Source organism: Rhizobium sp. Root1204, from assembly GCF_001424965.1.
In the GTDB taxonomy this organism is placed as follows: Bacteria; Pseudomonadota; Alphaproteobacteria; order Rhizobiales; family Rhizobiaceae; genus Pararhizobium.
On the sequence record NZ_LMCZ01000040.1, the window covers coordinates 283,576 to 341,246 of the forward strand.

General features: G+C 59.6%; 53 protein-coding genes (2 of these 53 only partly in view). 16 read left to right on the plus strand and 37 right to left on the minus strand.

The window, feature by feature from the left end; translation table 11 throughout:
* Together ASC96_RS33030 and hydA are read left to right on the plus strand one after the other, a co-directional pair.
* Positions 1-11, plus strand: partial view of an endonuclease domain-containing protein gene (locus ASC96_RS33030; RefSeq protein ID WP_060505897.1) — the 3' end only. The gene continues 436 nt to the left of window position 1, outside the view; only the last 11 of its 447 coding nucleotides appear in the window; the start codon falls outside the window, past its left edge; it ends in the stop codon at positions 9-11.
* On the plus strand, positions 8-1,462 hold the full coding sequence (gene hydA, locus ASC96_RS25765; protein ID WP_060505898.1) for a dihydropyrimidinase: 1,455 nt from the start codon (positions 8-10) through the stop codon (positions 1,460-1,462). The genes ASC96_RS33030 and hydA overlap by 4 nt, the downstream gene beginning before the upstream one ends.
* Positions 1,463-1,588: 126 nt before the next feature.
* On the opposite strand, the gene ASC96_RS25770 is transcribed toward hydA, so the two are convergent.
* On the minus strand, positions 1,589-2,002 hold the full coding sequence (locus ASC96_RS25770) for a cupin domain-containing protein (RefSeq protein WP_060506080.1): 414 nt from the start codon (positions 2,000-2,002) through the stop codon (positions 1,589-1,591).
* Positions 2,003-2,144: 142 nt separating this feature from the next.
* Between ASC96_RS25770 and ASC96_RS25775 the strand changes: the two genes are divergently transcribed.
* The 8 genes from ASC96_RS25775 (at position 2,145) to ASC96_RS25810 (ending at position 11,583) form a co-directional block, all read left to right on the plus strand.
* Entirely contained in the window at positions 2,145-2,936 is a 792-nt protein-coding gene (locus ASC96_RS25775; protein WP_060505899.1) for an ABC transporter ATP-binding protein, read from the plus strand.
* 163 nt (positions 2,937-3,099) lie between these two features.
* Complete coding sequence (locus tag ASC96_RS25780) at positions 3,100-3,576, plus strand: DUF559 domain-containing protein (RefSeq protein ID WP_244482318.1); 477 nt, start codon at positions 3,100-3,102, stop codon at positions 3,574-3,576.
* Positions 3,573-3,908, plus strand: coding sequence for a hypothetical protein (locus ASC96_RS25785; protein WP_060505900.1), 336 nt, complete (start codon positions 3,573-3,575; stop codon positions 3,906-3,908). Before ASC96_RS25780 ends, ASC96_RS25785 begins: the two co-directional genes overlap by 4 nt.
* Positions 3,909-3,910: 2 nt before the next feature.
* Positions 3,911-4,795 (plus strand): ABC transporter permease, encoded by an 885-nt coding sequence (locus tag ASC96_RS25790; protein WP_060505901.1) that lies wholly within the window; start codon positions 3,911-3,913, stop codon positions 4,793-4,795.
* Positions 4,792-5,664 (plus strand): ABC transporter permease, encoded by an 873-nt coding sequence (locus ASC96_RS25795; RefSeq protein WP_060505902.1) that lies wholly within the window; start codon positions 4,792-4,794, stop codon positions 5,662-5,664. Before ASC96_RS25790 ends, ASC96_RS25795 begins: the two co-directional genes overlap by 4 nt.
* Positions 5,665-5,713: 49 nt before the next feature.
* A complete protein-coding gene (locus tag ASC96_RS25800; RefSeq protein ID WP_037099053.1) occupies positions 5,714-6,706 on the plus strand; it encodes an ABC transporter substrate-binding protein in 993 nt (330 codons plus the stop codon).
* A gap of 366 nt (positions 6,707-7,072) precedes the next feature.
* A complete protein-coding gene (locus ASC96_RS25805; RefSeq protein WP_060505903.1) occupies positions 7,073-8,266 on the plus strand; it encodes an efflux RND transporter periplasmic adaptor subunit in 1,194 nt (397 codons plus the stop codon).
* A 14-nt stretch (positions 8,267-8,280) separates the two neighbouring features.
* Complete coding sequence (locus ASC96_RS25810; protein ID WP_060505904.1) at positions 8,281-11,583, plus strand: efflux RND transporter permease subunit; 3,303 nt, start codon at positions 8,281-8,283, stop codon at positions 11,581-11,583.
* 78 nt (positions 11,584-11,661) lie between these two features.
* On the opposite strand, the gene ureG is transcribed toward ASC96_RS25810, so the two are convergent.
* The 17 genes from ureG to urtA form a co-directional block, all read right to left on the minus strand.
* On the minus strand, positions 11,662-12,273 hold the full coding sequence (gene ureG, locus ASC96_RS25815) for an urease accessory protein UreG (protein WP_060505905.1): 612 nt from the start codon (positions 12,271-12,273) through the stop codon (positions 11,662-11,664).
* A gap of 36 nt (positions 12,274-12,309) precedes the next feature.
* Complete coding sequence (locus ASC96_RS25820; protein WP_060506082.1) at positions 12,310-12,981, minus strand: urease accessory protein UreF; 672 nt, start codon at positions 12,979-12,981, stop codon at positions 12,310-12,312.
* On the minus strand, positions 12,974-13,456 hold the full coding sequence (ureE, locus tag ASC96_RS25825; protein ID WP_060505906.1) for an urease accessory protein UreE: 483 nt from the start codon (positions 13,454-13,456) through the stop codon (positions 12,974-12,976). The genes ASC96_RS25820 and ureE overlap by 8 nt, the downstream gene beginning before the upstream one ends.
* A 106-nt stretch (positions 13,457-13,562) precedes the next feature.
* Positions 13,563-14,102 (minus strand): peroxiredoxin, encoded by a 540-nt coding sequence (locus ASC96_RS25830; protein ID WP_060506083.1) that lies wholly within the window; start codon positions 14,100-14,102, stop codon positions 13,563-13,565.
* Between the two features lie 188 nt (positions 14,103-14,290).
* Positions 14,291-14,971, minus strand: a complete 681-nt coding sequence (locus tag ASC96_RS25835; protein ID WP_060506084.1) for a TIGR02117 family protein — start codon at positions 14,969-14,971, stop codon at positions 14,291-14,293.
* 28 nt (positions 14,972-14,999) lie between these two features.
* Positions 15,000-16,709: an urease subunit alpha gene (gene ureC, locus ASC96_RS25840; RefSeq protein WP_060505907.1), complete on the minus strand. Its 1,710-nt coding sequence runs from the start codon at positions 16,707-16,709 to the stop codon at positions 15,000-15,002.
* A gap of 5 nt (positions 16,710-16,714) precedes the next feature.
* Positions 16,715-17,365, minus strand: coding sequence for a hypothetical protein (locus ASC96_RS25845; protein WP_060506085.1), 651 nt, complete (start codon positions 17,363-17,365; stop codon positions 16,715-16,717).
* A gap of 7 nt (positions 17,366-17,372) precedes the next feature.
* Positions 17,373-17,807, minus strand: a complete 435-nt coding sequence (locus ASC96_RS25850; protein ID WP_082512269.1) for a lysozyme inhibitor LprI family protein — start codon at positions 17,805-17,807, stop codon at positions 17,373-17,375.
* The gene (locus ASC96_RS25855; RefSeq protein WP_060505908.1) at positions 17,804-18,109 is read right to left on the minus strand and encodes an urease subunit beta; all 306 of its coding nucleotides are present in this window, start codon (positions 18,107-18,109) and stop codon (positions 17,804-17,806) included. The genes ASC96_RS25850 and ASC96_RS25855 overlap by 4 nt, the downstream gene beginning before the upstream one ends.
* Before the next feature lie 17 nt (positions 18,110-18,126).
* Positions 18,127-18,381 (minus strand): DUF1272 domain-containing protein, encoded by a 255-nt coding sequence (locus ASC96_RS25860; protein WP_060505909.1) that lies wholly within the window; start codon positions 18,379-18,381, stop codon positions 18,127-18,129.
* Positions 18,382-18,390: 9 nt separating this feature from the next.
* Positions 18,391-18,693, minus strand: coding sequence for an urease subunit gamma (locus tag ASC96_RS25865; protein ID WP_037099076.1), 303 nt, complete (start codon positions 18,691-18,693; stop codon positions 18,391-18,393).
* Between the two features lie 26 nt (positions 18,694-18,719).
* Entirely contained in the window at positions 18,720-19,553 is an 834-nt protein-coding gene (locus ASC96_RS25870; RefSeq protein ID WP_060505910.1) for an urease accessory protein UreD, read from the minus strand.
* A 6-nt stretch (positions 19,554-19,559) separates the two neighbouring features.
* Positions 19,560-20,255 carry an urea ABC transporter ATP-binding subunit UrtE gene (gene urtE / locus ASC96_RS25875; protein WP_060505911.1) on the minus strand — a complete coding sequence of 232 codons (696 nt, stop codon included), beginning with the start codon at positions 20,253-20,255 and terminating at the stop codon, positions 19,560-19,562.
* Positions 20,256-20,462: 207 nt separating this feature from the next.
* Positions 20,463-21,215, minus strand: coding sequence for an urea ABC transporter ATP-binding protein UrtD (gene urtD, locus ASC96_RS25880; protein ID WP_060505912.1), 753 nt, complete (start codon positions 21,213-21,215; stop codon positions 20,463-20,465).
* 5 nt (positions 21,216-21,220) lie between these two features.
* Positions 21,221-22,414, minus strand: a complete 1,194-nt coding sequence (gene urtC, locus ASC96_RS25885) for an urea ABC transporter permease subunit UrtC (protein WP_060505913.1) — start codon at positions 22,412-22,414, stop codon at positions 21,221-21,223.
* Positions 22,411-24,018 (minus strand): urea ABC transporter permease subunit UrtB, encoded by a 1,608-nt coding sequence (gene urtB / locus ASC96_RS25890; protein WP_060505914.1) that lies wholly within the window; start codon positions 24,016-24,018, stop codon positions 22,411-22,413. Before urtB ends, urtC begins: the two co-directional genes overlap by 4 nt.
* A gap of 319 nt (positions 24,019-24,337) precedes the next feature.
* Entirely contained in the window at positions 24,338-25,627 is a 1,290-nt protein-coding gene (gene urtA / locus ASC96_RS25900) for an urea ABC transporter substrate-binding protein (RefSeq protein ID WP_060505916.1), read from the minus strand.
* A gap of 313 nt (positions 25,628-25,940) precedes the next feature.
* Here urtA and ASC96_RS25905 point away from each other — a divergent pair, with 313 nt between their 5' ends.
* Together ASC96_RS25905 and ASC96_RS25910 are read left to right on the plus strand one after the other, a co-directional pair.
* On the plus strand, positions 25,941-29,330 hold the full coding sequence (locus ASC96_RS25905; protein ID WP_060505917.1) for an ATP-binding protein: 3,390 nt from the start codon (positions 25,941-25,943) through the stop codon (positions 29,328-29,330).
* The gene (locus tag ASC96_RS25910) at positions 29,323-30,246 is read left to right on the plus strand and encodes a response regulator (RefSeq protein WP_060505918.1); all 924 of its coding nucleotides are present in this window, start codon (positions 29,323-29,325) and stop codon (positions 30,244-30,246) included. The genes ASC96_RS25905 and ASC96_RS25910 overlap by 8 nt, the downstream gene beginning before the upstream one ends.
* A gap of 4 nt (positions 30,247-30,250) precedes the next feature.
* On the opposite strand, the gene ASC96_RS25915 is transcribed toward ASC96_RS25910, so the two are convergent.
* The 12 genes from ASC96_RS25915 to ASC96_RS25970 form a co-directional block, all read right to left on the minus strand.
* Complete coding sequence (locus ASC96_RS25915; protein ID WP_060505919.1) at positions 30,251-31,225, minus strand: D-glycerate dehydrogenase; 975 nt, start codon at positions 31,223-31,225, stop codon at positions 30,251-30,253.
* A 188-nt stretch (positions 31,226-31,413) separates the two neighbouring features.
* Entirely contained in the window at positions 31,414-32,535 is a 1,122-nt protein-coding gene (locus ASC96_RS25920) for a branched-chain amino acid ABC transporter substrate-binding protein (RefSeq protein WP_060505920.1), read from the minus strand.
* Positions 32,536-32,657: 122 nt separating this feature from the next.
* Positions 32,658-33,002: a DUF6867 family protein gene (locus ASC96_RS25925; protein WP_060505921.1), complete on the minus strand. Its 345-nt coding sequence runs from the start codon at positions 33,000-33,002 to the stop codon at positions 32,658-32,660.
* A 118-nt stretch (positions 33,003-33,120) separates the two neighbouring features.
* Positions 33,121-33,846 carry an ABC transporter ATP-binding protein gene (locus ASC96_RS25930; RefSeq protein WP_060505922.1) on the minus strand — a complete coding sequence of 242 codons (726 nt, stop codon included), beginning with the start codon at positions 33,844-33,846 and terminating at the stop codon, positions 33,121-33,123.
* Positions 33,843-34,733 (minus strand): ABC transporter ATP-binding protein, encoded by an 891-nt coding sequence (locus tag ASC96_RS25935; protein ID WP_162246396.1) that lies wholly within the window; start codon positions 34,731-34,733, stop codon positions 33,843-33,845. The genes ASC96_RS25930 and ASC96_RS25935 overlap by 4 nt, the downstream gene beginning before the upstream one ends.
* The gene (livM, locus tag ASC96_RS25940) at positions 34,733-36,118 is read right to left on the minus strand and encodes a high-affinity branched-chain amino acid ABC transporter permease LivM (protein ID WP_060505924.1); all 1,386 of its coding nucleotides are present in this window, start codon (positions 36,116-36,118) and stop codon (positions 34,733-34,735) included. The genes ASC96_RS25935 and livM overlap by 1 nt, the downstream gene beginning before the upstream one ends.
* Before the next feature lie 4 nt (positions 36,119-36,122).
* Positions 36,123-37,025 carry a branched-chain amino acid ABC transporter permease gene (locus tag ASC96_RS25945; RefSeq protein ID WP_060505925.1) on the minus strand — a complete coding sequence of 301 codons (903 nt, stop codon included), beginning with the start codon at positions 37,023-37,025 and terminating at the stop codon, positions 36,123-36,125.
* 306 nt (positions 37,026-37,331) lie between these two features.
* The gene (locus tag ASC96_RS25950; protein ID WP_060505926.1) at positions 37,332-39,758 is read right to left on the minus strand and encodes an FAD-dependent oxidoreductase; all 2,427 of its coding nucleotides are present in this window, start codon (positions 39,756-39,758) and stop codon (positions 37,332-37,334) included.
* 181 nt (positions 39,759-39,939) lie between these two features.
* Positions 39,940-40,500: a sarcosine oxidase subunit gamma family protein gene (locus tag ASC96_RS25955; RefSeq protein ID WP_060505927.1), complete on the minus strand. Its 561-nt coding sequence runs from the start codon at positions 40,498-40,500 to the stop codon at positions 39,940-39,942.
* 13 nt (positions 40,501-40,513) lie between these two features.
* Entirely contained in the window at positions 40,514-43,471 is a 2,958-nt protein-coding gene (locus ASC96_RS25960) for a sarcosine oxidase subunit alpha family protein (protein WP_060505928.1), read from the minus strand.
* The gene (locus ASC96_RS25965) at positions 43,468-43,752 is read right to left on the minus strand and encodes a sarcosine oxidase subunit delta (RefSeq protein WP_060505929.1); all 285 of its coding nucleotides are present in this window, start codon (positions 43,750-43,752) and stop codon (positions 43,468-43,470) included. Before ASC96_RS25965 ends, ASC96_RS25960 begins: the two co-directional genes overlap by 4 nt.
* Before the next feature lie 12 nt (positions 43,753-43,764).
* The gene (locus ASC96_RS25970) at positions 43,765-45,015 is read right to left on the minus strand and encodes a sarcosine oxidase subunit beta family protein (protein ID WP_060505930.1); all 1,251 of its coding nucleotides are present in this window, start codon (positions 45,013-45,015) and stop codon (positions 43,765-43,767) included.
* A gap of 229 nt (positions 45,016-45,244) precedes the next feature.
* Between ASC96_RS25970 and cysQ the strand changes: the two genes are divergently transcribed.
* Together cysQ and ASC96_RS25980 are read left to right on the plus strand one after the other, a co-directional pair.
* Positions 45,245-46,021: a 3'(2'),5'-bisphosphate nucleotidase CysQ gene (gene cysQ, locus ASC96_RS25975; protein WP_060506087.1), complete on the plus strand. Its 777-nt coding sequence runs from the start codon at positions 45,245-45,247 to the stop codon at positions 46,019-46,021.
* 142 nt (positions 46,022-46,163) lie between these two features.
* A complete protein-coding gene (locus ASC96_RS25980; RefSeq protein ID WP_060505931.1) occupies positions 46,164-47,195 on the plus strand; it encodes a DUF2793 domain-containing protein in 1,032 nt (343 codons plus the stop codon).
* Positions 47,196-47,200: 5 nt separating this feature from the next.
* Here ASC96_RS25980 and ASC96_RS25985 read toward each other — a convergent pair whose 3' ends face one another.
* From ASC96_RS25985 to ASC96_RS26005, 5 genes are all read right to left on the minus strand, one after another.
* Positions 47,201-50,305, minus strand: a complete 3,105-nt coding sequence (locus ASC96_RS25985; RefSeq protein ID WP_060505932.1) for an efflux RND transporter permease subunit — start codon at positions 50,303-50,305, stop codon at positions 47,201-47,203.
* The gene (locus tag ASC96_RS25990; protein ID WP_060505933.1) at positions 50,302-51,381 is read right to left on the minus strand and encodes an efflux RND transporter periplasmic adaptor subunit; all 1,080 of its coding nucleotides are present in this window, start codon (positions 51,379-51,381) and stop codon (positions 50,302-50,304) included. The genes ASC96_RS25985 and ASC96_RS25990 overlap by 4 nt, the downstream gene beginning before the upstream one ends.
* Positions 51,378-52,436, minus strand: a complete 1,059-nt coding sequence (locus tag ASC96_RS25995; RefSeq protein WP_244482320.1) for an efflux RND transporter periplasmic adaptor subunit — start codon at positions 52,434-52,436, stop codon at positions 51,378-51,380. Before ASC96_RS25995 ends, ASC96_RS25990 begins: the two co-directional genes overlap by 4 nt.
* A gap of 287 nt (positions 52,437-52,723) precedes the next feature.
* Positions 52,724-53,260 carry a hypothetical protein gene (locus ASC96_RS34145; RefSeq protein ID WP_244482322.1) on the minus strand — a complete coding sequence of 179 codons (537 nt, stop codon included), beginning with the start codon at positions 53,258-53,260 and terminating at the stop codon, positions 52,724-52,726.
* Positions 53,235-53,990, minus strand: a complete 756-nt coding sequence (locus ASC96_RS26005; RefSeq protein ID WP_060505935.1) for a Crp/Fnr family transcriptional regulator — start codon at positions 53,988-53,990, stop codon at positions 53,235-53,237. Before ASC96_RS26005 ends, ASC96_RS34145 begins: the two co-directional genes overlap by 26 nt.
* Before the next feature lie 171 nt (positions 53,991-54,161).
* Between ASC96_RS26005 and ASC96_RS26010 the strand changes: the two genes are divergently transcribed.
* Together ASC96_RS26010 and ASC96_RS26015 are read left to right on the plus strand one after the other, a co-directional pair.
* A complete protein-coding gene (locus ASC96_RS26010) occupies positions 54,162-55,028 on the plus strand; it encodes an SDR family NAD(P)-dependent oxidoreductase (protein ID WP_060506089.1) in 867 nt (288 codons plus the stop codon).
* Positions 55,029-55,147: 119 nt separating this feature from the next.
* Positions 55,148-56,704 carry a VOC family protein gene (locus tag ASC96_RS26015; RefSeq protein WP_060505936.1) on the plus strand — a complete coding sequence of 519 codons (1,557 nt, stop codon included), beginning with the start codon at positions 55,148-55,150 and terminating at the stop codon, positions 56,702-56,704.
* 15 nt (positions 56,705-56,719) lie between these two features.
* Here ASC96_RS26015 and ASC96_RS26020 read toward each other — a convergent pair whose 3' ends face one another.
* A complete protein-coding gene (locus ASC96_RS26020; protein WP_060506090.1) occupies positions 56,720-57,277 on the minus strand; it encodes an NADPH-dependent FMN reductase in 558 nt (185 codons plus the stop codon).
* A 98-nt stretch (positions 57,278-57,375) separates the two neighbouring features.
* Positions 57,376-57,671: the final stretch of a ring-cleaving dioxygenase gene (locus tag ASC96_RS26025; protein ID WP_060505937.1), read on the minus strand. It continues 658 nt past the right edge of the window; only the last 296 of its 954 coding nucleotides appear in the window; its start codon lies beyond the right edge, outside the window; its stop codon occupies positions 57,376-57,378.

A 57,671-nucleotide genomic window follows, 5' to 3' on the forward strand; every position in this document is an offset into this window, starting at 1 on the left:
CAAGATCATGACCACAGTCATCAAGAACGGCACCATCGTCACCGCCGACCTCACCTATAAGGCCGACGTCAAGATCGACGGTGGCAGGATCATCGAGATCGGGCCGAATCTCTCGGGCGACAAGACGCTGGATGCGACCGGCTGTTATGTCATGCCCGGCGGTATCGATCCGCATACCCATCTCGAAATGCCGTTCATGGGAACCTATTCCTCCGACGATTTCGAAAGCGGGACGCGCGCGGCCCTGTCCGGCGGCACGACCATGGTCGTCGATTTCGCCCTGCCCGCGCCCGGCCAGTCGCTGCTCGAAGCGCTCACCATGTGGGACAACAAGACCTCGCGGGCCAATTGCGACTTCTCCTTCCACATGGCGATCACCTGGTGGAGCGAGCAGGTCTTCAACGAGATGCAGACCATCGTTCAGGACAAGGGCATCAACTCGTTCAAGCACTTCATGGCCTACAAGGGCGCACTGATGGTGGATGACGACGAGATGTTCCACTCGTTCCAGCGTTGCGCTGAGCTCGGTGCGCTGCCGATGGTGCATGCCGAAAACGGCGATATCGTTGCGCAGATGCAGGCAAAGTTGCTGGCAGACGGTAACAATGGCCCGGAAGCCCACGCCTATTCCCGCCCCGCCGCCGTCGAAGGCGAGGCGACCAACCGCGCCATCATCATCGCCGACATGGCGGGGGCACCGCTTTATGTGGTGCACACCTCCTGCGAACAGGCGCACGAGGCCATCCGCCGCGCCCGCCAAAACGGCATGCGCGTCTACGGCGAGCCGCTGATCCAGCATCTGACATTGGACGAGAGCGAATATGCAAATCCCGACTGGGATCATGCCGCCCGCCGCGTCATGTCGCCGCCGTTCCGCAACAAGCAGCATCAGGACAGCCTCTGGGCAGGCCTCTCCGCCGGTTCCCTGCAGGTGGTCGCGACCGACCACTGCGCCTTTACGACCGAACAAAAACGTTTCGGCGTCGGTGACTTCACCAAGATCCCCAATGGCACCGGCGGGCTTGAAGACCGTATGCCGATGCTCTGGACAAACGGCGTCGCCACCGGCCGCATCACCATGAACGAGTTTGTGGCTGTGACCTCGACCAACATCGCCAAGATCCTCAACATGTACCCGAAAAAAGGTGCGATCCTCGTCGGTGCCGATGCCGATCTCGTTGTCTGGGATCCGAAACGCTCGAAGACCATCTCGGCCTCAAGCCAGCAATCGGCGATCGACTATAACGTCTTCGAGGGCAAGCAGGTGACCGGCCTGCCGCGCTACACGCTGACCGGCGGCGTGGTTGCCATCGAGGAATCGACGGTCAAGACACGCGAAGGCCAAGGCAAATTCGTCAAGCGCGAACCTTTCACCGCCGTCAACAAGGCGCTCTCTACCTGGAAGGAGATCACCGCACCGCGCAAAGTCCAGCGCACCGGCATTCCGGCCAGCGGGGTATGATGGTGAGGGCGGCGTACACGAGGGGGCTTTGAAAAAATGCACGTGAGCAGGCCCCCATCCTCCAGATCGCTCTGTCGCCGGCCGGCGGGCCAGCGGCGATACCAGCCCGTTCACGCAAGACAACAATTACAACGGCACGAGGGCCTCCAGTTCAGGCAACAGGACGACGCTTTCCTGCTCGTTCGGGTCTGTGCGCGCAATGACGGCCGAAGCGGCCTGATCCGACAGATTGGCCGGCAGATGCGGCACGCCAGCCGGGATATAAAACATCTCGCCCGCGCGCACGATCACATGGTTCTCCAGCCTTTCGCCAAACCACGTATGGGCTTCGCCAGACAGCATGTAGATCGCCGTTTCATGGGTTTCGTGTTTGTGGGCCTTGGCCCGGCCACCCGGCGGAATGGTCAGAAGGTGCATACAGATGCCCGCCGATCCGACAGCCTCTGCCGAAATCCCCTCGAAGTAACTGAACCCCTGCTTACCATCATAGGTCTGGCCGGGACGGACGATCCGGCAGGTGGGTTTCGATGATTGCAACATTTTCATATCTCCTCCGCAGGAACGCCGCAGGCAGCATACCCCATTCAAAAAATATGAAGTACGACTATCGGAGGCAGAAAACCGAATGACGTCACACCAATCTTCCAGCCAATGGCATTCAGGGCGGAGCGCACCGGATACAATGACAGGCACAGCAACATCCGTCGTTTCGGCGCGCGATCTCGGCCTCACCTTCGAGACCAACGACGGCCCGGTCAACGCGCTGACAGGCGTCAATCTCGACGTCAACAAGGGCGATTTCGTCTCCTTCATCGGCCCCTCCGGTTGCGGCAAGACCACCTTCCTGCGCGTCATCGCCGATCTGGAAAAGCCGACATCCGGCGCGATCACCGTCAATGGCACGACACCGGAAAACGCCCGCAAAAACCGCTCCTACGGCTATGTCTTCCAGGCCGCCGCCCTCTACCCGTGGCGCACCATCGAAAAGAACATCGCTCTGCCGCTCGAAATCATGGGCTACAGCGCCGCGGACCAGAAGGCGCGGATCGAGCGTACCCTCGAACTGGTCAACCTGACGGGCTTTGGCAAGAAATTTCCGTGGCAGCTTTCGGGCGGCATGCAGCAGCGCGCCTCGATCGCCCGCGCGCTCGCCTTCGATGCCGATCTTCTCCTGATGGATGAACCGTTCGGCGCACTCGATGAAATCGTCCGCGATCACCTGAACGAGCAGCTCTTGAAACTCTGGGACCGCACCAACAAGACGATCTGCTTCGTGACCCACTCGATCCCGGAAGCCGTCTATCTCTCCACCAAGATCGTCGTCATGAGCCCCCGTCCCGGCCGCGTCACCGACATCATCGAATCCACCCTGCCACGCGAACGCCCCTTGGGCATCCGCGAAACCCCGGAATTCCTCGCGATCGCCCATCGCGTGCGCGAGGGTCTGAGAGCGGGGCATAGTTATGATGAGTAGGGCGTCCGAGATTGCGGCGAAGGCCCCTCCCCAACCCCTCCCCACAAGGGGGAGGGGCTCGACCGGTCGGCCTTTCGCTTTTTCAGACTTCCAACAAGACAAAATTGCTGCACGTACGATGCGCAGAAATTCTAACTCGAGTTTTGAGGGATCGCCGCAGGCGATGCATTTTCAGTTTGGCGATGCAGGCGCCGCGGTTTTCTCCCTCCCCCTTGTGGGGAGGGTGGTGAGCGCAGCGAACCGGGAGGGGTCTTTCTTGCCGCACTCAAATATCGACCCAAAAACCAGAACGAGGGCCAAGAAACTACGCACCGAACTGACCAAAGCCGAAGCCAGAATGTGGAATATGCTGCGCGACTTCCGTTCACGCGGCGCACGGTTCCGCCGTGAAACTCCGATTGGTCCTTATGTCGCTGATTTTGCCTGGTTGTCGGCGCGCATTGTGATTGAAGTCGATGGCGATAGCCATGAAACGACAGATGGACGGAGACACGACAACCAACGCGATCGGTTTCTTCAAGCCCAGGGCTTTAGCGTCCTCCGTTTTGACAACGCTCAGGTAATCGACGGCCCGGACTATGTTTTCTTAACAATAGAACAAGCCATTTCGAATTTTCTGGAGGCCGAGCCAAACCAATGAACCTCTCCTTCATTCTCTGGCTCGCCGCTTCCATGGCGATCTTTCTTGGCGGCGCCACGGCATCGCGTTATTATGTTTCCACCAATAACATCCTTATCCTCCTGTTCTCGCTCGGGCTCTATTGCCTCGGCAATCTGATGATGGTGCGGCTGATGCGTGAGGGTGGGCTCGGGCTTGCCATTTCGGCATCGGCTATTGCCCAACTCCTCTTGGTCAATTTCATCGCCTTTGCCGTCTTCGGTGAGCGCATGACCTTGCCACAACTGGCCGGAGTGGCGCTGGGTGTCGTCTCCATGGGGTTGATGTTGCTGCCCACGGGAGGAAAGGCTTGAACATGGAAAAGCCGAACCTTTTCAAAGACAGCATCATGCCGGTGGGCGTCATCCTGCTTGCCGTCCTGATTATCTGGTATGTTTCCGCAGTCTTCCTCAACGCGCCATTCGAGCGCGACACGGCTGCGCGGGCGGGAACGGAGATTACCTTTTCCGAAATCCTGCCGAAAACCATGTTCCAGCAACGGCCGGTTCTGCCTGCCCCGCATCAGGTGATCGCCGAAATCTGGAACACGACGGTTTTAATGCCGGTCACCTCCAAGCGAAGCCTCGTTTACCATGCTTGGATCACACTCTCCGCCACACTGCTCGGGTTTGGCATCGGCACCGTGCTCGGTATCCTGCTGGCGGTTGGCATCGTCCATAACCGGGCGATGGATCGCTCACTGATGCCCTGGGTCATTGCCAGCCAGACCATTCCGATCCTCGCCATCGCGCCGATGATCATTGTCGTCCTCAATGCCGTCGGCATATCCGGGCTTTTGCCCAAGGCGCTGATCTCCACCTATCTGAGCTTCTTCCCGATCGTCGTCGGCATGGTGAAGGGGCTGCGCGCGCCTGAACAGATCCAGCTTGACCTGATGCACACCTATTATGCCAGCCCGTCGCAGACCTTCTGGAAGCTGCGCTGGCCGTCGTCCATGCCCTATCTCTTCGCCTCGTTGAAAGTCGCCATCGCCATTTCGCTGGTTGGTGCCATCGTCGGCGAATTGCCGACCGGTGCCGTGTCCGGTCTCGGCGCCCGCCTGCTCGCCGGTTCCTATTATGGCCAGACGGTGCAGATCTGGTCGGCTCTGTTCATGGCGGCAGCGCTCGCCGCAACCCTGGTGATCATTGTCGGGCTTGCCCACACCGCCGTCCTCAAGCGCATGGGGATGAAACCATGAACTATAGTCTTCTGTTCGGCGCCATCGTCTTCTGGCTTGCGGCCTGGGCAACCAATGAATGGCTGGTGCGCAGGAAATTCCGCATCCCGTCAGCAAACAGCGTTGTTCGTCTGGCAGTTCCCCTGCTGTTCGGCGTCAGCATTCTGGTTCTCTGGGAAGGACTGGTGCGCGGGCTCAATGTTCCCTCGGTGCTGCTACCGCCACCGTCGATGATCTGGACGCGGCTGATCAACTCGGTGCCGACACTTTGGGCCGATTTCCAGCAGACGTTCCTAAAAGCCGTCATCACCGGCTATGCGCTTGGCTGCGGGCTCGGCTTCCTCGTTGCGATTGCCATCGACCGTTCGCCTTTCCTGCAGAAGGGCCTTCTGCCGCTCGGCAATTTTGTCTCCGCCCTGCCCGTCATCGGCGTCGCACCGATCATGGTCATGTGGTTCGGCTTCGACTGGCAATCGAAGGTGGCGGTCGTCGTCATCATGACGTTCTTCCCGATGCTGGTAAACACGGTTTCAGGCCTTGCTGCGGCAAGTTCGATGGAGCGCGACCTGATGCACACCTATGCCGCCAGCTGGTTTCAAACCCTTGTTAAATTGCGTCTTCCAGCGGCATGGCCTTTCATTTTCAACGCACTCAAGATCAACTCCACTCTGGCGCTGATCGGCGCGATCGTCGCGGAATTCTTCGGCACGCCGATCGTCGGCATGGGGTTTAGGATTTCCACCGAGGTGGGACGCATGAATGTCGATATGGTTTGGGCCGAAATCGCCGTTGCGGCGGTGGCTGGCTCCGCCTTTTACGGGATAGTCGCGCTCATCGAGCGGGCTGTCACGTTCTGGCATCCGTCCGTGCGGAATGCGCGGACGGCTTAAAAAATACCTGCCCGTGGTGGGCGGGTACAACAAAAAAGAGGGAACTGACATGAAGACAAGACTTGCATCATTGCTGCTGGCAAGCGCTTTTTCGCTGTCCGCATTCCATGCCATGGCCGCCGACAAGGTGGTGCTGCAGCTGAAATGGGTCACGCAGGCCCAGTTCGCCGGCTATTACGTCGCCAAGGACAAGGGTTTTTATGAAGCCGAAGGTCTCGATGTCGAGATCAAGCCGGGCGGCCCGGACATCGCACCTCCGCAGGTCATCGCCGGTGGCGGCGCCGATGTCGTCGTCGACTGGATGCCATCTGCGCTTGCAACCCGCGAAAAGGGCGTGGCGCTCGTCAACATCGCCCAGCCGTTCAAGTCCTCGGGCATGATGCTGACCTGCCTGAAGGAATCCGGCGTCGCCTCTCCTGCCGATTTCAAGGGCAAGACACTCGGCGTCTGGTTCTTCGGCAACGAATATCCGTTCCTGTCCTGGATGAGCCAACTCGGTCTCAAGACCGATGGCGGCCCGGATGGCGTCACCGTCCTGAAGCAGGGCTTCAACGTCGATCCGCTGATCCAGAAGCAGGCTGCCTGCATCTCGACCATGACCTATAACGAATATTGGCAGGTCATCGACGCCGGCATCAAGCCGGATGACCTGGTGGTCTTCAAGTATCAGGATCAGGGCGTCGCAACCTTGGAAGACGGTCTCTACGTGCTTGAAGACAAGCTCAAGGATCCGGCCTTCAAGGAAAAGATGGTCAAGTTCGTGCGCGCTTCGATGAAGGGCTGGAAATACGCCGAGCAAAACACCGACGAAGCCGCCGGCATCGTTCTTGAGAACGACGCTACCGGCGCCCAGACGGAAGAACACCAGAAGCGCATGATGAGTGAAGTTGCCAAATTGACGGCAGGCTCGAACGGCGCGCTGGATGACGCCGACTACAAACGCACCGTTGCTTCGCTGCTGAAGGGTGGATCCGACCCCGTTATCAGCAAGGAACCATCAGGCGCCTTCACGCATGAGATTACTGACGCCGCTCTCAAATAGGCATTTTTATAATACTTTTGACAGAAGAAACGCGCGGGCTGGTTCCCGCGCGTTTCTCATTTGCAACACTTGCAAATACGTTTGCGCAACAAAAAGACATAAAACGGAAGTTGCATTGATGGCACCCAACAAATAAAATAATGAGGCACCATTCTTTATTTCTATGATCTTGCATAGCCGAATGGCTCTAACTAAATAGAGCCCGAAGGCATTCTGAGGAGGATGCGGGAGAAAATTTACGCGTAACGTAATTGCAACCGGCGCGCTATTTCCTTCCTTTCCTGCATATGACGGCGACCGGCCCATCCAGGCAATGTTTTCGGCGTCAGCGAACTGATTTATCCGGAATTCGAGGAAAGTGAGCCGATGGCCCGTAACACGACGTTTGCGTTTGGAATTTCCACTGCTCTTTTGCTGACTTTGCTATCCGGCACGGCATTCGCGCAGGAGGCCGCCAAGCCGGAAGCCACGCAGACATTGCCGTCCATTGTCGTAACCGAGGTGGCATCCAGGCCGATTGTCGATCGGGTCGTGGCAACCGGTGCGGTAAAAGCCGTCGATGAGACCTATGTCTCCCCGCTGGTCGACGGGCTTTCCATTCGCACGCTGAACGCCGATGTCGGTGACCGGGTTGAGGCAGAGAGCACGCTCGCGACCCTGAACCAGGATATGCTTGTGCTGCAAAAGAGCCAATATGCCGCAAGCCTTGCCAAGGCTGAGGCCGCTCTTGCCCAATATCAGGCACAACTTGCGGAAGCGCAGGCCAATGCGGACGAAGCCGTCCGGGTCAGCGAACGATCAAAAAAGCTCGCCGAGGCGGGTTCGATGTCGACAGCGCAGCGTGACCAGGAAAAAGCCGCCGCCACCGCAGCGCTTGCGCGCGTCCGCTCGGCTGACCAGTTGGTCTCTGTCGCCAAGGCGGATATCAAGGTCGTCGAGGCGCAGATTTCCGATGTCGATCTGCGGCTTGTCCGCACGGATGTGAAAACGCCAGTAACCGGCGTGGTCTCGGCACGCACCGCAAAGGTCGGGGCCATTGCGAACGGCGCCGGTGAGCCGCTGTTCACCATCATTCGCGATGGAGCCGTTGAGATGAAGGCGGAAATTATCGAAACCGACCTGCCTAAGCTTGAGATCGGCCAGAAGGCAAAGGTGACGCTTGCCGACGGCAAGACGCAGATCGACGGGAGAATCCGCCTGATTTCGCCGGTGATCGACACCCAGACCCGCCTCGGCAGTGTCTATATCAGCCTGCTGGAACCCGAAAAAGCCAGGGTTGGCATGTATGCTCGGGCGCAGATCATCGTCACGGAAAAACAGGCGCTCGTCCTGCCGCTTTCGGCGGTCACCAATACGAAGGTCGGCATGGTCGCCCGCAAGGTTGAGGGTGACGTGGCGCATGTTGCGCAAGTTGAAACCGGCATACAGGATAACGGATATATCGAAATCCGCAGCGGGCTGAAGCAGGGCGACCGGGTGATTACGAAAGCCGGCGCCTTCGTGCGCGACGGTGATCGCATCAAACCCGTGCTGGCGGCCGCCGAAACCGTATCGAACTGATCGAGGTCAAAGAGATGAACTTTTCTGCTTGGTCCATCCGCAACCCGATCGCGCCGATCCTGGGTTTCGCGCTCCTGCTCTACCTGGGAATTCAATCGTTCTACGCATTGCCGATCACCCGGTTCCCGAACATCGACGTCCCGGTGGTCGCGATCACCGTGACCCAGAACGGCGCCTCGCCGTCGGAACTGGAAATGCAGGTGACCAAGGAGGTCGAGGACGCCGTTGCCTCGATCGCCGGTGTTGACGAAATCCAATCCACGGTTACCGACGGACAGTCGGTCACTTCAGTCGTTTTCCGTATCGAAAAGCCCACGGAAGAAGCCGTCCAGGACACCAAGGACGCGATCGACCGCATCCGCAGCGATCTGCCTGCCGACGTTGAAGAACCTGTCGTCACCAAGATCGATGTCGAAGGCCAAGCCATCCAGACTTTCTCCGTCACATCGCCTGATATGACGCTGGAAGAACTCTCCTGGTTCGTCGATGATACCATCAAGCGCGCCCTGCAGGGTCAGGTCGGCGTTGGCCGGATTGACCGTTACGGCGGCTCCGACCGGGAAATCAAGGTCGAGCTTGATCCGAACAAGCTCGATTCCTTCGGCATCACAGCCCCGGATGTCAACAATCAGCTGCGCAGCACCAACGTTGACCTCGGCTCGGGCCGCGGCCAGATCGGCGGAAACGAGCAGACCATCCGTACACTCGGCGACGCTCGCAACGTGGCCCAACTCGCCAATACGACGATCGCACTGCCCAATGGCCGGTTCGTAAAGCTCTCCGATCTCGGCACCGTCACCGATACCTATGAAGAGCAGAAATCCTTCTCTCGCTTCAATGGTGACGCATCGGTCACCTTCGCAGTGTTCCGATCCAAGGGCGCCAGCGAAGTCACCGTCGCAGAAACCGTGGCGAAAAGCCTCGATACGGTTCGTGCCGCCCATCCCCAAGTCAACATCGCAATGGTCGATGACTCGGTCTATTTCACCTACGGCAACTATGAAGCTGCGCTGCACACGCTGCTGGAAGGCTCGATCCTTGCCGTTATCGTCGTGCTTCTCTTCCTGAGAAACTGGCGGGCGACGCTTATCGCCGCGGTTGCCCTGCCCCTGTCCGCGATCCCGACATTCTGGATCATGGATCTGATGGGCTTCTCGCTCAATCTCGTCAGCTTCCTGGCATTGACACTGGCGACGGGTATTCTCGTCGATGACGCGATCGTCGAAATCGAGAATATTGCCCGGCATATCAAGATGGGAAAGACGCCGTACCGGGCCTCGCTCGACGCCGCCGACGAAATCGGGCTAGCGGTTATCGCCACCAGCTTCACCATCATCGCCGTCTTCGTGCCGGTCTCGTTCATGCCCGGTATTGCCGGACAATATTTCATTCAGTTCGGCTTGACGGTCGCCTTCTCCGTCTTCTTCTCGCTGATGGTCGCGCGTCTGATCACGCCACTGATGGCAGCCTACCTGATGAAGCCCGAGGACGGCGTTGACGACCATCATGACAATGATGGGCGCATGATGAAGGGCTATACCTGGCTGGTCAGCGCCACGACCCGGCGCTGGTATATGCGCTACGCAACGATGCTCGCCGCTTTCGCCTTCCTGGCAGGTTCCCTGGCTCTGATGGCGCAGGTGCCAGGCAGCTTCATGCCGCCGGACGATTCATCGCGCGTCGTGCTGTCGGTCGAATTGCCGCCAAACGCAACTCTTGCTGAAACCGACGCCACAACTGAACAGATCTACAACGCTGTGCGCGGTATCGATGGCGTGGAGAGCGTCTTCGTGCTCGGCGGCGCCTCGCCGAAGGGCGATCTTGAACTGCGCCGTGCAACGGTCCGCATCATTCTCGGGACCATCGACCATTCGCTTGTCAAAACCCTGGTCAACAAGGGTCTCGGCAATCTTCCGCTGATCGGGCAGTATATGCCGAAGATGAAGATGGATGGCAGGACACGTCCGCAGTGGGACGTCGAAAAGGACATCTTCGCCAACCTGCGCGGCATTCCGGATGTACGCATCACCAAGCTGAACGATCGCGGCGAACGTGAACTGACCTTCAACTTCCTGTCGTCCAACGAGGACGACCTGAATGCGGCCGTCAGCCTGCTGGAAGGCAAACTGCGCGCGTCACCCATCCTGTCCAACGTCAGCTCGGAAGGCGCCCTGCCCCGGCCGGAACTGCAGATTCATCCGCGGAAGGATGAAATCGCACGTCTCGGCATCACGCCGCAGCAGATTTCCCAGACGATCCGCGTTGCTACGACCGGTGATGTCGATGCAGCACTGACCAAGATCTCGCTCGACAACCGGCTGATCCCGATCCGGGTACAGACGTCACTTGACGTTCGCCGTGACCTCGCAGCGATCGGCGCCCTGAAGGTGAAGACCGCGTCTGGCTCGACGGTTCCGATCGATAGCGTTGCCGATATCAGCTATTCCGAAGGACCAAGCTCAATCCTGCGCAATGCTCGCAACAAGGTGGCCTCGATCGGCTCCGATGTGCCGCAGGGGACCGCGCTCGATACCTCGACCGCAGAGTTCAAGCGGATCGTCGACGAGACGAAGCTGCCATCGACCGTTCGGCTTGCCGAGAGCGGCGATACCAAGATCCAGAGCGAGATGATGCAGAGCTTCGGCAACGCCATGCTGCTCGGATTGCTGATGGTGCTGGTGGTGCTCATCCTATTGTTCAAGGATGTGATCCAGCCCTTCACCATTCTCCTGTCGCTGCCGCTGGCAATCGGCGGCGTCGCTGTGGCGTTGATCCTGACCCGCAATGCATTCTCGATGCCGGTCATGATCGGTGTCCTGATGCTGATGGGTATCGTCACCAAGAACGCCATCCTGCTGGTCGACTTCGCCGTCGAGATGAAGCGTCAGGGCATGGAACGTGTCCAGGCCATGATCGAGGCCGGCCGCAAACGCGCTCAGCCGATCATCATGACATCCATCGCCATGTCGGCGGGTATGATTCCCTCAGCACTCGGTGTCGGCGAAGGCGGTTCGTTCCGCGCACCGATGGCGATCGCCGTTATCGGCGGCATCATCGTATCCACCGTGCTCTCGCTTCTCGTCGTGCCGTCGTTCTTCCTGATCATGGACGACGTATCCCGCCTGATGGGCTGGCTGTTCGGCCGCATGGTCGGCAAGAAGGATGAGGAACTGGAGGTGCTTGAAAACGAAGCATTGACGGGCATCGTCACGGATCAGGGCAAGACGATCGACGAGTTGCAAAAACGGCTCGACAAGCTGGAAGCCCCCAAACGCGGCGGCAACGTCATCAACCACCCCGCGCTCGCAGCGGAATAGTTCCAGCTCGCCCCCCTCAAAAAGCCCGGCCGCCTCATAAATGCGGCCGGGCTTTTTCGTCTTGAAACAGCGCTCTCTTCACAGCCCGCCTTCAACCCTCAGAAAATCGACGATCGTCTCGATACCGTCGCCGCGTTTCATGTCGGAAAACACGAAAGGCCGCGCAGCACGCATACGGTTGGCGTCCCGCTCCATGACGTCGAGATCGGCACCGACATAGGGCGCCAGGTCCTTCTTGTTGATCACCAGAAGGTCCGAGCGTGTGATCCCCGGTCCGCCCTTGCGCGGGATTTCCTCGCCCTGGCAGACGGAAATGACATAGATGGTGATGTCGGCAAGATCAGGCGAAAAGGTCGCTGCCAGATTGTCACCACCGGATTCGATGAAGATGACGTCGAGATCCGGAATGCGCCGGTTGAGATCGGCAATGGCCTGCAGGTTGATCGTCGCATCTTCCCGGATTGCCGTGTGCGGACAACCGCCGGTCTCGACGCCAACGATCCGGTCCGACGGCAGTGCCTGCATGCGTACCAGCGCCTCGGCATCTTCCTTGGTGTAGATATCATTGGTGACGACGGCGACCGAATATGTTTCGCGCATCGCCTTGCAGAGCTTGTCGGTCAACGCTGTCTTGCCGGAGCCGACTGGACCGCCGATTCCGACGCGAAGGGGGCCATTGGCAGATTTCATCGTAATATTCCTTTCAAGAAAGCGGGCTCGAAACTGTCAGGACCGAAAGAGCCGCGAATGCAAAGTCTCATGGCGCAGCGCTGAAATATCGGCCGTGATGGTCGCGGAACCAAGATCGTCCAGCGTGCTCGTCGCAGCCCGTGCCGCTGTTTCAGCGATCACCGGTTCCAGCCCGGCAAGCACAGCAACTCCGTGTGTCTGCCCGATCACCCCGCAACGGATTGCCACCGAAACCAGATTGGATGCCGTCGAATGCAGGTAGGCAGCCAGCGGCGGCTCAAGTCCCGTGCCATGCGCGCCCGCAATCGCCCCAACGGCAACAGGATAGGCAACCGCACCTGTCAGGGTATCGAGCACCGGATGCGGCCAATGGGCAGCTGCCATCAGGAACGCCTCTCCTTGCAGCATGGTTTCCATATGGCGCTCGCGCGATCCGGCAAGGGCTTCAGCGAGTTCTCTTAACTCCGCCAGTCGAGGTGTATCTCCACAAGCCCGATAACTCTCGGCCAGAAGTACGGCATCATTCCAGCTCGAACCATGTTCGATCAACGCCTTCAGCCATCGCGTAAGCCCCGGCGCGTCACGCACCAGACCATCGTGCACCGCCTGCTCAAGCCCACCGGAATAGGAGAACGCCCCGACCGGAAAGGCTGGCGACAACCATGTCACCAGCCGCAGCAGCGCTTTGGTGTCGGCATGATCAGTCATGGGCGTGATGGTGGCCGCCATGACCATGCGAATGTCCACCGGAGCCATGATAGGCACCGCGCATCGGCTGAAACGGTTCCGTCACCTCACTGATCGCAGCGCCCAGACCTTCCAGCATCGCCTTGATCACCGGATCACGCAGAATCAAAATCCGCTCCAGCCGGATTTCTGCGGCAAGGTGCCGATTGCCGAGATGCCAGGCGAGTTCGATCAGGTGGAGGGGATCTCGCGGGCGAATGTCATAGAGCGGCTCATCAATCGCAGCGATGCGGACATACTCCCCGGTGTCCAATACCAGAAGATCGCCATCAGCCAGCATGACGGGCTCCTTCAGGTCAAGCATCACCACATCGTCATTGTCGAGATGCAGCAATTTGCGGCGCAGGTGCCGCTTGTCATGGGCAAGAGCAATCGTATGCAGCGCTGTCTTGTCGGTTGGACCGGGCGACAGGATCTCAGTCGAGCGATAGGGCATTCAACGAGCCTTCAAATTCAATCATATGACTGTAACAACAAAAAAATCCGGCGCCAGACCAAACAGGCCCGGCGCCGGATTTGACGAAAATCACCCTTGCCTGAAATCAGGCAGCGATCTTTTCCGACTGCAGCGCGCCGAGGATGTTCTGCGGCGACGAGACGCCATACGGGTCGTTGTCGGCATTGTCGCAATAGCCTTCTTCCTCGAACCACTGTTCGACGACACCGTCATTGATGACGGCGGCATAACGCCAGGAACGCATACCGAAGCCGAGATTGTCCTTGGAAACGAGCATGCCCATCTTGCGGGTAAACTCGCCGGAGCCATCAGGAATGAGCTTGACGTTTTCGAGGTTCTGCGACTTGCCCCAGGCATTCATCACGAAGGCGTCGTTGACGGAGATGCAGTAGATTTCATCAATGCCCTCGGCACGGAAATCAGCCGTCAGCTTTTCGAAGTCGGGAAGCTGAAAGGTCGAGCAGGTCGGCGTAAACGCGCCCGGCAGCGAAAACAGGATGACGCGCTTGCCGGCGAAATAATCGGCCGACGAAACATCCTGCCAGCGGAATGGATTGGCACCGCCAACGGCTTCGTCGCGAATACGCGTGCGGAAGGTAACGGACGGAACTTTTCTGCCAATGATCATGATGGATACTCCTTGAAAGATAAACGTCCCGCGCGGCAGGTCTTGGGAGGAACCCGGCGCAGGAAGTGACCCTTTTTCTATAGCAATGGCTGCTGCGATGCAGCACAAAGGCGACGAAAAACACTCGCCGCATGGCTGACCTGCACTCAGCGCATGCCTGTGCCTGCGACAAAAAGTCAATTATTTCAATTATACAGCGCCAGCGATGCCGACAGGGAAATCGGTAATGGATTCCACCAGCCGGTTCGCAACCCTGCCTCGCGAAGCGCCTTGGCCGTCCAGGTATTGCAGCCAAGGACAGCAGTGAACCAGCCGTTGGCCTCGAAAAAACGGTCATTGGCGCCGTAGGCAACATCCGGAATCGCCTCGATTCGGCCGCCTGCTGACATAAAGCTCGCTTCGATGAAGGATAGCAGCCGTTCGTATTCATCCGGCCCGATCTCAAAACCCGCAACATGATCCGCGGGCTCGAGAATCTCGCCCGCGACATCGGCATGGATGACCGAGCGATCAAGCGTCAGCCCCTTGAACAATGGCACCGGTTTCAACTCCGACCATGTGGGCGTCTCGATATAAAACGCCCGGCCACCCCAGCCGAAAACCAGCCAGCGTGCGTCCGGATGCGCAACCGGCATGCCGCTTTCCGCGAGAAACGGAAAACGGCCCAGCGTTTCGGCAGTGACTGGAATGGCAATGTCCGTATGGATCGGGTTGGACAGCACAAGAATCCGATGCGTCTCCCTCGTTTCCGCATCGGCTTTCGCGGTATGCCACAAAGGCCGAGGCACGAATGTCCCGGCAACAATCGCCAAGACCGCGGTAAACACAGCGGCCGCCAGCCAGCGCACGGGCCGTCTCCAGGACATCAGCATTCTTTCTCGATCAACAACCGCGCTAGAACATGAAGTAGCGCTGCGCCATCGGTAGCACCGTTGCGGGTTCGCAGGTCAAGAGCTCGCCATCGGCCCGAACCTCGTAGGTTTCGGGGTCCACCTCAACATGCGGCGTCAGGCTATTGTGGATCATCGAGGCCTTGCCGATGCCACCACGGGTGTTCTTCACCGCAACGAGCTGCTTGGCAACACCGAGCCGCGCCTGCAGCCCACCATCGAGCGATGCCTGCGATACGAAGGTGACGGACGAATTGGTTCGTGCCTTGCCAAAGGCGCCAAACATCGGCCGGTAATGCACCGGCTGTGGCGTCGGGATCGAGGCGTTCGGATCCCCCATCGGGGCAGCCGCGATCATGCCGCCAAGAAGCACCATATCGGGCTTCACCCCGAAGAACGCCGGATTCCACATCACCAGATCGGCACGCTTGCCGACTTCGATCGAGCCGATCTCATGCGAAAGGCCCTGCGCGATCGCGGGGTTGATCGTGTATTTGGCGATATAGCGCCGGACGCGAAAGTTGTCGTTCTCGCCGGTCTCCTGCGGCAGCCGGCCCCGTTGCCGTTTCATCTTGTCGGCCGTCTGCCAGGTGCGGATCGCCACCTCGCCAACGCGGCCCATGGCCTGACTGTCGGACGAAATGATCGAGAACGCGCCGATATCATGCAGGATGTCTTCGGCTGCGATCGTCTCCTTGCGGATACGGCTTTCGGCAAAGGCAATGTCTTCCGGGATCGACGGCGACAGGTGATGGCAGACCATCAGCATGTCGAGATGCTCGGCAAGTGTATTGACCGTGTAGGGCCGGGTCGGGTTCGTTGAGGACGGGATGACGTTCGGCTGGCCGCAGATCTTGATGATATCAGGGGCATGGCCGCCGCCCGCGCCTTCGGTGTGAAAGGCATGGATCGTGCGCCCCTTGATGGCCCCGATCGTATCTTCGACGAAACCGCTTTCGTTCAGCGTATCGGTGTGGATCATCACCTGCACGTCAAAGGCATCGGCAACCGACAGGCAATTGTCGATGGCGGCTGGCGTCGTGCCCCAGTCCTCGTGCAGCTTCAAGCTGGAGGCCCCGGCAAGGATCATCTCCTCGATCGGCGCCGGAAGCGAGGCGTTGCCCTTGCCAGCCAGCGCGAGATTCATTGGAAAGGCATCAAAGCTCTCGATCATCCGCTCGATATGCCACGCGCCGGTGCACGTGGTTGCCAGCGTGCCATGCGCCGGGCCGGAGCCGCCGCCAAGCATCGTGGTGATCCCCGACATCAGGGCTTCCTCGATCTGCTGCGGGCAAATGTAATGGATATGGGCATCCATGCCACCTGCCGTAATGATTTTGCCTTCGCTGGCAATCACCTCCGTCGACGGACCGACAATGATGGTCACCCCCGGCTGGGTGTCCGGGTTACCAGCCTTGCCGATCGCAGCGATCCGGCCGTTCTTCAAGCCGATATCGGCCTTGACGATGCCGGTATGATCAACAATCAGCGCATTGGTGATGACGGTATCGACCGCCCCTTGCGCCCGCGTGGCCTGGCTCTGGCCCATGCCGTCGCGAATGACCTTGCCACCGCCAAACTTCACCTCGTCGCCATAGGTGGTGAAATCCTTTTCCACCTCGATGAACAGCTCGGTATCGGCCAGCCGAACCTTGTCGCCGGTGGTGGGGCCGAACATGCTGGCATAGGCCGCGCGCGACATTTTGTAGGACATGGCTTTCAGGCTCCCTGAGCAAAGGCGGGTAAACTGGTCGGATCGAGGCGCAACAGCTGCCCCTTGGAAATCAGGTCATCGACATAACGGCGCTCGGCAGAAAAAGGATGCCACTCCCAGCCCGCATGGCCAAAACCGGCAAGAACCACGCGATTCGTCGGGCGGCGCCAATGAGCCAGCACTTCGGCAATCGCAATCAAACCGCTGCTCGGCACGACATATTCGCCGGGGTCGAATGGCTTCAGCCCCGCATCGACACGCTCATGCGTAGACGCCGGGATCGTATGAAAGGCGCGGCCGGTCGCCTGGGCAAAGGTGCGAAAACCATCGGTATAATCGTCGCAGAGATCATCAAGATCCGGATGCGTCAAAGCCAGCTGCGGCCGCAACGCCTGAAACTTGTCTCCATCACGAACGCACCAGATCGCGCTTGCCCGCCGCACCGCCGCTTTCGTCTTCCACATCCCGCCCCCCAGCATGGCCAGCGCCGGACGTCCGGTGTTGCAGACGGCAACGATATCCGTCTTCTCCCCACCCGCTCCGCAGGAACGGCAATCGTTGAAGCGGATCACCAGATCAGCCGCATCGATGATGGCGGCCGCACCATCCGGCACCGGACCATTGCCAACGATCATGATGGTCCGGCTCGCGGTCACGGACACCTCAGTTTCCAGCACCTTCCGTCAGGCCCTTCAGTTCCTCGGTTCGCTTCTTGGTCAGGTCCGCCAGGCAACCGGAGACCAGCATCGGCTCCATCGAACCGCCCCGCGCCTCGAAACCGGCCAGTTCGCATTGGCCGTCGCGATAATCAATCCAGGCGCGCTGGGCCTTCTTCAGAGCTTCGACGGCACCGACATAGCTGGGGGCGATACCGGCCATTTCCTTGTCGGTATCCTTCATCGCCGCCATGGCCTTCTTGTAGACCGCGTTCAGCTCCGTATCGGCCGCCTCATAATCCTTGTTGGCGCAAATGTTCATATCCGCCTGGGTCATTGCATTGGCGCAATCGACCTGCGGATCCTCTTGCGCCTGTGCAAGGAGAACGCCTTGAAACAACGTGACCGCAAGCGAAACTGACGTGAGGAGGAAACGCCTCATAGCTTGCCCATGACCTTCTGGCGGAAGCCGTAAACCTCGCGCTTGCCGGTAAAAGGAATGAGCGTGACGCTACGCGTCTGTCCCGGCTCAAAGCGCACCGCGGTTCCGGCTGGAATATCCAGGCGCCTGCCATGTGCCACGGCCCGGTCAAACAGCAAGGCGGCATTGGTTTCGGCAAAATGATAGTGGCTGCCGACCTGGACGGGACGGTCACCGCTATTGGAAACCTCCAGCGATACCGTGTCCAGCCCGGCATTCAGCTCGATCTCGCCCTCTGCCGCAAGGATTTCACCGGGGATCATCGTATCGTCTCTCCTCTTCAGGCAGCCTTGATCGGCGCGCAGCCTTCGGCTTTCAGAACGCGCTCGGTGGAGGCCGGAAACTTGCCGAGCTTGGCTGCTGGACGAACCGGGCGGCGCACGAGTTCGCCACTACAGTTCGGGCATTGCCCATCGAGAACATCGGTGACGCACTGCGTGCAGAAGGTGCATTCGAAGCTGCAGATCATGGCTTCGCGGCTGCCAGGCGGCAGATCCTTGTTGCAGCATTCGCAATTGGGTCTCAGTTGCAGCATGGTCTTTCCTCAGCGAATGGGTTCATGGACGGTGACAAGCTTTGTCCCATCCGGAAACGTCGCCTCAATCTGGATATCGTGGATCATCTCGGGAATGCCTTCCATCACCTGAGCGCGGGTGATCACATGAGCGCCCGCCTCCATCAGGTCAGGCACCGAGCGGCCATCGCGCGCACCCTCGACGACAAAATCGGTGATCAGGGCGATTGCTTCGGGATGGTTGAGCTTGACGCCGCGCTCCAGCCGCCGGCGGGCGACCATGGCTGCCATCGAAATCAGCAATTTGTCTTTTTCACGAGGTGTCAGGTTCATGCGTGGTCACCGGGATTATGGGTCAATTACAGGTTCCAGACTTTCGGCACAGAGGCGCCCTTGCGCAAGTGCGAAATGACCGGGATGAGGATTTTTCTCAAGGCAAAACCATCGGCGGCAACGAGGCGGGCAATCAGCTTGTCTTCGCCTCCCACCCGATAGCAGCTCACGCCGCCCGCAATGCCGCCGATCAGACCGCGCAGCTTGTCGAGATGCAACTCGCAATCAGCGCCGGTGTAAAACACGGTCGCGAAAGCCACCTGCCCGCCGAGCACCGCGCGTTCCTGCGTCAAACCGGAGATATCGCCGGAAAGCCGCAGATTTTCGGCATGCAGCAGCGCGCCATTCTTGCGAATGCGCCAGCGATCCTGAAACAGGCCTTCCCGCATCGCCTCGCCCATCGCCTTGCGCCCCAGAAGCACGGCCTCGACCGCCAGAAATTCCGCCCCATCAGCAAGATCGACCTCCAGCTTTCGCGATATCGAGGCCCGGTCAAACAGGATGGTTTCCTGCGGCAGCCAATGCACTGTGGCTCCCTGCCCCAGCGAAATCCGCGCACTCACCGCGGCCGTCCCGGCGCTGGCTTTATAGATTTTCTCGCAGGCCTGGGTGGTCAATGTCAGGTGGGTGCCGTCACCGGCTGCAAACGACCATTCTATATGATCGCCCCCCGTCAGACCGCCGGAACTGTTGATCAGCACCGCTTCCATCGTGGTGTCGAATGTGTCCGGCAACCGGATCTTGGCGCAGCCTTCCTGATAGAATTCGGCAAGCCGGGTACGCCCCGCAAACGGCTTTGCCACCAGCCGCCCTTTGCCCCACGCCCTTTGCGGAGCGATCCCTGCTGCTACTTCAGCCATCTGCCGTCAAACCGTCAGGTGGCGGCGCGCTTCCGGCGTATCCAGCGTCTCGGCCGGGCCTTCATGCACGATCTCGCCACGGTCCATGATGTAAACATGGTCTGCAAGCTCCCGGCAGAAGTCAAGATATTGTTCCACAAGCAGAATCGCCATCCCGGTGGAATCGCGCAGATACTGGATCGCCCGGCCGATATCCTTGATGATCGATGGCTGGATACCCTCCGTCGGCTCATCGAGGACGAGGATTTTGGGCCGGGTGACCAGCGCCCGGCCAATCGCCAGCTGCTGCTGCTGCCCGCCCGACAGATCGCCGCCGCGGCGGCCGAGCATCGAGCGCAGGATGGGGAAGAGGTTGAAGATATCCTCCGGAATGAACCGGTCCTTGCGCGCCACCGGCGCATAGCCCGATTCCAGGTTTTCCTTGACCGTCAGCAGCGGAAAGACCTCGCGCCCCTGCGGCACGAAACCAATGCCGTGCTTGGCCCGATTGTAGGGCGCCATGCCGTTCAGCACCGTATCGTTGAAGGTAATCGTGCCGGCGCTTGGCCCATGCTGGCCGGTAATCGCCCGAAGCAGGCTGGTCTTGCCGACGCCGTTGCGGCCGAGAACGCAGGTGATCTTGCCCATGGGCGCTGTAATGGAAACGCCACGGAGGGCTTGAGCCGCACCGTAATGGAGATTGATGTTGTCGACGGTCAGCATAGTTGATCACCTTCAGAAGTTGTGGCTTCACCCCCCTCTGTCGGCGGCGTCGACATCTCCCCCACAAGGGGGGAGATTGCCATTGGCATCAGCGCAATCGAGGAAAGAGAATGATCTCCCCCCTTGTGGGGGAGATGTCGCAAAGCGACAGAGGGGGGTGAAACCGGCATCCACCGGCCGCAGAACATCGAAACGTTATAATGCATCTCACCGCCCCAGATAATTCTCGATCACTTTCGGATCGTTGCTGACGAAATCGATCGAGCCTTCGGCCAGCACCGAGCCTTCCGCCAGGCACGTCACCTTGACGCCGAGATCGCGGATGAAGCCCATGTCGTGTTCGACGACGACGACCGAGCGGGTCTTGGCGATTTCCTTGAGCAGGATGGCGGTTTCGGCGGTTTCCGCATCGGTCATGCCGGCGACGGGCTCATCGACCAGAAGCAGTTTCGGCTCCTGCGCGAGCAGCATGCCGATCTCCAGCCACTGTTTCTGCCCGTGCGAGAGATTGGCGGCCAGATCGTCCTTGCGCGCGGTCATGCGCACCGTTTCGAGGATTTCCTCGATACGCACCTTGTCCTCCGCCGTCAGCCGGTAAAACAGGGTCGAGAAAACGCCGCGTTTCCGGTTGAGCGCCAGCTCGATATTGTCCCAGACGGTATGGCTTTCGAACACCGTCGGCTTCTGAAACTTCCGGCCGATGCCGAGCTGGGCGATGTCGGCCTCGTCCTTCTTGGTCAGATCGATATCGCCGTTGAAAAACACCTGGCCGCTATCCGGCCGGGTCTTGCCGGTGATGATATCCATCATCGTCGTCTTGCCTGCCCCGTTCGGGCCGATGATAGCCCTGAGTTCACCGGGCTCAACCACGAAGGACAGCGAATTCAGCGCCTTGAACCCGTCGAACGATACCGAGACGCCATCGAGATAAAGCAGGCTGCGTGAGGTCTTTGCATCCATCGATCTTACTCCGCAGCCAGGGGTTCAAGCGTGGCCAGCCGGCTTTCGGCCCTGGCCGCAGCCTTGTCCTGATAGACTTTTTCAGCGGCATCTGCTTGTTTCTGTTCCTTGCGCCGGGCGAGGAACTGCTGGACCGTGCCGACCACGCCCTTTGGCAGGAACAAGGTCGTGGCGACGAACAGGGCGCCGAGTGCAAACAGCCAGAATTCCGGGAAGGCCGCGGTAAACACGCTTTTGCCGAAATTGACGAGGATGGCGCCGATGATCGGGCCGATCAGCGTGCCGCGCCCGCCAACCGCCGTCCAGATCACCACTTCGATCGAGTTTGCCGGGGCGAACTCTCCCGGGTTGATGATGCCGACCTGCGGCACATAGAGCGCACCGGCCACGCCCGCCATCATCGCCGAGACGGTGAAGATAAACAGCTTCATATTCTCGACCCGGTAGCCCAAAAACCGGGTCCGGCTTTCCGCATCGCGCACGCCGACCAGCACCTTGCCGTATTTTGAGCGGACAATGGCGGAACTCAGAACCAGAGCCAACGCCAGCGCGATGGCGGTTGCCGCAAAAAGTGCGGCGCGCGTACCACCGGCCTGAACGTTGAAGCCGAGAATTTCCTTGAAATCGGTCAGGCCATTGTTACCACCAAAACCCATCTCGTTGCGGAAGAAGGCTAGTAACAGAGCATAGGTCATCGCCTGGGTGATGATCGACAGATAGACGCCGGTAACGCGCGAGCGGAAGGCAAACCAGCCGAAGCCGAAGGCCAGCAATCCGGGCACCAAAAGCACCATCAGCGCTGCAAAGGCGAAATGGTTGAAGCCATACCAGTACCACGGCAGTTCCTGCCAGTTGAGGAACACCATGAAATCCGGCAGCAGCGGATTAGCATAGACGCCGCGATCGCCGATCTGGCGCATCAGATACATGCCCATGGCATATCCGCCGAGTGCGAAGAACGCGCCATGACCGAGCGAAAGAATGCCGCAATAGCCCCAGACGAGATCAAGCGCCAAGGCCAGAAGCGCATAGCAAAGATACTTGCCAAGCAGCGGCACCAGATAGCCAGGGACATGAAAGACACTGTCTTCCGGGATCAGAAGATTGGCGAGCGGTACGAGGATTGCGGCAAGCAGGATGAGGCAAACGGCCCAGACCGTCTTCTTTTCGTGCTGGCTGAAAAGCATTTGCGTGATCATTGTTCGACCGCCCTTCCCTTGAGCGCGAACAGGCCGCGTGGCCGCCGCTGGATGAAAAGAATGATGAAGATGAGAATGAGGATCTTGCCGAGCACCGCACCGGCATAGGGCTCCAGAAACTTGTTGGCGATGCCAAGTGTCAGCGCGCCCACCAGCGTCCCCCAGAGATTGCCGACACCGCCGAAGACCACGACCATGAAACTGTCGATAATGTAGTTCTGGCCGAGATTGGGCGAGACATTGTCGATCTGGCTGAGCGCCACCCCCGCCATGCCGGCAATGCCGGATCCGAGCCCGAATGTGAGCGCATCGACCCAGGGGGTACGGATACCCATCGACGAAGCCATCCGCCGGTTCTGGGTGACCGCGCGCATCTGCAAGCCGAACTTGGAGCGTTTGAGCAGCAGCAGCAAGGCGACGAAGACACCCAGCGAAAAGACGATGATCCACATGCGATTGTAGGTGATCGCAAGCCCGCCGATCTCGAACGCACCCGACATCCAGCTTGGATTGTCGACCTGACGGTTGGTCGGGCCGAAGATGGTGCGGATCGCCTGCTGCAGGATCAGCGAGATGCCCCAGGTGGCCAGCAGCGTTTCGAGCGGACGGCCATAAAGCCAGCGGATGACGCTGCGTTCGATGCCGACGCCAACCAGGCCGGTGAAGAGAAAGGCCGCAGGAACCGCAAACGCCAGCGAAAAATCGGCCATTCCCGGCGCGACCGCAGCGATCGTCTGCTGCACCACGTAGGTCGTGTAGGCCCCGAGCATGACCATCTCGCCATGGGCCATGTTGATAATGCCCATGACCCCGAAGGTGATGGCAAGGCCGATGGCCGCGAGAAGCAGGACGGAACCGAGCGACAGGCCATACCAAACGTTTTGGGCGATATCCCAGACGGCAAGGCTTCGCTCGATCGCATTGACATGGGTCTGGATCACCGGCTTCAGGTCATCAGGCGCATTGGCCATCGCTGCCGTCAGAATCGTCAGGGCGTCGCGGTTTCCGCGCGCGGCAATCGTGTCGATAGCGGCTTTCTTGTCTTCGGCTGTGGCGTCGGTCTTGAGCAGGATAACGGCACGCGCCGCTTCCATGGTCGATTTGATCTCGGCATCCTTTTCCTCAACCAGTGCCGAATTCAAAAGGGTCAGATTGTCCGGATTGGCGTCCTTGAGCAGGTCCTGCGCCGCCGCAAGGCGGGCGGAACGATCCGGACTCAGAAGCGTCAACTGGCTGAGCGCCGTGCCGATCGCCCCGCGCAGGCCATTGTTCAACCGGATTTTCGCAAGGTTTCCGGGAGCATCAGAGACCGCGGCCCCTGTCAGCACATCAAGATAGGTACCGTCGGCCGAACCTTCGAGATAGACCGCACCGCCGGTCTTCGGCGCATAAAGCTTGCCGTCGCTGAGGTTCTTCAGGATGTCACCGACCTTAGGATCACCCGATGCGGCCAACGCTTTGACGGCCTCGATCTTCTGCGGGAAAGCCGTAGCGCCCAGCGCATCGACCAGCGGCCGGATGTTCTCCTCAGCGCGCAGGCCCGTTGCCAGGCAGCTGATCAGCAGGCAGAGAGCAACAAGGAAGGTTTGGATGGCGCGATACATGAGCTCTTCTTGTTCCGTTGGCTCGGGCGCCGTGCATTGACGAAACACACGTTATGCCGGCGCTGTTGCTTAAGTTTTCCGCACTCCGCTCGCTCGACGAGCACATCGATGGGGACCGGCATCCAGGAGCCGCGTCCCAACTGAGCCAAGCAGAAAACATGCCAGATGTCGGGATGCAGGTCCCTCCGCCCAGACAGGGTCTGGACGGAGGGTATTGGCATTTCAATCAAGACGTCATGAGAATGATTTCTGGGAAATGGCCGTCAGGCCGTTGCCGGAATATGCTGAGCTTGATGAAATCAGCGGGTAATCGTTGACATCAGGAGCCTTTGCCGCCGCACTTGCCCGTTGCAACGTTGAAGTTGCCGCAGGACATCGGCTTGCGCCAATCGGAGATCAGATCCTTCGAGTCCGGCAGGAAGTCCGACCATTCGTCGCCAACGACCTGTGGGGTCTGCTGGACGATTTCGAACTGGCCGTCGGCCTGGATTTCACCGATCAGCACCGGCTTGGTGATGTGGTGGTTCGGCATCACGGTGGAGTAGCCGCCCGAAAGGTTCGGTACGCTGGTGCCGATGATCGTGTCGAGAACGGCATCGGTTTCGGTGGTTCCAGCAGCCTCGACGGCCTTTACCCAGGCACTAAAGCCGATATAGGCGGCTTCCATCGGATCGTTGGTGACGCGCTTGTCATTCTTGGTGAAGGCATGCCACTGCTTGATGAATTCAGCATTGGCAGGCGCATCGACGGACTGGAAGTAGTTCCACGCGGCGAGGTGACCAACCAGCGGCTTGGTATCGAGACCGGCCAGCTCTTCTTCGCCGACGGAGAAGGCGACGACCGGGATATCGGTTGCCTTGATGCCCTTGTTGCCGAGCTCCTTGTAGAACGGCACGTTGGCATCGCCGTTGATGGTCGAAACGACGGCCGTCTTCTTGCCGGCCGAACCGAATTCCTTGATCTTCGTCACTTCCGTCTGCCAGTCGGAGAAGCCGAATGGCGTGTAGTTGATCATGATATCCTCTTTTGGGATACCCTTGGCGATCAGATAGGCTTCGAGGATCTTGTTGGTGGTGCGCGGATAGACGTAGTCGGTGCCTTCCAGCACGAAACGTTCGACGCCCTCGGTGTTCATCAGATAGTCGACGGCCGGGATGGCCTGCTGGTTTGGAGCGGCACCGGTGTAGAAGATGTTGCGCGAGGATTCCTCACCCTCGTACTGGACCGGGTAGAACAGGATCGAATTCAGCTCTTCGAAAACCGGCAGGACCGATTTGCGCGACGACGACGTCCAGCAACCAAAGACAGCAGCGACCTTATCGACGGAAATCAGCTCGCGGGCTTTTTCAGCAAACAGCGGCCAGTCAGAGGCCGGATCGACAACGACGGCCTCGAGTTTCTTGCCGAGAAGGCCGCCCTTCTTGTTCTGCTCTTCGATGAGCATCAGCATGGCATCCTTGAGCGTCGTCTCGGAGATTGCCATGGTGCCGGAGAGCGAATGCAACACGCCGACCTTGATGGTGTCTTCAGCGGCATGAACGCTGGAAAATGCTGTTGTGGCGAGCGCGCCAGCCAGAAACGCGCCCAGAATCTGGGATTTGAATTTCATGATGTGAACCCCTCTCGTTCTTTTGACGACGGCGCTTGGGAGACCTTTGCCGTTCGTAGGCAAACTATCCGCCCGGGTTTCCGGATTCTGTATACGTCAATTAACGTAGTCGCCGGGGCGAAGTGTGCACTGCAATACAGCTGGGACGACATTCACCGGACGCCCGTGGCAAGCGGTTCCGCGTTCGCCGTCCCTGCGGTGAAAACAAATCCCCATCCCCAAATCAATCGGCATCTCGCACTTGCAAAAAATCGTAGACCGGAGGACATTGCCCAATCATTGATCACATAAAGAACGGGAATATAAATTAGGCATGACCGCACGCCAGCGCATCATCCCGGTCCGCCGCGAATACAATCGCTGGGTCGCCAACCAGACGCTGGAAGACTACGCGCTGCGGTTCACCGCCAAGAGCGCCCGGCAATTCTCCTCGCAGCGCATTTCGCAGACGGCGATCGGGGCGATCTCGTTTCTGGCGCTGGAGGCGATCGGCGGCGCCATCACGCTGTCCTACGGCACCACCAATGCCATCATCGCCATTCTCGTCGCCAGCCTCGTCATGCTCGGCGTCGGCCTGCCGATCAGCCGCTATGCCATCCGCCACGGCGTCGATATCGACCTTTTGACGCGCGGCGCCAGCTTTGGTTATATCGGCTCGACGATCACGTCGCTGATCTACGCCTCGTTCACCTTCATGCTGTTTGCCATCGAAGCCTCGATCATGTCGGCGGCGCTGGAGCTGGCACTCGGCATCCCCGTCTGGATCGGCTATATCATCAGCGCCGTTATGGTCATCCCGCTGGTGACCCATGGTGTCCGGCTGATCAGCAAGTTTCAGCTTTTGACCCAGCCGTTCTGGATCATCCTCAATATCGCACCCTTTACCTTCATCGCGCTGGCCGACTGGAGCAAGTTCGACCTCTGGCTTGCCTTTCCCGGCACCAGCAAGCCATTCGGCGAACCCGGTACGCTCGCACCGTTCTCGCTGCTGGAATTTGGCGCAGCCTCCGCCGTTATCCTCGCCCTGATGGCGCAGATCGGCGAGCAGGTGGATTTCCTCCGCTTCCTGCCGCCGGAAGGCCAGCGCAAGCTGCATCACCGGCTTGCCGTATTCCTGGCCGGCGCCGGCTGGGTAATCGTCGGCGCGCCGAAGCTGCTGGCGGGTTCGTTCCTGGTCGTCCTCTGTCTCAGCGCCGGCGTTCCGGTCGAGGATGCCGCCGACCCCGCGCATATGTACCTGACAGCGTTCGGCTACATGATCCCGTGGCACAATGCGGCGCTGTTGCTGATGGCCGCCTTCGTCGTCGTGTCGCAGCTGAAGATCAACGTCATGAACGCCTATGCAGGCTCGCTCGCCTGGTCGAATTTCTTCTCCCGCCTCACCCATAGCCATCCCGGCCGCGTCGTCTGGCTGATGTTCAATGTGGCCATCGCGCTGCTGTTGATGGAACTCGGCATCTACAAGCTCTTGGAAGAAACGCTCGGCATCTTCTCGATCATCGCCATGGCCTGGCTATGCACGATCTCCGCCGATCTGTTCATCAACAAGCCGCTGGGGCTGGCACCACCCAACATCGAGTTCAAGCGCGCCCATCTCTACGATATCAACCCAGTCGGCACTGGTGCCATGACGGCATCGGCGCTGATCGCGTTGACGGCGCATTTCGGCGTGTTTGGCGCCATGGCCGCGTCGCTTGCGCCCTATATCGCGCTGATCACCGCCTTCCTCGTCTCGCCCACCATCGCCTGGGTGACAAAGGGCAAATATTACCTGGCCCGCAAGCCGCGCCAGAGCTGGAAGACGCTATCGACCGTTACCTGTTCGATCTGCGAACACCCGTTCGAGCCGGAGGACATGGCCTGGTGCCCTGCCTATTCCGCGCCGATCTGCTCGCTGTGCTGCTCGCTCGACAGCCGCTGCCACGACATGTGCAAACCGCATGCGCGCTTCAACGCGCAGACAGCGGTGGCGGCCAAGGCCTTGCTGCCGCAAAAGGTGATGGAAACGCTGTCCACCCGGCTCGGCCGATATGGCATCGCCGTCGTTCTGTCGGTTGCCGGTATCGGTATCATTCTGGCGATGATCGCCCATCAGACCGGCACGGCCTCGCCGGAGACAGCCTCGGTGATCAACCGCACCGTCGGCGTGGTCTTTTTCGTTTTTGCCGTGGTGACCGGGGTCGTCTGCTGGTTTTACGTGCTGGCGCATGACAGCCGCCTGGTGGCCGAGGAAGAATCCTCGCGCCAAAATACCCTGCTGCTCAAGGAAATCGCCGCCCACAAGAAGACCGACGCCGCCCTGCAATATGCCAAGGAGACGGCGGAGGCCGCCAACCGGGCCAAGAGCCGTTATGTGGTTGGCCTCAGCCATGAGCTGCGCACGCCGCTCAACGCCGTGCTCGGCTATGCCCAAATTCTCGAGCGCGACGAAACGATACCCGCCCCACGCCAGTCGGCGATCAAGGTCATCAAGCGCAGCGCCGATCATCTCTCCGGCCTCATCGACGGCCTGCTGGATATTTCCAAGATCGAGGCGGGGCGCCTGCAGGTCTATTCCAACGAGATCAATATCCAGGATTTCCTCGACCAGATCACCGATATGTTCCGCCCGCAAGCGCAGGCCAAAGGGCTGTTTTTCGAGCACGAACGCGCAAGCGCCCTGCCGCAATATGTCCGCACCGACGAGAAGCGCCTGCGCCAGATTCTCGTCAACCTGCTCTCCAATGCCATAAAATTTACCGATACCGGCACCATCCGTTTCGACGTCGCCTATCGCAGCCAGGTGGCGGCCTTCACGGTCTCCGACACCGGCCGCGGCATATCACAGGCCGACCTGCCGCGGATCTTCGAACCCTTCCAGCGCGGCGAGGCCGAGCATATCCGGCCGATGCCCGGCCTTGGCCTCGGCCTGACAATCACCCGGCTTTTGACCCAGACACTCGGCGGCGAGATCGTCGTCGATAGCGAGCGCGACAAGGGGTCGACCTTCCGGGTGCGGCTAATGCTGTCGGCGATCAATCGCCCGGCCGCCACCCTTCCCTCGGTCCGCAAGATCGCCGGCTACGCCGGACCACGCCGCACCATCGTCGTGGTCGATGACAACGAGGATCATCGCGACCTGATGCGCGAAGTGCTGATGCCGCTCGATTTCGTCGTGCTGACGGCTGCCGGTGGCATGGAATGCCTGACCTTGATCGAGGGGATCAAACCTGACCTTTTCCTCATCGACATCTCGATGCCCGGTATGAACGGCTGGCAATTGGTCACACGGCTGCGCGATCATGAACAAACGGCGCCGGTCATCATGGTGTCGGCCAATATCGGCGACGGCACGGCCGCCGACACCCATACGGGCCACAACGATACGTTGGCCAAACCCTTCGATATCCGCCAGTTGCAGGACAAGCTGGCGGTGCATCTGACCCTAGAATGGATCTATCGCGACACGGTGCAACCGGCGTTCAAGGCCAAGCCCAAACGCACCATGACGAACCCCGGCGCTGCCCATGTCGAGGAACTGATCCGGCTCGGTGAAATCGGCTATGTCCGGGGTATCGAGGCCAAACTCGCCGATCTCGCCCGGCAGGAGGAAAACCAGCCGTTTACCGATGCGGTCAAGACCTATGTCCAAGCTTTCGACCTTGCCGGCTATGCCGACTTCCTGCAGAACATCAACAAACAGGGGGGATCGGCCGGTGAATGAAGCAGTGCATCCGCGCGATATCGTGCTCATCGTCGACGATTCCCCGGAAACACTGGGTTTTCTCACCGACGCACTGGAGCAATCCGGCTTCTCCGTGCTGATCGCCACCTCTGGAAATGCGGCCATCAATGTCGTCGACCGCATCACGCCGGACGTCATCCTGATGGATGCCGTCATGCCCGGCATGAACGGCTTTGAAACCTGCCGGACACTGAAGACCAATCCGTCCGTGGCGCAGGTGCCAGTGATTTTCATGACCGGGCTGACCGAAACCGAACACATCGTCCACGCACTCGAATCCGGCGGCGTCGATTACCTCTCCAAGCCGATCAATATCGACGAACTGCGCGCCCGTATCCGCGTTCATCTCGCCAATGCGCGCTCGGCACAAAGCGCCCGGGTGGCGCTGGACGCGGCAGGGCGGCATCTGCTTGCCGTGCGCAGCAATGGCACCATCCAGTGGTCGACACCGCAGGCGACCCGCCTTGTCAATGCTGCAACAGGCCGCGACGACGGCCTGGATACGCTGGCGGTGCATATTTGCGGCTGGTTGCAGGAACGTGAAAAACACGGGGTATCCAAGGATGGCCCGCTGATGATCCATCAGAACGGACAGCCGGTATTGCAACTCGCCTATCTCGGAGCAATCGGCGGTGACGAATTCCTGTTCCGGCTGACCGGCGTCAGCCAAACCAGCGACGACGAAATCCTTCGACAGAATTTCTTACTGACGGTGCGCGAGGGGCAGGTCCTGCTCTGGATCGCCAAGGGCAAATCCAATCGCGATATCGGCGAGATTCTTGGCCTGAGCGCCCGCACCGTCAACAAGCATCTGGAACAGATCTATGTGAAGCTCGGCGTTGAAAATCGGGCGTCTGCGGCTGTGAAGGCCGCAAACGCGTTGCGCCAGGAATAGTCGATCAAGCAACCTTGTCGGGCGGCTCCCGGCCTTCGAAGAACGCGGTGATATTCTCCACCACTTTCATGCCCATGGCCGTGCGCGTTTCTTCGGTCGCACTGCCAAGATGCGGCAGGAGAACGACGTTCTCCAACGCCCGTAGGCGCTCCGGAACATTCGGTTCCGCCTCGAAGACATCCAGCCCTGCGCCCCGAATCGTGCCGGTTTCCAGCGCCGTAACCAACGCAGTCTCATCCACCACATCGCCGCGTGCCGTGTTGATCAGATAGGCGCCCGGCTTCATCACTGCCAGCCGCTGCGCATTGATCAAATAACGGTTTTCGCCGCCGCCCGGGCAGTGCAGCGACACAAAATCGGCAGCCGCCAACACGTCCTCCACGGTATCCAATTGCCGTGCGCCATAGCGTGCGGCTTCCACCGGATCGATCTTCGATCTGTTGTAAAAAACCACGTCCATATCGAACCCGAAATGGCAGCGCTTGGCCATCGCCTTGCCGATCCGCCCGAAGCCGATGATGCCCAGCGTCTTTCCAGTTACCTTAGTCCCGATCATGTGCGTTGGCCGCCAGCCGGTCCATTGTCCGGCACGAACCTCCCGCTCACCTTCCCCCGCCCGGCGCGCCACCGAAAGCAGCAGCGACATGGCGATATCGGCCGTGCAATCGGTCAGTACCCCCGGCGTGTTGGTGACGGTTATCCCGTAATGTTCTGCCGCCGCGATAGCGATGTGATTGTAACCGACACCAAAATTCCCCAGGATTCGGGTGCGCAGATCGCCCTCTTCAAACAGCGACGCTGGCAGACGGTCGGACACCGTCGGCAACACGGCATCAAACGATTGAAGCGCCTCGGCAAGAGCTTTGGCATCCATAGCAACATCCGAGGTGTTGAATGATGCGTCGAACCGTTCGGCAAGCACACGCTCGACGGCATCCGGCCAGCGCCGGGTCACAAGAATGCGTGGTTTTCCGTTCATGGTCTGCTCCGATTCAAAACTTCAAATCAGACATCTAACACAGGACGGCCCGCGATCCAGCCGCTGGTTTGTTGAAACAGACTTGCCAAAAACGGCAACCGGCGATGACGCATGCCGAATGCAAAAAGGCCCGGCAATGCCGAGCCTTTCGCAGTCCAGAAGGACTATCAGTGCTCACCTGAGAACGATTATTTGTCGTTTTCGAAGTAGCTGTACTTGCCGTCGTCACCCTTCTTCCAGGTGTACATGACGTAGTCCGGACGGGTGATGTCGCCCTTTTCGTCATAGCCGAACTCGCCGATAACGGTCTTGAACGGACCCTTGCCCTTGATGTTCTCGGCAACAGCCTGCGGATCGTTGCCGCCGGTGGTCTTGGCAGCTTCAGCGATAACCTGCAGAGCGGAGTAGGAGTAGAGCGTGTAGGCTTCCGGCTCAAAACCGTTGGCACGGAACTTCTCAACGAGCTCCTTTGCAGCCGGGTTCTTGCGCGGATCCGGAGCGAACGTCATCAGCGTGCCGTTGACTGCGTCACCAGCGATCGAAGCAAGTTCGTTCGAGACGATGCCGTCGCCGGACATCAGGGTTGCCTTCAGGCCCTGGTCAGCCATCTGGCGCATGATCAGGCCAGCTTCCGTGTGCAGACCGCCGTAGTAAACCAGCGATACACCGGCTTCCTTCATCTTGGCGATCAGAGCCGAGAAGTCCTTGTCGCCAGCGGTGATGCCTTCGTAGACGGCTTCCTTGACGCCGGCTTCGTTCATCGCAGCCTTGGTCAGGTCAGCAAGGCCCTGGCCGTAAGGCGTCTTGTCGTGAACGACGGCAACCTTGGCGTCCTTGAAGTTTGCAGCGATGTAAGCACCGGCAACAGCACCCTGCTGGTCGTCACGGCCGCAGGTACGGAAGGTGTTCCACAGGCCGCGTTCGGTGAAGACCGGGTTGGTGGATGCAGGAGTGATCTGCAAGATGCCGTTTTCAGCATAGACTTCCGAAGCCGGGATCGAGACGCCGGAGTTGAAGTGGCCGATTACGAATTTGACGCCGTCAGCAACAAACTTGTTGGCAACGGAAACGCCCTGCTTCGGATCGGAAACGTCGTCGCCGAGCACGATCTTGATCTGTTCGCCATTGATACCACCGGCAGCATTGATGTCTGCTGCGGCCTGCTCAGCACCCTTCTGGAGCTGTGCGCCGAAGGCTGCGTTCGGACCCGTCAGCGGGCCAGCAACACCAACCAGCAGGTCAGCCCATGCAGTGCCGCTGAAAGCGACCATTGCAGTCAGCGCAACAGCTGACAAAAGTGACTTTTTCATCTTGTTACTCCCAAAAAAATTGAGCGGGTGCCTTTTTAAACCAGTCACGATACCCACCATAATCGCGCCGGTATTCTTATCTCCGTGCCAGTATCAAAGGCTCTGACGCGGGGTTCCCTCTGTCATTTTGACTTCCACGAGAAAGGCGACACCTTCTCGTAAAGCCAGTAGTAATTGTTGGTCATCTGCTGCGTACGGTAGTAACGATAACCAGCCGTAGCAAACAGCAAAAGAATGATCGTGTCCACGACATAGTACTGTAAAGTCAACATGCTGCCGTTGAAAAGCGCATGATGGATGAACCGGATCGCCACACCCAGAAGTAGCGTATAGAATACCAGGACCCGGTAGCCGCTCCAGCCTTCGGCCGCACTCTTTCCGGTGCGCCACGCCGTCCATCCACCCATCACGATGGTGATCAGCGCGAAGTACAGAACCGAGGGTTCTTCGTAGAGAATGCCTTGCATTCCGTTTCTCCCCTTCAAAGCGCCGTGCGATTTTCAAACCGCATGCGAACGCTCCAATATATCGGATAGGCAAACCGGCCCGGCTCCAAGGAAACCTCTGACGCGGGCCGGAATGCCATCAATGATGACCGCCTTCGAGATAGGCGGCGCGCACTTCCGGATTGGCCAGCAACTCCTTGCCGCCGCCGCTCATCGTCACCTTGCCGTTGACCATGACGTAACCACGGTGCGACAGCTTCAGGGCGGCAAAGGCATTCTGCTCGACGAGGAATACCGTCAGGCCTTCCTCTTCATTGAGCTTCTTGATCGCGGCAAAGATGCCCTTGACGATCAGCGGCGCCAGACCAAGCGAAGGCTCGTCGAGAAGCAGCAGTTTCGGACGTGCCATCAGCGCGCGGCCGATCGACAGCATCTGCTGCTCGCCGCCCGAAAGCGTTCCACCGCGCTGCGCCTGGCGCTCCTTGAGGCGCGGAAACAGCGTGAAGATCTTTTCCACGTCCTCGTTGAAATATTTCAGATTGTCGAGGCTGGCGCCCATCTGAAGATTTTCATAAACCGTCATGCGCGGAAATATCCGCCGTCCTTCCGGCGACTGGGCGATCCGCAGCCGCGCGATCTCATGCGTCGGCATCCGGGTGATGTCCTGCCCGTCAAAAATAACCGAGCCGGTTTTGGCCTGCGGGCTGCCGCAGATCGTCATCATCAGTGTCGACTTGCCGGCACCGTTGGCGCCGATCATGCAGACGATTTCGCCACGCTTGACTTCCACCTCGACGCCCGCAAGCGCTCTGATGTTGCCGTAATAAGTCTCGACGTCTTTTACATGCAGAAGGTTACCGCTCATTTGTGCGTATCTCCCGGCGCAACTTCGGCGATTTCCTCGATCTGTTCGATCACCTCTTCGACCTCATCATCTTCAACGCCGAGATAGGCCGCAATAACCTTCGGATCGTTCTTCACATGGTCCGGATTGCCATCCGAAATCTTCTGACCGTATTCCAGGACGACGACATGGTCGGAAATTTCCATGACCACGGACATGTCGTGCTCGATCAGCAGGATTGAGGTTCCGGTATCCTTGCGGATTGAGCGCAACAACTCGTTGAGCGCCAGCGATTCGCGCGGATTGAGTCCAGCTGCCGGTTCGTCGAGGCAGAGGAATTCGGGCCCGGTGCACATCGCGCGGGCAATTTCCAGACGGCGCTGGGCGCCGTAAGGCAGATCGCCCGCCGGATCGTCGGCCCGGTCAATCAGGTTTGCCTTGTCGAGCCAATATTTTGCCTGTTCGATCGACTGCGCCGCCGCCCGCTTGTAGGCAGGAAATCCAAGAAGGCCGAGAACCGTGTAGCCCGATGCCAGCATCAGCTTGTTATGCTGCGCAACCAGGAGGTTTTCCAGAACCGTCAGGCCCGAGAAAAGCCGGATATTCTGGAACGTACGAGCCACCTTGGCGTCGCGGTTGACCTCGAAATCCGACATGCGCTCGAGCAGGTATTCCTTGCCCGCCTTCTGCCGCATCGTGATCATGCCCATCGTCGGCTTGTAGAAGCCGGTGATGCAGTTGAACACCGTGGTCTTGCCGGCCCCGTTCGGGCCGATCAGTGCAGTGATGTCGCCACGATAGGCTTCGAACGACAGGTCGTTGATGGCCATCAGGCCGCCGAAGCGCATCGACAAATGGTCGACTTTGAGGATTGGATCTTTCGTCATCGTATTCGTTCCGGCCATGATCAACCGTGACCTTCCTTGGTGAAGCTGCCGGAGACATTCTTGCGCTCTCGCAGGAATGCCGTGGGTTCGCGCGAGCCGACAAAGCCGCGTGGTTTCCACACCATGACAATGATCATGGCCAGGCCGAAGATCAGCATGCGATAGAGTTCCGGGGTAAAATCAGGCCCGAAGATATGTTTCAGGAATTCCATTTCACGCAGCAACTCGGTGCCACCGATCATCAGCGTCGCCGCAACAGCGATACCGATCAGCGAGCCCATGCCGCCCAGAACCACGATGGCAAGAATGATAGCCGATTCCAGGAAGACGAAGCTTTCCGGCGAGACGAAGCCCTGGCGAACGGCGAAGAAGGAGCCGGCAAAGCCACCGAACATGGCACCCGTTGCGAATGCCGTGAGCTTGGTCGTCACCGTATTGATGCCGAGCGAGCGGCAGGCGATCTCGTCTTCGCGCAATGCTTCCCAGGCACGGCCGATCGGCATGCGGCGCAGACGGATCGTCACGAAGGCTGTCAGCAGGCAGAGCGCCAGGATCAGGTAGAACAGGAAGATTTTGTAGTATGCCGACGACATCGGCAACCCGAATACCTTGGCGAAATTGTTCGATGCACTGACATCGAACGACCAGATACCGAAAACCGAGGCCTTGGCGATACCGGAGATACCGAAGGTACCCTTGGTAACGGCGGTCCAGTTGATCAGAACCAGCCGGATGATTTCGCCGAAGGCGAGCGTCACGATCGCCAGGTAATCGCCCTTCAGACGCAGAACCGGGAAACCGAGGATCATGCCCCAGAGAGCCGCAAAAATGCCGGCCATCGGCAACAGGACCCAGAACGACAGACCGAAGTAAGACGACAGCAATGCGTAGGAATATGCACCGACAGCATAGAAGGCGACATAACCGAGATCAAGAAGGCCCGCGAGGCCAACAACGATGTTCAAGCCCCAGGCCAGCATCACGTAGATCAGAATCTGGATGCCGAAATTATCGACCCATTTCAACGAGCCCTGGAAGCCGAAAATGGCGACCATGATCGGCGGATAGACAAGCAGGACCGCGACCGCGATCATGCTGAAGTTGCGCGTCACGAAGCCGGGTTCCTTCACGCCTGCACTGGCCTTTGAAGCCTTGCGCTCAGCGAGATAGGGACGGATGAAGGCCACCGACAGGAAGCGTCCAACCGCGGCGATGGCGACGAAAACCGCCAGCAATCCCCAGCGTTGAACGAGGACCAACTCGTTCAGGATGTTCTGGTCGGTCTTCAGGCCGACGAACAGAACGAACAGGCCAAGGGCGACGAGGCCCGCATAAAACGCCTCGCGCAGAGCCCGCGCCATCAGATTGCTGCCGGCGCTCTCAGGTGTGTTGGTAATGTTTGCCATTGAATTATACCTTCTCGACTTCCGGCCGACCCAGAATACCAGACGGCTTGAAAATCAGCACGATGGCGAGGATCGAGAATGTCGCGACATCCTTGTAGTCGATGGTGAAATAGGCAGACCACAGAGACTCGATGAGCCCGATCATCAGACCGCCCAGCACAGCTCCCGGCAGTGAGCCGATGCCACCCAGAACCGCGGCCGTGAAGGCCTTGACGCCCGGCGTGAAGCCATCCGTGAAGACGATGACACCATAATACATCAGGTACATGGTTCCGGCGACAGCAGCCAGCGCCGCGCCCATGACGAAGGTGATCGAGATGGTTTTGTCGACGTCGATGCCCAGCAATGCCGCCATCTTGCGGTCCTGCTCGGTGGCGCGCTGCGCACGGCCAAGCGGCGTGTGGTTGACGATATACCAGAAGATCGTCAGCAGAACCGCAGTCACCACAACAATGATGATCTGTTTCAACGAGATCGAGATGCCGAAAACATTGTAAACCGACGACACCAGCGGCGGGATCGGCTTGTTGCGCGGGCCTTGCGTCACCTGAATGAAGTTCGACAGAGCGATGGACATGCCGATCGCGGTAATCAGTGGCGCGAGGCGAAACGAACCGCGTAGCGGGCGGTAAGCCATCTTCTCAATGACCCAGTTCCACAACCCGGTCATCAGCATCGCCACGATGATCATGACGAAAAGGGCAAGTGCGATCGGAACACCGCCGAACAAACCCACAAGAACCAGGTAAACAATAAGTGCTGCGAAACCGCCAAGCATGAAGATATCGCCGTGAGCGAAGTTCACCATGCCGATAATGCCGTAAACCATTGTATAACCAATGGCAATCAAACCGTAAATAGAGCCAAGAGTCAGCCCGTTGACGAGCTGCTGGACAAAATACTCCATCAATATCCCCCGGGTCTGATCCTAGTAGGTCAGACCTCTTCTTTTCGTGGCTCTTTCTGAGCCTTTTCGATAGAGGATTCCATAATGCTTTCAGACCAAAAGTGAAGCTTAAAATGATGCTTTCCTGAATTTCTTTCCCATTTTAGTGATATTGACGCTTAAACAGTCGAAAAATCAAAAATAGTGCAGTTTACGCCCTGTTTTTGGGCATAAGACCGTGAATTATACGGTTAAACATGGCCTCGCCCCGGCGAGCGCGTTCAACGCCAGCCGGGTCTATGAAATGCCGCGACTGCAATCGAACGGTCAGGATCGCATGCGCGAACCGTTGGCATCGAAAAGCGGCTGCATCTGCAGGCGGGCGGGCAGCATCTCGCCCAGCAATTCAACTTGCCACCCCTCGACCTCATCCGCAACCTCCTTTGGAACATAGCCTATCGCCACCGAAACACCGGACGCATGGGCATAGCCGCCCGATGTCACCCAGCCACAGACCTTGCCGTTCAGCGAGATCGGCTCGTCGCCGATCACATCAGCGTCCCTGGCCTCGATGATGAAAGTGCGTAGCCGCAAGGTGCCGCCTTCGGCCTTTTCCCTGGCCGCCGCCTGCTTGCCGATGAAGTCAGCATCCTTCTTCAGGGCAACGAATCGCCCGAGCCCGGCTTCGAATGGCCCGTAAAGCGGGCGGTATTCGCGCGACCAGCTGCCGAAGGATTTTTCGACTCGCAGCGCGTTAAGCGCCCGCAGCCCAAACGGCCTGATATCAAATTCTGCACCAGCCCCCATGATCAGGTCGTAGAGATAGCGCTGATATTCCGGCTTCATCCAGATTTCATAACCGAGATCGCCGGTGTAGCTGACACGGCCGACGATTGCAGGCGCCATGCCGAGATCCATCCGGCGGATATCCATGAAGGCAAAGGCCTCGTCGGACATATCGAGATGCGTCAGCTTGGAAATCAGCGCACGGGAATTGGGGCCGGCAATCGACAGCCCGACCAACTGCAGGTTCAACGCTTTCAGCGTCACCGAGCCGCCCTTCGGCAGATGGCTCTCGAACCAGCGCATATGGTAATCTTCCGCAATGCCTGAGCCGATCAGCAGGAAATCCCCTTCCCCGAGCTTTGCCAGCGTGAAGTCGCCGATCAGCTTGCCGTCGTCCTTCAGCATCGGCGCCAGCGACATCCGGCCAATAGCCGGGATGCGGCAGGTCAGCATGTGGTCGAGCCAGGCTTCCGCGCCCTTGCCGGTGATCGTGTATTTGGCAAAGCCGGAGGTCTCCATCACACCAACGCTGTTCCGCACAGCCTTGGCTTCGGCACCCACAACGTCGAAATCGTTGGAGCGGCGCCAGGAGAATTTGTCCTCCTCGCCCTTCGGCGCGAACCACAGCGGCGCTTCCAGCCCATAGGAGGCCCCGAAGACGGCACCTGCGTCCTTCAGCTTGTCGTAGATCGGCGTGGTCAGGAACGGACGCGCACCCGGCAATTCTTCGTTCGGATAGCGGATCGAGAAGCGGCGGGAATAGTTTTCGCGCACCTTGGCATTGGTGAAGCCGAGCGTGGCGAAATCGCCGTAACGCGAGACGTCCATGGCAAACACGTCAAAGCCCGGGTCGCCATAGATAATCCAGTTGGCCAGCGCCAGACCGACGCCACCGCCCTGGCTAAACCCGGCCATGACGGCGCAGGCCGACCAGTAGTTGGTGAGGCCACGCACCGGGCCGACGAGCGGGTTGCCGTCCGGCGAGAAGGTGAAGGGGCCGTTGATGATCTTCTTGATGCCGGCATTGTTGAAGGCCGGGAAGTGGCGGAAACCGACTTCGAGTTCAGGCGTGATACGCTCGATATCCTCGGCCAGCAATTCATGGCCGAAGTCCCATGACGTGGTGATCGGCGACCACGGGCGGCAGGCCTTTTCATAGGTACCCATCAGCATGCCATTGCGTTCCTGGCGCAGGTAAATCTCGCCATCGAAATCGACGCAATGCATCAGTTCCTTGCCGCGCGTCTGGTTGAATTCGATGACTTCCGGCATGTCCTCGGTGATGAGATACATGTGCTCCATGGCCAGCACCGGCAGTTCCAGCCCCGTCATGCGGCCAACCTCGCGTGCCCACAGACCAGCGGCGTTGACGACATGCTCGGCGATGATCTCACCCTTGTTGGTGATCACCCGCCATGAGCCGTCCTCCAGCTGGACAAGATCCTCCACCTTGGTGTGCAGGTAGATATCAGCGCCGTTCTTCTTGGCGGATTTGGCATAGGCATGGGTGGTGCCATAGGGATCGAGATGGCCCTCGACCGGATCGAACACGGCGCCAACGAACTGCGTGGGATCAAGCAGCGGCATCAGCTCATGCGCTTCCTTCGGCGTCAAAAGCTCGGCTTCCAGCCCCATATATCGGCCCTTGGCAAGGATCGACTTCATCCAGTCGAACCGCTCCTTGGTTGCCGCCAGCATCATGCCGGACGTCATGTGGAGGCCGATGTCCTGGCCGGAATACTCCTGGATTTCCTTGTAGAGTTCGACCGTATATTTCTGCAGCTTGGCGACGTTCGGATCGCCATTAATCGTGTGCATGCCGCCGGCCGCATGCCAAGTGGAACCGGAGGTGAGTTCCGAGCGCTCCAGAAGTACCACATCGGTCCAGCCGAACTTCGTCAGATGATAAAGGATCGAGCAACCGACGACGCCGCCGCCGATAACGACGACCCTGGCATGGCTTTTCATGGATATTCTCCGGTTTCGGGATTGCTTGCGAAAAGCATCCCGCTCAGTTAAGCGAAATCTTGGCTGTCGAAACCGTACCGGCAAAGCCGCCGCTGTGAAAGATATCCCTGCGAACAGGTCTTGCCCATTCCCGCCATCGGCTACTTCAGGAGCGCCGTAAAAACGTCATGCGATGCCGCTTTTATCCCCGGACGGAGAAACCGGCGGAGAGATCGAATTCCCGGCCCATCACTTTCAGATCATCGAAGAGCGCGACGGCGAAGCTGCGCATGACGATCAGCTCGAATTCGTTCTCACCGGTGCGGGCCAGATTGACGCTGATATGGCCGCAAAGCACATTGACGGATGTCCCGGTCTCGAAGATCGCCGGATGCAGATCGGTGGCAATGCCCTTGGCAAGGATCCGCCGGACATTGGGGCCGGACAGCCTGAAAACGACGCGGCCATCGCTCTGATCGACAATGTAGGCCGTCTCTGCCAAAAGCAGGGACAAATTGCGATGCAGGCTTTCCGCCGTTTGCGGCTGCGACACAGCCAGCCACTCGCCGGGTCCCGAAAAGCGGGCTGACGCATCGCCCGAAGCAGCCAATCCAGCAGCCACAGAAGCCTCCTCGCCGTCCATAGCCATAACCGAAACGATTGCGACAACGCGCGGAATATCCAGATGGTCAACCGCGCGAATGCCCGGTTCCAGCGGCAGCAGATCATCCAGGGGATGGCGGGAAATATAGGTTCTGCTCATGTCCGCATCCGCCTCAGGAGTTCAGTTTCGTGTTGCCGGGATCGACGAAGACAGGATTGCAGATTTCCGCCACCGTCTCGGCGCCTGCCAGCTTGTCCCAGACGACGACCCGTTCGCCATAGCGCTCGCGGCCCGATTTGAGGAAGGCCAGCGCGATATCGTGTCCAAGCGTCGGCGAGAAGCAGGCGGAGCTGACATACCCCTGATCGTTCAGTGTCGATGGCTTTGCACCCTCGCGCAACAGATGCGCTCCGGCGCGGATATGCTGGTCCGTTTCCACCGGCTTCAATCCAACCATCTGCATGCGGTCGGCGGCCGTCAGACCGTAACGGGTCGAAAGCCGCTTGCCGATGAAGTCCTGTTTCTGCGCCGAGACCATACGGCCGAAGCCTGCATCGTCAGGCGTTACCCGGCCATCGAATTCGGCATGCGTGACGTGTCCCTTTTCGATGCGCAGAACGTTCAGGGCCTCCAGCCCGTAAGCACAAATCCCATGCGCCCTGCCCTCTTCCATGATGGCATCGGCAACGGCCTCACCAAGCCCCGCAGGCACCGCAAGCTCATAGGCCAATTCACCCGAAAACGAGATCCGGAACAACCGCGCCTTCAGTCCGCCCCTCAGGGTGACGGTACCGGCGGCAAGGAACGGAAAGGCCGCGTCGGAAATATCATCCTCGACCAGCGTTTGCAGGACCAGGCGCGCCTTCGGCCCAGCAATCGCCATCTGCGCCCATTGATCGGTCGAGGAGCAGAAGCGCACCTTGAGATCCGGCCAATGCACCTGCGCGCAATATTCCATATGGGACATGACGCCGCCGGCCAGCGCCGTGGTGGTAGTCATGACAAAATGCTCGTGCGACAACCGGCTGGTCGTGCCATCGTCATAGACCATGCCATCCTCGCGCAACATCAAGCCGTACCGTGCCTTGCCGACCGGCAGCTTCAAAAACGGATTGCAGTAAAGCCGATTGAGAAATTCCGCAGCGTCCGGCCCGAAGATCTCGATCTTGCCGAGCGTCGAGACATCGCAGAGACCCACATTTTCTCTGATAGTGAGGACTTCCCGGTCGGTGCTTTCGCGCCAGGTCTTTTCGCCACCGCGCGAAAAATAGGCGGGGCGGAACCACAGGCCGGAATCGACGAACACGGCACCGTTTCGCTGTGCCCAACCATGCAACGGCGATTTGCGCACCGGCGCGGCATGCTCGTCGCGCGATGTTCCCGCCAATGCGCCGAAGGCGACCGGCGTGTAGAACGGCCGGAACGTGGTCGTGCCGACATCGGCCGGACTGATGCCCTGCATCGCGGCCAGAAGGCCAGTGGCATTGATGCCGGAGAGCTTGCCCTGATCGGTCGCCATGCCGTTTGTCGTGTAACGCTTGGCATGCTCGACATGGCCAAAGCCCTCTCGCAGGGCAAGCCCGATATCCCTGACGTGGACATCGTTCTGGAAATCGACAAAGGCCTTTGCCTTGGCGCCCGGCGAATACCACAGCGCCGTAAACGAGGGATCGATTTCGCCTTCGACGGCAGGCGCCGTGTGGGAAACGGCCGAAAATCCGAGATCGGCAGCGAGAACCGCCGCTTTGTCCGCACCGTCCTTCAGACAGCCAGCCAAAGTGTAGCGCCCCGCCGCGGCCCCGGCGACAACAAGCCCATTGCCAACGTCCGGCGCCAGAAACGTCTTCAAATCCTCGGACCAGACGGCCTTGGCTCCGCGCTGGCAGGCAAGATGGATAATCGGGTTCCAGCCGCCGGACATGCCGATCGCATCGCAGGCAATCGTCTGCTCGAAGCCCGAGCGCTCTACCACGACACCGGCTACGCGCTGACGCCCCTTGGTGTCGATGACCGACGCCGATCGAATGACCCGAACGCCGTCCGGCGCACGATCAGAACCATCAGCGCGGCTGTCGATGATCGCAGCAATGTCGACACCATGCGCCGTAAGATCAGCGGCTGTGCGGTAACCGGCGCTGCCATTGGTGAAAATTGCCACCGATTTTCCGGCCGCCACACCGAAGCGGTTGGCATAGGTGCGCATGGCGCCGGCCATCATCACACCCGGCTTGTCATTGCCGCCGAAGACCAGCGGCCGTTCCTCGGCACCTGTCGCCAGCAACGCCCGCTTTGCGATGATCCGCCAAAGCCGTTCGACCGGCAGTTTCGCCTGCGGCAGCGCCACATGCTTCTGCACCCGCTCGACCGCGCCAAACACATTGTCATCGTACCAACCGAAAACAGTGGTGCGCGGCATCATCGTCACATTTGGCAAGGAACGGAGTTCCGCGAGGACCCTCTCGGCAAAATCCTGCGCAGAAGCGTCGCCGATCCGCGCAGTCTCGCCAAGCAGCGAACCGCCCAGCCTGAAATCCTCGTCCGCCAAAATGACCCGCAAGCCCGCGCGGCCAGCGGCAAGCGCCGCCATCAACCCCGTGGGGCCAGAGCCGACAACCAGCAGGTCGCAATGCGCCCAGCATTTTTCATAGGCCTGCGGATCGCGTTCAAGCACTGCGCGTCCAAGCCCTGCCGCCTTGCGGATGATGGGCTCATAGATCTTCTCCCAGAAGGCCGCCGGCCACATGAACGTCTTGTAGTAGAAACCTGCTCCAAGAAACGGCGACAACAGGCCGTTGACGGCGCCGATATCGTATTTCAGCGATGGGAACCGGTTCTGGCTGCGGGCGTCCAGACCGGAATAAAGTTCGGCAACCGTTGCCTTGGTGTTCGGGTCACTATCCGCGCCCTTGCCGACGGTGACGAGCGCATTCGGTTCGGACGGCCCGGCGGTGACGATGCCGCGTGGCCGGTGATATTTGAAGCTGCGGCCGACCAGAAGCTGATCATTGGCAAGCAACGCAGAGGCGAGCGTATCGCCCGAAAATCCGGTCAGGTTCCGGTTATCGAACCGGAAATCGAGAGGCGCACTGCGATCGACCAGACCGCTGGAGGCAAGGCGATACGCTGTCATCGGCCAGCCTCCCGCGCAACAGTGGCAGCGGCAGCATCCGTGACGGAAAACACCTCATGGGTGAATGTATCGCGCTCGACCACCAGCCAGCGGCGGCAACCGGCAACATGCTGCCAATGCTCGCGGTAGCGGCCGCGCGGATTGCTGCGGATATGGACGTAATCGTTCCAGGCCTCGTCGGACGCTTCCGGATCGGGGCGGACCAGCGACGCGTCGCCGCGGATCGAAAACTCTTCCTTCGGCCGGACGCCGCAATGCGGGCAGTGAATGAGGCTCGCCATGCTTTTCAGATCTCAATGCAGGTTGGGCTGTGGACCAGCGCCGTGTTCATCGATGGGATAGCCGCGTTCGAAGCGATCGAGGCGCAGAAAGCGGGCGACGGGATGGGTTTCGTTCTTGGCGATCAGATGCGCAAAACACCATCCGGATGCCGGCGTCGCCTTGAAGCCGCCGTAGCACCAGCCACAGTTCAGATAGAGATTGTCGATGGGCGTGTGGCTGATGATCGGCGAGCCGTCCATGCTCATGTCCATGACGCCGCTCCAGGAGCGGAGCACACGCACCCGCGACAGGCCGGGGATCATCGTCACCCCTTCTTCCATCACGTGCTCGACCGTCGCCAGATTGCCGCGCTGGGCATAGGAATTATAACCGTCGATCTCGGCGCCGAAAACAAGGCCGCCCTTGTCCGACTGGGAAATGTAGAAATGCCCGGCGCCATAGGTGATAACATGATTGATAGCAGGTTTCAGTCCTTCAGTAACAAAGGCCTGAAGGACGTGGCTTTCGATCGGCAGCTTCAGGTCGGCCATCTCTCCGACGCGCGAGGTGTTGCCGGCTGCCGCCAGCCCGAGCTTGCCGCAACCGATGAAACCTCTGGATGTCTCGACGCCGGTGACGACGCCGTTGTCGCGGCGGATGCCAGTGACTTCGCAATTCTGGATGAGATCGACACCAAGACGATCGGCGGCGCGGGCATAACCCCAGGCCACGGCATCATGACGCGCCGTGCCGCCGCGCTTCTGTAACAGACCACCCATGATCGGAAAGCGGGCATGATCGAAATTCAGGAAGGGCAACATTTTCTTCAAGGCGGCGCGGTCGAGCAACTCGGCCGGAACACCCTCCATCCACATGGCATTGCCGCGGCGGATATAGGCATCGCGCTGGCCGTCATTGTGGTAGAGGTTGATGATGCCGCGCTGTGACAGCATGGCGTTGTAGTTGAGGTCCTGCTCCATACCTTCCCAGAGCTTCATCGAAAACTCGTAGAACGGCTCGTTGCCGGGCAGCATGTAGTTGGAGCGCACGATGGTGGTGTTGCGGCCGACATTGCCAGAGCCGAGATAACCCTTTTCCAGCACCGCGATGTTCTTGAGGCCGAATTCTTTCGCGAGATAATAGGCTGTCGCCAGCCCATGGCCGCCACCGCCAACGATGATCACGTCATAGTATGGCTTCGGTTCCGGCTGGCGCCAGGCCGGCTTCCAGTTGACGTTGCCCGTCAGCGCGTTCTTAACGATGGAGAATGCCGAATAACGCATGCCAGTCCCAGTTCCACCCATCCTGTTGCAGTGCAATCGCAGCTCTACCGCACCAGCGCAAAAGACACAGTGCCAAATGCGGCACAGTCGGCAAAATTTCACGCGCGAATCTTGAAAAGACCGGTAAGGAATGCGGATGTATGATGCGCGTTCCGGACGTTGAAATTCAACGTCCGTGAAAAACTCGGAGACGATAGCCGTGGATGGCTGCAAGGCACAGGAAGCACAGATGCTCGACATTCTGGAAGGAGCGGCGGTGGCTGCGGGGAAAGCGATCCTCGACGTCTATCACGCCGGACCGGAAGTCAGCTACAAGGCCGACAGTTCCCCCGTCACCGATGCCGACGAGAGCGCCGAAAAGATCATCCTCGACATTTTGGCAGCCGCCTTCCCCGATATCCCCGTCGTGGCCGAGGAGGCCGTCGCTGCGGGCCACGTCCCCGATATCGAAGGAAAATCCTTCTTCCTGGTTGATCCACTCGACGGCACCAAGGAATTTGTCTGCCGCAATGACGATTTCACCGTCAACATCGCCCTGATCGAAAAAGGCGAACCGGTTGCCGGTGTCGTCTATGCACCCGCGCTCGGCATTCTCTATGCAGCCAACCGCAACAAGGCTAAAAAGGCCGTCGTTACCGGCCAAAACGATATCGGTCCGCCAACGATCATTGGCTGCCGCAGCCGTGGTGACCGGCTGGTGGCACTGGCAAGCAAGCATCACAATAGCCAGGAAACCGTCTCCTACCTGACCGAGCATGGCATCACCGATTATGAAGCGATCGGCTCTTCGCTGAAATTCTGTCTTCTCGCCGAAGGACTGGCCGATATCTATCCGCGGCTGAGCCGGACGATGGAATGGGATACCGCTGCAGGTGACGCCGTCCTGCGCGCCGCCGGCGGCGAAACCGTGACCATGGATGGCAATCCGCTCACCTACGGCAAACGCAACCAAGCATCCGACGCCGATTTCGCCAATCCGCATTTTGTCTCGCGCGGCAAGGACTGACTCCTGCCAGCGGCCCCTGTGGGGAATTGGCGGGCATACGCGGCCTTAATCTCCCTTTTAAAACAACGATACGGCAGCCTCCGCATCCCCTGCATTCCATCAGCGGCTACCCTTCTCCTCACCGCAAAGGAGAACGGACCCGATGAGCGAAACAACCGTCAACCTGGAACTGCCCTATATCCTGCCGTCGCAGGCTCAAAAGCACGTCACCCATAATGAAGCCCTGCAGCGCCTCGATGCGCTGACACAACTGACGATCATCGCTTCGCTCTCGACCCCGCCCTCGGATCCGCAGGAGGGAACGTGTTTCAATGTCACGGCATCACCCACGGCAGCGTGGGCCGGAAAGAGCGGCAAGCTTGCCTTCCGCCAGGATGGCGACTGGATTTTCATCACGCCGAAGGATGGCTGGCGCGGCTGGTTTACGGCCGAAGACAAGCTGAAGATTCACAACGGCACCGACTGGGCAACCTTCGACGCGATCGGCACGCCCGCGTTTCTCGGCATCAACACCGCCGCCGACAGCACCAACCGGCTCGCTGTCGCAGCCGCTGCCACACTGCTGACCCATAACGGCAACGGACATCAGGTGAAGGTCAACAAGGCGGCGGCGTTCGACACGGCAAGCCTGCTGTTCCAGTCGGGCTGGTCCGGCCGGGCGGAAATGGGGCTTGCCGGATCGGACGAGTTTGCCATCAAAGTCAGTCCTGATGGATCCACCTGGAAATCGGCGCTGGTGATCACCGGTCACGGACAGGTCAGCATGCCGCAGCGGCCATTGGCGCGTGCCACGCTCGGCGGCGGTCTGCAGATGCCGGCTTCCGGTTCGCAAACCGGCTTTTCCATCCTGAACATCAATCAGGGCGGCTTCACCCTCGGCGCCGCCGCCACGGGTAGCGGCAATCGGCTCGTCGTGCCTGTTTCAGGCCCCTATCTCATTTGCCTCGGCGTCGAGGCCAATCCGGCGGGCACCTTTTCCGTAACCGTTAAGGTCAACGGCACGACGGTTGTCGCCAGCATCAACGACAACGATGCGGCTGCCTCATCCTACGGCAACTGCGCCATCGGTATGGCGATCCTCAACGCCGGCGACTGGCTGGTGCTGGAACATACGGGAACCACACCGCTCGATTTTGCCTATGACAAGACCGAGCTGACGGTGGTGATGCTGTAAAACGCCTAGACCGGAACAGCATCATCCGTGGTCGCGACCGCCGATCCTTCCAGCGTGACTTCCTCGGTCTTTTCCGGCGGCTTGATGCGGAACCAGGCGAGGTAGAGCGCTGGCAGGAACAGCAGTGTCAGAACGGTACCGACGATGATGCCGCCCATCATGGCGTAAGCCATCGGCCCCCAGAAGATTTCCCGGGCAATCGGGATCAGCGCCAGGCTGGCGGCAGCCGCCGTCAGCATGATCGGCCGCATCCGGTGCTCGGTCGCCTCCTGCACCGCCTGCCAGGGCACAACGCCCTCGGTGCGCAGATGTTCGATCTGTACCACAAGAATGACCGAGTTTCGTATGAGGATGCCGATTAGCGCCAGAATGCCGAGAATGGCGACGAAACCCATCGGCGAATTGCTGGATAGCAGGGCGGCGACGACCCCGATCAGCGCCAGCGGCGCCACGGCGAAGACCAGGAATAGCCGTGAAAAACTCTGCAACTGGATCATCAGGATCGTCGCCATGACGAACAGCATCAAGGGCACGACGGCGGCAATCGGCGCCTGGCTCTTGCCGCTCTCCTCGACGCTGCCGCCGACATCGATCTTGTATCCGGGCGGCAGTTTTTCCGCGAACGCGTTCACCTCCTTGGAGAGTTGCGCGACGATCGTCGCCGGCTGTGTCGCATCGAGAATACCCGCCTTGACGGTGAGCGTCGGCAGACGCGAGCGGCGCCAGACGACTGGTTGCTCCATCTCGTAGCGGAAGCTTGCAACGGCGGCGAGCGGCACGGAGTTGCCACTCGCACCGGGAAGCTGCAGGTCGCGCAGCAGCTCGATCGATTGCCGCTCGGACGCCTTGGCGCGGGCAACGACATTGATCAGGTAGATATCGTCACGGACCTGCGTCACGGTCGTTCCGCCGACGATGCCGTTGAGTGCTGAGGCGATATCCTGCGAGGTGACGCCCAGTTGGCGCGCCTTGTCCTGCAAGACATCCACCTTGATGACACGTGCCGGTTCGTTCCAGTCATAGACGACATCGCCAAGCAGCGGATTGCGGCCGAGAACGCTGCCGAGTTCAAGTGCATGCTCGCGCACCTTGCCGATATCCGGGCCGCTCAACCGGTACTGTACCGGGCGGCCAACCGGCGGCCCGATATCCAGCAGTTTCACGTAGGCATCCGTGCCGACGAAGGTTTCCTTCAGGTACTTCTGCAGGTCGGCACGCAGCTTGTCACGAACCTCAAGGCTCTTCGTCACGATGATCGTCTGGCCAAACGACGTATCCGGCGGCTGGACATCGAAGGACAGAACGAAGCGCACGGCGCCCTGCCCGACATAGGTGGACCAGCGCTCGACATCGGGATTGCCGACCAGCTTGTCCTGCTCGAACTTCGCCATCTGTGCATTGGTATCGGTAATCGACGCATTCTGTGGCAATGACCAGTCGACGATGAGCTCAAGCCGGTCCGACGACGGAAAGAACTGCTGCTGGACCTTGGTCATGCCGAACAGCGACAGGCCGAAGACGGCTATCGTCAGCGCAATCGTCGTCCATTTCCAGCGCATGCACCAGCCAAGAACGCTGGAAAAAAGCCGCGCCAGACGGCCCTTTTGCTCATGGTGCTGTTTCATGGTTTTCGGCAGGATGGTGACGCCAAGCAGCGGCGCAAATACCACCGCGACGATCCAGGACACCACCAGCGAAACAGCGATGACGACGAACAGCGTGAAGGTGAATTCGCCGGCGGCGCTGTTGTTGAGGCCAACCGGAATGAAGCTGGCAACGGTGACCAGCGTGCCGGTCAGCATCGGAAACGCCGTCGACGTATAGACATAGGTCGCCGCCTTGCGCAGCGAGTCGCCCTCCTCCAGCCGCGCCACCATCATCTCCACGGCAATCATCGCGTCATCGACGAGGAGACCGAGCGCGATAATCAGGGCGCCGAGCGAAATCCGCTGCAGCGAAATGTCGAAATAGGACATAACGACGAAGGTAATGGCCAGCGTCAGCGGGATCGACAAGGCAACCACCAGCCCAGCACGGACCCCGAGGCTGACGAAGCTGACGAGAAGAACGATGATGACGGCCTCCGCCAGACCGCGGGTAAAACCGGAGACGGCCTCCTCGACGATCAGCGGCTGATCGGAAACCAGGTGAACACCAACGCCGACCGGCAGCTCCGCCTCGACCTGCTTTATCTTTTCCTCGACGTGATCGCCGAATTCCAGAAGATTGGCGCCCTGCTTCATGCCGATGGCAAGGCCGATCGCCGACTGGCCGTTGTAGCGGAACAGCGCCGATGGCGGATCGGTATAGCCCCTTGTGACGGTAGCAATATCGGTGAGGCGGAAGAAACGGTTGTTGACCTGCAGATTGACGGCGCGCAGGCTGTCTTCTGAGGAGAACTGACCGTTGACGCGAACGCTGACGCGCTCACCCTTCGCCTGTACGACGCCTGAAGGCGCAATCGCGTTCTGGGCCTGCAGCGTGGCAACGACATCATTCTGGTTGATGCCGAGTGCTGCCAGTTGCCGTGTCGAGAATTCGAGATAGATCACCTCGTCCTGCGCCCCGACGATATCGACTTTGCCGATATTCGGAACCGTCAGGATTTCGCGGCGCGCAGTCTCGACATAATCGCGCAATTGCCGCTGGGTCAGCCCGTCTGAGGTAAACGCGTAGATGTTGCCAAACACGTCGCCGAAGCGGTCGTTGAAGGAAGGCCCGACAACGCCGGACGGGAACTGGCCGTGAATATCGCCGATCATGTTGCGGACCGTCACCCAGATCGACGCAACATCCCGGGCCTTCGTCGTGTCCTTCAAATTGACAAAGACGAGTGTTTGCCCCGGCGTGGTGATGCTGCGCGTGTAGTCCAGCGATTCCAGTTCCTCGAGCTTGCGCTCGATCCGTTCCGTCACCTGGCGGGTGGTTTCCTCGACCGAAGCGCCCGGCCATTGCGCCGAGATCGTCATGGTCTTGATGGTAAAGGATGGATCTTCCTCGCGGCCAAGGCTCAGGTAGGAGAAGAAACCAAGCAAGCCGAAGACGATCATGAAATACCAGACCATCGATGCGTGATCGAGCGCCCAGTCGGACAGGTTGAATTTCTTCATGACTGCGCCTCGTCTTCAATCTTGATCTTCTGGCCGTCCTCCAGGCTATGGACCCCTGCCGTTACCACACGCATGCCGGCATCGATGCCGGAGGTGATGACGACCACATTGCCCGTCTGCGGCCCGGTGACCACTTCGCGGGTCTCGACCGTTACGCCGCCCTCATCGACCACCCAGACATAGGATTTTCCGTCACGCACGAGGATGGCGGTTGCTGGCAGCACCAGTTGCTCGACAATAGCTTCTTTGAGCGTGGCGGTGATCGTGGTGCCAAGCCGGAAAGCTGCCGGTGGATTTTCAAGCGCGATCTTGACGCGGCGCGTGCGTGTTGCCGGATCTGCTGCCGGTGCGACCTCACGGACAAGGCCGCTAACCGTTATCGCTGGATCGATCTGCAGGGAAACAAGGAATGGCGTCCCCACATGCAAAAGCGCATTGCCGTCTGGAACGTCCACCACCGCATCCCGGGCATCCGGCCGGGCAACAGTCACGACTGCCGCACCGGCGGCGACCACTTGGCCCACCTCCGCCCCGGTCTCGGTCACCACGCCGTCGAAGGCGGCCTTCACCTGTGCATAGGAGAGTTGCTCCTCAGCTTTCAGCAGCGCCGCACGCGACTGGACAACCGACGCTTCCGCCGCGGCACTCGCCTGTTCGGTACTTTCCACCGACGCTTGGGTTTCCGTACCGATCTTGAACAGCGCCCTCGTGCGCCGCTCGACCGAAACGGCATTGGCAAGCGTCGCTTCCGCATTTGCCAGATCGGCACGGGCCGACCCGACGGCAAGCTCAAGCGCTGTTGGATCGAGCGCGGCCAGAAGCTGGCCCTGCGTCACGGTATCACCGGTATCGACATCCCGGGCAACCAGCAGGCCCGTCACGCGAGGGCCGAAGTTGGTCTGGACCTTTGGCTGCACGGTGCCCGCGAAGCTGGGAGCAGGCAGCCGTTGCAGCACAACGATTTGCGAAAGCACCGGGCGGATTGCCGGTTCAGCCTGCTCTTCCTTTTCCTGGCAACCGGCAAGTATTAGAAATGCGCATGGCGCAACGAGCAGGCCGAGGGATATCCGGTTCATTTCGCCCGCTCCTTGATCACATAGACGGTCTGGCCGGGGCGCAGCATCTTTCCGCCTTCGGTCACCACGGCCTCCCCGTTGGACAGGCCTTCCGCAACAAGCACGCGGCCTGTCTCGTAAGATGCCACCTTCACAGGCTTGCGGCTAACCGTGTTGTCCTTGTCATTGACCACCCAGACGGCCGGTTTTCCATCCAGCGAGGACAGCGATGTCCATGGCAGCACGACCAGCTTTGACGGCTTGGAGCTGGCAAATCCGGTCACCGGCGCGCCGAGCGTCATGCGATCAGGCGTCGTGTCCATGGCAATCTTGACGCGAACGGTTCCCGTTGCCGTATCGATCGTCGGCGAGATCTCACTGATCGTTCCCTCAGTTTTGACGGAAGGATCACTGACGAGCGCCAGCTGGATTTTCGGCTCCGCGGGCTTTTCGAACAGCAGCGATTCATAAACGTCGAATATTGCATCGCGGGGACCATCCCTTGCGACGGAAAACATCGTTTGCGCGGCCTGAACCACCTGACCCGTCTCGGCATTGCGTGCCGTGACGATCCCATCCGCATCAGCCTTCAGTTCGGTATAGGAGAGCGCGTCCCGGGACGTGCCGAGCAGCGCTTTCGAAGATTCAAGCGATCCTTGCGCCGTCTGCAAAGCGGTCTGTGCCTGATCAAAGGCTTCCTGCGTGGTGGAATTCTTCGCCAGCAGCGATTTTTGCCGTTCAAACGCAGCGGAAGCCTGCCGAACCTGCGCTTCGGCAGCCCTCACAGCAGCCTCCGCGGCCTCGACATCGGCCTTCTGTTCGCTCGGATCGATGCGCGCCAAAACCTCGCCGGCGGAGACATGCGAGCCGACATCCGCGAGCCATTCCGTTATCTGGCCACTGACGCGGAACGAAAGATTGGTCTGGACATGAGCGACAACCTCGCCGGTCAGCGTCACTGTCTGCCGGTGATCGGCAAATTCGGCAGTCTGCACCCGGACAGTGATTTTTGCCGCTTCCGGCTGTTTCGTTTCGCCCTCGCAGGATGTCAGGGCCAAGGCTGCGAACGATGCCAACCACCATCCGGATCGGCGGAGTTTTCGTTTCTCACTCATCTGCGCCCGCTCATTCCGATATTCAAGCTGAACCATTTATTGTGGCCCCTCAATATACGCGACCCACCCCAATGACAAGCGGATGGGATCGACGGAAATCATTCGTTACAAGATGAGCAAGCATGCTCCTCGCTGCATTGACGGCAGTAGGGAGGCTATGCGGATTTTTTACATAAGCATAGCGAAAACCGCAGGTTGAGACCCAAGGGGAATGGCTATGCGGGAAAATGCTTGCCGGGGGGAAAGGTCTAGCGCCGGTTGGCCAGTCCCGCGCCGAGAAGACCAGCCACGGAGCTCTCGTTGAAAGGCTTGGTAATGCGGGATATGTCGCGCAGTTCGGGGGGAAAGACGAAGTCGTCGCCGTAACCGCTGACAAAACCGAAGTCTATGGCCCGCTCGATGAGGATCGTGGCGAAGTCGAAGCTTGTTTGAGTACCCAGATTGACGTCGAGAAGCGCAAAATCGAAAGACTTCTCCTCGATCAGCGCCTGCGCCTCGGCAACATTTCCAGCAATGTCGACATGCTCAATGCCGATCGACTTTAAAACATCCTCGGCGTCCATGGCGATAATGAAGTTGTCTTCGAGCACCAATACACGCTTGATCGAGACTGGAATTTCCGTGAGCGTCACCGATAAGTCCCTGTCCGCGAATCGCCTGCACCATTCGAGCGCAAGCCCTGAAACCAACACGTATGACAACGAAGCGGTCACGGCATTTAAATAAGACACGTACCGACGCAATTGGGCAACACCCCACTCAGATAAACGGGCGGTGCTGCTCACGATACCCCTCCCAGCCCGAAATCTTCATCAGCCCGTCGTCGTCCAGAATATCACAGCCGCGGTCGGCCCAGCGGATGAGCTTGCGCTCGCCGAGCTTCTTCAGCGTCTTGTTGGTGTGAACGATGGAAAGCCCGAGTGTATCGGCCACATGCTGCTGCGTGATCGGAATGGAAACACGTTCGCCCTTGAACAGGTTGCTTGCCTTGGCGCGTTGATAGAGGAAGGCCAGCAAATAGGCGGCCCGTTCGAGCGCTGACCGCCGGCCGATGCTCAGCAGATTTTCGTCGAGGATTCGTTCTTCCTGCGCAGCAATCCAGGTCAGGTCGTAGGCAAGATCCGGATAGTTGCGGTAGAGTGCACCAAGCTTGTCACGCTCGAAAACGCACAGAGTGACTGGCGAAAGCGCCTCGACCGAATGCTGCATTTCGCCCATCAGGCTACCCTGCAGGCCGATCAGGTCTCCCGGCATCATATAGTTGAGGATCTGGCGGCGGCCATCATCGAGCATCTTGTAGCGAAAACCCCAACCGGACAGAACCGTAAACAGATGAGCGCTATGCGACCCTTCCACCAGGATGGTGGTTCCCGCGTCGACCGCCAGTTCTCCAGTCTTGAAGTTGGAAACGAATTCCAGTTCATCCGGCTTGAATTCGCGGAAATGCGGAAGCGCCCGCAAAGGACATTGTTCGCAAGGCGTCTGCCGGCTGTTCCGGGTCTTCGATGTGGCCATTGGGTTCCTCTGCGCAACGCCCGGACGGAAAATCAGGGCAGTGAATTCCTGTAAAAATTAGGGCCGCCTGTCCTTCCGGCAAGAGGACGGCCCACGGCAATGGTGGACTTATCCCGCCAGCTTGCCTAGTTTTCCATCCATGACCATACCCTCGAAAACGAGATGGAAGCGATGAATCATCCAGCCTTTGCCAATCACCATGTTGCCGTCGTGACCGGAGCGGCGTCCGGGATCGGCCTGGCGGCTGCCAGGCGCTTTGCCGGACTTGGCATGAACGTTGTTCTCGCTGATCTACCGGGTGAGCGTCTGGACAAGGCCGCCCGGGAAGCAGCAGCCCTTTCCCCGCATGGGGCCGGAAGTGTCATTGCGATCGCGACGGACGTATCGAGCATCGACTCTCTCAAGGCGCTGGAAGCCGGAGCCATTGAACGCTTCGGCCGTGTACATGTGCTGATGAACAATGCAGGCATCCAACCCGGCAGCGCAATTTTGGGTGCACAGGATGCGTGGGAAAAGGTCTTCGCGGTCAATCTCTGGGGCGTTATCAACGGCTCGCGCGTCTTTGCTCCCGCCATGATCGCCCACGGCCAGACGGGCCTGATCATCAATACCGGCTCCAAGCAGGGCATCACCACTCCGCCTGGCGACCCCGCCTACAATGTTGCGAAAGCCGGCGTCAAAGCCTTCACCGAAGCGCTCCAGCACGATCTGCGCAACACGCCCGAGTGCCACATCACTGCCCATCTGCTGATCCCCGGCTTCGTCTATACCGGACTGACCGCAAACGGCCGCACCGAAAAGCCGGACGCAGCTTGGACGTCCCAGGAGACGGTCGACTTCATGATGCAAAGCCTTGAGGGCGGCGATTTCTACATTCTCTGCCCGGACAATGACGTGGCGCGCCCCACCGATGAAAAACGCATTCTCTGGGCGGCCGGGGATATCATCGAAAACCGCCCTCCACTATCGCGTTGGCATCCGGACTATGCTGACGCCTTCAAGGCCTTCCTTGTAAAGGACAGACCTGGAATCAGCTAAGACGGCTGCGATAGGTGCCCTTTTGGACGCCCATTCGGTGGACAATGTGTTTACGCAGAAGCGCTGGCACCGCACTCTGTTTGCTGCTTTTGTGCAGCCAAAGCAATGGATTGGAAGATATGACAAGCGGCATCCACCACATCACCCTGATCACGCGCAAAGTACAGCCGAATGTCGATTTTTATGCAGGATTCCTTGGCCTTCGCCTCGTCAAGCGCACAGCCGGGTTTGAGGACGCAGCACAACTTCATCTGCTTTACGGTGACGAGACTGGTTCGCCGGGATCGCTGGTCACATTTCTCGTCTGGGAGGACGGCGCACCCGGCCGCGTCGGCTATGGCCAGCCGAGCGAGATCGCCTTTGTCATTGCGCCGGAAAGCCTCGGCTTCTGGCTGACACGGGCGCTTCGGTACAATGTGGCGGCAACTGGCCCGACACATGAATTCGGCGAACCGGTCATCCGGCTGAAGGATCCCGACGGCGTCATCGTCAAGCTCGTCGGCAGCGATGCCGTGACCAGCCCCTCTCCGCATGTAACGGCCGATATTCCGCAGGAAGACGCGATCCGGCGGCTGCGCGGCGCAACCATCCTGACAGCCACGCCCGATGGCACAGCCGCTTTCGTGACGCGGCATTTCGGCTATGCCGAAGCGGACCGAACGGACGCGATCCAACGCCTTGTCTCCGATTCCGGCGATATCATCGATGTCCGCGATGCCGGCGGCTTCTGGACGGCGGCCCCCGGCACCGGCACCATCGACCATATCGCCTTCCGCGCCTCAAGCGTGGCGGCTGTCAAGGAGCTGCGCATGCAGCTTGAGGCGGAAGATGCGGGCGAAATCAACGCCCATAACCGCAAGTATTTCTATTCGCTCTATGTCCGCGAACCTGGCGGCACGCTGTTCGAATTTGCCACCGACACGCCAGGCATGACGGTGGATGAAAGTCTTGAGACCTTGGGAACGAAACTGTTCGTGCCCGAGCATTTTGGCGGAAATCTGCAGGACAACCTCGTCATGCTGCCGCAATTCGGCCTGCCCGGCGAGGAACGTTTCACGGAACGCGACCTGCCGTTCATTCACCGCCTGCACCAGGCGGATGATCCCGATGGCACGACATTGGTGCTCTTGCACGGCAGCGGCGCCAACGAAACCAGCCTTCTGCCGCTCGGCCGCCAGATCGCGCCGAACGCGCTGCTTCTCAGCCTGCGCGGCCGCAGCACCGAGGAAGGACACCCCCGGTTCTTCCGCCGGATCACGCCCTTCACCTTTGATCAGAAGGACATCGCCTCGGAAGCCGAAGCCTTCGTGGCGATGATCGAAGGGGCTGTTTCGGGCTACGGCCTTGATCGCGACAAGATGGTTTTCGTCGGCTATTCTAACGGCGCCAACATGCTGATCGCTACCATGCTGTTGCACCCCGGACTGATCCGCAAAGCGGCGCTGCTGCGCATGATGAACCCGTTGGAAACAGTACCGGAAGTGAATCTATCCGGCACTGAGATCCTGCTGGTAACGGGAAAGACCGATGGCTATTCCCGCTATGCCACACCGCTGGAGGGCGTGTTGCGCGACGCGGGCGCAACACTTGCAACCGTCACCCTGGATGCCGGCCACGAGATTGGTCCGATGGACGCAGACGCGGTTCGCGATTGGCTGAAAACGATCGGGGGCTGACGCCCCCGCACGGCCTTACTTCGATTTTTCTGCAACATAGCTGGCGAAGGCCTCAACAAAAGCCTTCAGCCTCGCCTTCGCCTCATCATCGGTCAGATGGCCTTCCTTGTCGAACAGCGACGCCGCCTTCGGCAGTATCAATCGCTTGCCGGACCAGAGATCCGCACCAAGTGTGCGCAACACGGACAGCCACGCGTTCTGGCTGAGCAGCGTCCCAAAAGGTCCAGGTGACGTCCCGGCAATGGCAAAAGCGCGTCCGGCAAACACATTCGGCGCACCGGTCATCGACGAACTGACCCAGTCGATGGCGTTCTTGAACACGCCGGGCATCGAATTGTTGTATTCCGGCGTGAACAGGATGACACCATCTGAAGCGGCGATCTGATCCTTCAGCAATTGCACGGCCTCCGGCACGCCTTCACGCTCGACATCGGCATTGTAGAGCGGAATGCCTTCGATGGTGCCGGATGTAAACGCCACACCATCAGGCGCAAGCGTCAGAGCCGATTTCAAGAGAGCAGTGTTGAACGACGCCTTTCTCAGGCTTCCGGAAATGCCGATCAGTTTTGTCATGCGGGAGAATCCTTCCATACTTTGCCGGAAGAATGCTGCGAAATGCAGAAAAGTACAGACAAAAAAGCCGGGAGTTTTGCTCCCGGCTTTTGTTGTCGTTAGACCAGCGGCTTCAGCCGGGCCTCGATCTGGACACGCTTGTGCTCCAGGAACGGCGGTAGCGACAGGCCTTCGCCCAATGTTTCCATCGGCTCGTCCACGGCGAAGCCGGGGCCGTCGGTGGCGATCTCGAACAGGATGCCGTTCGGCTCGCGGAAATAGAGCGAGCGGAAGTAGAACCGTTCGACCTCGCCGCTCGACGGAAGGCGGAAGCCCTCGAGACGTTCGGTCCATGCGTGCAGCGCAGCCTCGTCCGGTGCGCGGAACGCGACGTGGTGAACGGCACCGGCTCCCT

Coding starts and splice junctions, on each gene's coding strand:
- ASC96_RS25795 (WP_060505902.1), top strand. CDS start 4,792: ATGAACTATAGTCTTCTGTTCGGCGCCATCGTCTTCTGGCTTGCGGCC.
- ureC (WP_060505907.1), bottom strand. CDS start 16,709: ATGTCCTACAAAATGTCGCGCGCGGCCTATGCCAGCATGTTCGGCCCC.
- ASC96_RS25960 (WP_060505928.1), bottom strand. CDS start 43,471: ATGACAGCGTATCGCCTTGCCTCCAGCGGTCTGGTCGATCGCAGTGCG.
- ASC96_RS25775 (WP_060505899.1), top strand. CDS start 2,145: ATGACAGGCACAGCAACATCCGTCGTTTCGGCGCGCGATCTCGGCCTC.
- ASC96_RS25920 (WP_060505920.1), bottom strand. CDS start 32,535: ATGAAAAAGTCACTTTTGTCAGCTGTTGCGCTGACTGCAATGGTCGCT.
- ASC96_RS25925 (WP_060505921.1), bottom strand. CDS start 33,002: ATGCAAGGCATTCTCTACGAAGAACCCTCGGTTCTGTACTTCGCGCTG.
- ASC96_RS25905 (WP_060505917.1), top strand. CDS start 25,941: ATGACCGCACGCCAGCGCATCATCCCGGTCCGCCGCGAATACAATCGC.
- ASC96_RS25945 (WP_060505925.1), bottom strand. CDS start 37,025: ATGGAGTATTTTGTCCAGCAGCTCGTCAACGGGCTGACTCTTGGCTCT.
- ASC96_RS25790 (WP_060505901.1), top strand. CDS start 3,911: ATGGAAAAGCCGAACCTTTTCAAAGACAGCATCATGCCGGTGGGCGTC.
- urtA (WP_060505916.1), bottom strand. CDS start 25,627: ATGAAATTCAAATCCCAGATTCTGGGCGCGTTTCTGGCTGGCGCGCTC.
- ASC96_RS26020 (WP_060506090.1), bottom strand. CDS start 57,277: ATGACAAAACTGATCGGCATTTCCGGAAGCCTGAGAAAGGCGTCGTTC.
- ASC96_RS25805 (WP_060505903.1), top strand. CDS start 7,073: ATGGCCCGTAACACGACGTTTGCGTTTGGAATTTCCACTGCTCTTTTG.
- urtD (WP_060505912.1), bottom strand. CDS start 21,215: ATGGATGCAAAGACCTCACGCAGCCTGCTTTATCTCGATGGCGTCTCG.
- ASC96_RS25785 (WP_060505900.1), top strand. CDS start 3,573: ATGAACCTCTCCTTCATTCTCTGGCTCGCCGCTTCCATGGCGATCTTT.
- ASC96_RS25855 (WP_060505908.1), bottom strand. CDS start 18,109: ATGATCCCCGGTGAAATCCTTGCGGCAGAGGGCGAGATCGAGCTGAAT.
- ASC96_RS25770 (WP_060506080.1), bottom strand. CDS start 2,002: ATGTTGCAATCATCGAAACCCACCTGCCGGATCGTCCGTCCCGGCCAG.
- urtC (WP_060505913.1), bottom strand. CDS start 22,414: ATGATCACGCAAATGCTTTTCAGCCAGCACGAAAAGAAGACGGTCTGG.
- livM (WP_060505924.1), bottom strand. CDS start 36,118: ATGGCAAACATTACCAACACACCTGAGAGCGCCGGCAGCAATCTGATG.
- ASC96_RS25860 (WP_060505909.1), bottom strand. CDS start 18,381: ATGCTGCAACTGAGACCCAATTGCGAATGCTGCAACAAGGATCTGCCG.
- ASC96_RS25950 (WP_060505926.1), bottom strand. CDS start 39,758: ATGAAAAGCCATGCCAGGGTCGTCGTTATCGGCGGCGGCGTCGTCGGT.
- ASC96_RS25865 (WP_037099076.1), bottom strand. CDS start 18,693: ATGAACCTGACACCTCGTGAAAAAGACAAATTGCTGATTTCGATGGCA.
- ASC96_RS25985 (WP_060505932.1), bottom strand. CDS start 50,305: ATGAAGAAATTCAACCTGTCCGACTGGGCGCTCGATCACGCATCGATG.
- ASC96_RS25915 (WP_060505919.1), bottom strand. CDS start 31,225: ATGAACGGAAAACCACGCATTCTTGTGACCCGGCGCTGGCCGGATGCC.
- ASC96_RS25970 (WP_060505930.1), bottom strand. CDS start 45,015: ATGCGTTATTCGGCATTCTCCATCGTTAAGAACGCGCTGACGGGCAAC.
- ureG (WP_060505905.1), bottom strand. CDS start 12,273: ATGAAATCTGCCAATGGCCCCCTTCGCGTCGGAATCGGCGGTCCAGTC.
- ASC96_RS25980 (WP_060505931.1), top strand. CDS start 46,164: ATGAGCGAAACAACCGTCAACCTGGAACTGCCCTATATCCTGCCGTCG.
- ASC96_RS25835 (WP_060506084.1), bottom strand. CDS start 14,971: ATGTCCTGGAGACGGCCCGTGCGCTGGCTGGCGGCCGCTGTGTTTACC.
- ASC96_RS25780 (WP_244482318.1), top strand. CDS start 3,100: ATGCATTTTCAGTTTGGCGATGCAGGCGCCGCGGTTTTCTCCCTCCCC.
- ASC96_RS25930 (WP_060505922.1), bottom strand. CDS start 33,846: ATGAGCGGTAACCTTCTGCATGTAAAAGACGTCGAGACTTATTACGGC.
- ASC96_RS25850 (WP_082512269.1), bottom strand. CDS start 17,807: ATGAGGCGTTTCCTCCTCACGTCAGTTTCGCTTGCGGTCACGTTGTTT.
- ASC96_RS25810 (WP_060505904.1), top strand. CDS start 8,281: ATGAACTTTTCTGCTTGGTCCATCCGCAACCCGATCGCGCCGATCCTG.
- ASC96_RS26005 (WP_060505935.1), bottom strand. CDS start 53,990: ATGGCCACATCGAAGACCCGGAACAGCCGGCAGACGCCTTGCGAACAA.
- ASC96_RS25965 (WP_060505929.1), bottom strand. CDS start 43,752: ATGGCGAGCCTCATTCACTGCCCGCATTGCGGCGTCCGGCCGAAGGAA.
- cysQ (WP_060506087.1), top strand. CDS start 45,245: ATGCTCGACATTCTGGAAGGAGCGGCGGTGGCTGCGGGGAAAGCGATC.
- ASC96_RS25800 (WP_037099053.1), top strand. CDS start 5,714: ATGAAGACAAGACTTGCATCATTGCTGCTGGCAAGCGCTTTTTCGCTG.
- ASC96_RS25990 (WP_060505933.1), bottom strand. CDS start 51,381: ATGAACCGGATATCCCTCGGCCTGCTCGTTGCGCCATGCGCATTTCTA.
- hydA (WP_060505898.1), top strand. CDS start 8: ATGACCACAGTCATCAAGAACGGCACCATCGTCACCGCCGACCTCACC.
- ASC96_RS25820 (WP_060506082.1), bottom strand. CDS start 12,981: ATGACTGATCATGCCGACACCAAAGCGCTGCTGCGGCTGGTGACATGG.
- ASC96_RS25955 (WP_060505927.1), bottom strand. CDS start 40,500: ATGAGCAGAACCTATATTTCCCGCCATCCCCTGGATGATCTGCTGCCG.
- ASC96_RS26015 (WP_060505936.1), top strand. CDS start 55,148: ATGACAAGCGGCATCCACCACATCACCCTGATCACGCGCAAAGTACAG.
- urtE (WP_060505911.1), bottom strand. CDS start 20,255: ATGCTGACCGTCGACAACATCAATCTCCATTACGGTGCGGCTCAAGCC.
- ASC96_RS26010 (WP_060506089.1), top strand. CDS start 54,162: ATGAATCATCCAGCCTTTGCCAATCACCATGTTGCCGTCGTGACCGGA.
- urtB (WP_060505914.1), bottom strand. CDS start 24,018: ATGTATCGCGCCATCCAAACCTTCCTTGTTGCTCTCTGCCTGCTGATC.
- ASC96_RS25870 (WP_060505910.1), bottom strand. CDS start 19,553: ATGGCTGAAGTAGCAGCAGGGATCGCTCCGCAAAGGGCGTGGGGCAAA.
- ureE (WP_060505906.1), bottom strand. CDS start 13,456: ATGCCCTATCGCTCGACTGAGATCCTGTCGCCCGGTCCAACCGACAAG.